Annotated in this window: 51 protein-coding genes and 1 tRNA gene (2 of these 52 running past the window's edge); 21 read left to right on the top strand and 31 right to left on the bottom strand. The window is 52.9% G+C overall.

What is annotated here, in order from left to right:
• The 16 genes from OEV59_01165 to OEV59_01240 all read left to right on the top strand — a co-directional run.
• Positions 1–1,073, top strand: the 3' portion of a protein-coding gene (locus OEV59_01165; protein MDH4226353.1) for an ArsB/NhaD family transporter. 208 nt of this gene lie to the left of the window's left edge; the window shows 1,073 of its 1,281 coding nt (coding positions 209–1,281); the start codon falls outside the window, past its left edge; the stop codon is at positions 1,071–1,073.
• Between the two features lie 62 nt (positions 1,074–1,135).
• Positions 1,136–1,606 (top strand): CBS domain-containing protein, encoded by a 471-nt coding sequence (locus tag OEV59_01170; GenBank protein ID MDH4226354.1) that lies wholly within the window; start codon positions 1,136–1,138, stop codon positions 1,604–1,606.
• Positions 1,607–1,680: 74 nt separating this feature from the next.
• Positions 1,681–2,961 carry an ArsB/NhaD family transporter gene (locus tag OEV59_01175; protein ID MDH4226355.1) on the top strand — a complete coding sequence of 427 codons (1,281 nt, stop codon included), beginning with the start codon at positions 1,681–1,683 and terminating at the stop codon, positions 2,959–2,961.
• 101 nt (positions 2,962–3,062) lie between these two features.
• A complete protein-coding gene (locus OEV59_01180; GenBank protein ID MDH4226356.1) occupies positions 3,063–3,485 on the top strand; it encodes a CBS domain-containing protein in 423 nt (140 codons plus the stop codon).
• A 203-nt stretch (positions 3,486–3,688) separates the two neighbouring features.
• Positions 3,689–4,147: a helix-turn-helix domain containing protein gene (locus OEV59_01185; GenBank protein ID MDH4226357.1), complete on the top strand. Its 459-nt coding sequence runs from the start codon at positions 3,689–3,691 to the stop codon at positions 4,145–4,147.
• A 56-nt stretch (positions 4,148–4,203) separates the two neighbouring features.
• On the top strand, positions 4,204–5,400 hold the full coding sequence (hemW, locus tag OEV59_01190; protein MDH4226358.1) for a radical SAM family heme chaperone HemW: 1,197 nt from the start codon (positions 4,204–4,206) through the stop codon (positions 5,398–5,400).
• A gap of 71 nt (positions 5,401–5,471) precedes the next feature.
• A complete protein-coding gene (hrcA, locus tag OEV59_01195; GenBank protein ID MDH4226359.1) occupies positions 5,472–6,533 on the top strand; it encodes a heat-inducible transcriptional repressor HrcA in 1,062 nt (353 codons plus the stop codon).
• Positions 6,534–6,552: 19 nt separating this feature from the next.
• A complete protein-coding gene (gene grpE / locus OEV59_01200; protein ID MDH4226360.1) occupies positions 6,553–7,197 on the top strand; it encodes a nucleotide exchange factor GrpE in 645 nt (214 codons plus the stop codon).
• Between the two features lie 11 nt (positions 7,198–7,208).
• Positions 7,209–8,324, top strand: coding sequence for a molecular chaperone DnaJ (gene dnaJ / locus OEV59_01205; GenBank protein ID MDH4226361.1), 1,116 nt, complete (start codon positions 7,209–7,211; stop codon positions 8,322–8,324).
• Positions 8,321–9,955, top strand: coding sequence for a penicillin-binding protein activator (locus OEV59_01210; protein MDH4226362.1), 1,635 nt, complete (start codon positions 8,321–8,323; stop codon positions 9,953–9,955). The genes dnaJ and OEV59_01210 overlap by 4 nt, the downstream gene beginning before the upstream one ends.
• A 77-nt stretch (positions 9,956–10,032) precedes the next feature.
• Positions 10,033–10,398 (top strand): RNA polymerase-binding protein DksA, encoded by a 366-nt coding sequence (dksA, locus tag OEV59_01215; GenBank protein ID MDH4226363.1) that lies wholly within the window; start codon positions 10,033–10,035, stop codon positions 10,396–10,398.
• 99 nt (positions 10,399–10,497) lie between these two features.
• Positions 10,498–11,502 (top strand): galactose-1-phosphate uridylyltransferase, encoded by a 1,005-nt coding sequence (gene galT, locus OEV59_01220; protein MDH4226364.1) that lies wholly within the window; start codon positions 10,498–10,500, stop codon positions 11,500–11,502.
• 32 nt (positions 11,503–11,534) lie between these two features.
• Complete coding sequence (locus OEV59_01225; protein ID MDH4226365.1) at positions 11,535–12,731, top strand: ATP-binding protein; 1,197 nt, start codon at positions 11,535–11,537, stop codon at positions 12,729–12,731.
• 48 nt (positions 12,732–12,779) lie between these two features.
• Positions 12,780–13,139, top strand: coding sequence for a response regulator (locus tag OEV59_01230; protein ID MDH4226366.1), 360 nt, complete (start codon positions 12,780–12,782; stop codon positions 13,137–13,139).
• A gap of 193 nt (positions 13,140–13,332) precedes the next feature.
• Positions 13,333–13,408: transfer RNA gene (locus OEV59_01235), tRNA-Ala, on the top strand.
• A gap of 68 nt (positions 13,409–13,476) precedes the next feature.
• Positions 13,477–13,731, top strand: a complete 255-nt coding sequence (locus tag OEV59_01240) for a hypothetical protein (protein MDH4226367.1) — start codon at positions 13,477–13,479, stop codon at positions 13,729–13,731.
• Between the two features lie 101 nt (positions 13,732–13,832).
• On the opposite strand, the gene OEV59_01245 is transcribed toward OEV59_01240, so the two are convergent.
• Complete coding sequence (locus OEV59_01245) at positions 13,833–22,010, bottom strand: filamentous hemagglutinin N-terminal domain-containing protein (GenBank protein ID MDH4226368.1); 8,178 nt, start codon at positions 22,008–22,010, stop codon at positions 13,833–13,835.
• Between the two features lie 56 nt (positions 22,011–22,066).
• Positions 22,067–23,728 (bottom strand): hypothetical protein, encoded by a 1,662-nt coding sequence (locus tag OEV59_01250; protein MDH4226369.1) that lies wholly within the window; start codon positions 23,726–23,728, stop codon positions 22,067–22,069.
• Positions 23,729–24,093: 365 nt separating this feature from the next.
• Between OEV59_01250 and OEV59_01255 the strand changes: the two genes are divergently transcribed.
• A complete protein-coding gene (locus OEV59_01255; protein ID MDH4226370.1) occupies positions 24,094–24,600 on the top strand; it encodes a DUF721 domain-containing protein in 507 nt (168 codons plus the stop codon).
• Here OEV59_01255 and OEV59_01260 read toward each other — a convergent pair.
• The 20 genes from OEV59_01260 to OEV59_01355 all read right to left on the bottom strand — a co-directional run bounded on the left by OEV59_01260 (position 24,597) and on the right by OEV59_01355 (position 48,100).
• Positions 24,597–25,259 (bottom strand): methyltransferase, encoded by a 663-nt coding sequence (locus tag OEV59_01260; protein ID MDH4226371.1) that lies wholly within the window; start codon positions 25,257–25,259, stop codon positions 24,597–24,599. The genes OEV59_01255 and OEV59_01260 overlap by 4 nt on opposite strands.
• A gap of 22 nt (positions 25,260–25,281) precedes the next feature.
• Positions 25,282–26,637: a DUF1015 domain-containing protein gene (locus OEV59_01265; protein ID MDH4226372.1), complete on the bottom strand. Its 1,356-nt coding sequence runs from the start codon at positions 26,635–26,637 to the stop codon at positions 25,282–25,284.
• Between the two features lie 75 nt (positions 26,638–26,712).
• Entirely contained in the window at positions 26,713–27,906 is a 1,194-nt protein-coding gene (locus OEV59_01270; protein ID MDH4226373.1) for a cofactor-independent phosphoglycerate mutase, read from the bottom strand.
• A gap of 1 nt (position 27,907) precedes the next feature.
• Positions 27,908–28,978 carry a threonine synthase gene (gene thrC, locus OEV59_01275; protein MDH4226374.1) on the bottom strand — a complete coding sequence of 357 codons (1,071 nt, stop codon included), beginning with the start codon at positions 28,976–28,978 and terminating at the stop codon, positions 27,908–27,910.
• 1 nt (position 28,979) lies between these two features.
• Entirely contained in the window at positions 28,980–30,287 is a 1,308-nt protein-coding gene (locus OEV59_01280; protein ID MDH4226375.1) for a homoserine dehydrogenase, read from the bottom strand.
• A 17-nt stretch (positions 30,288–30,304) separates the two neighbouring features.
• Positions 30,305–31,492 (bottom strand): alanine transaminase, encoded by a 1,188-nt coding sequence (gene alaC / locus OEV59_01285; protein MDH4226376.1) that lies wholly within the window; start codon positions 31,490–31,492, stop codon positions 30,305–30,307.
• Between the two features lie 11 nt (positions 31,493–31,503).
• A complete protein-coding gene (lipA, locus tag OEV59_01290) occupies positions 31,504–32,385 on the bottom strand; it encodes a lipoyl synthase (protein MDH4226377.1) in 882 nt (293 codons plus the stop codon).
• A gap of 129 nt (positions 32,386–32,514) precedes the next feature.
• Complete coding sequence (locus tag OEV59_01295; GenBank protein MDH4226378.1) at positions 32,515–33,702, bottom strand: aspartate aminotransferase family protein; 1,188 nt, start codon at positions 33,700–33,702, stop codon at positions 32,515–32,517.
• An 80-nt stretch (positions 33,703–33,782) separates the two neighbouring features.
• On the bottom strand, positions 33,783–34,238 hold the full coding sequence (locus tag OEV59_01300) for a hypothetical protein (protein ID MDH4226379.1): 456 nt from the start codon (positions 34,236–34,238) through the stop codon (positions 33,783–33,785).
• A 68-nt stretch (positions 34,239–34,306) separates the two neighbouring features.
• On the bottom strand, positions 34,307–35,200 hold the full coding sequence (prmC, locus tag OEV59_01305) for a peptide chain release factor N(5)-glutamine methyltransferase (GenBank protein ID MDH4226380.1): 894 nt from the start codon (positions 35,198–35,200) through the stop codon (positions 34,307–34,309).
• Between the two features lie 3 nt (positions 35,201–35,203).
• On the bottom strand, positions 35,204–36,082 hold the full coding sequence (argB, locus tag OEV59_01310; GenBank protein ID MDH4226381.1) for an acetylglutamate kinase: 879 nt from the start codon (positions 36,080–36,082) through the stop codon (positions 35,204–35,206).
• 37 nt (positions 36,083–36,119) lie between these two features.
• A complete protein-coding gene (gene hslU, locus OEV59_01315; protein ID MDH4226382.1) occupies positions 36,120–37,490 on the bottom strand; it encodes an ATP-dependent protease ATPase subunit HslU in 1,371 nt (456 codons plus the stop codon).
• Positions 37,491–38,027, bottom strand: coding sequence for an ATP-dependent protease subunit HslV (hslV, locus tag OEV59_01320; protein MDH4226383.1), 537 nt, complete (start codon positions 38,025–38,027; stop codon positions 37,491–37,493).
• An 18-nt stretch (positions 38,028–38,045) separates the two neighbouring features.
• The gene (locus OEV59_01325) at positions 38,046–39,002 is read right to left on the bottom strand and encodes a tyrosine recombinase XerC (GenBank protein ID MDH4226384.1); all 957 of its coding nucleotides are present in this window, start codon (positions 39,000–39,002) and stop codon (positions 38,046–38,048) included.
• A gap of 137 nt (positions 39,003–39,139) precedes the next feature.
• Positions 39,140–40,438 carry a hypothetical protein gene (locus OEV59_01330; protein MDH4226385.1) on the bottom strand — a complete coding sequence of 433 codons (1,299 nt, stop codon included), beginning with the start codon at positions 40,436–40,438 and terminating at the stop codon, positions 39,140–39,142.
• A 159-nt stretch (positions 40,439–40,597) separates the two neighbouring features.
• Positions 40,598–41,308 (bottom strand): signal peptidase I, encoded by a 711-nt coding sequence (gene lepB, locus OEV59_01335; GenBank protein MDH4226386.1) that lies wholly within the window; start codon positions 41,306–41,308, stop codon positions 40,598–40,600.
• A gap of 24 nt (positions 41,309–41,332) precedes the next feature.
• On the bottom strand, positions 41,333–43,132 hold the full coding sequence (gene lepA, locus OEV59_01340; protein ID MDH4226387.1) for a translation elongation factor 4: 1,800 nt from the start codon (positions 43,130–43,132) through the stop codon (positions 41,333–41,335).
• A gap of 158 nt (positions 43,133–43,290) precedes the next feature.
• On the bottom strand, positions 43,291–45,588 hold the full coding sequence (locus OEV59_01345; protein MDH4226388.1) for an ankyrin repeat domain-containing protein: 2,298 nt from the start codon (positions 45,586–45,588) through the stop codon (positions 43,291–43,293).
• 118 nt (positions 45,589–45,706) lie between these two features.
• On the bottom strand, positions 45,707–47,944 hold the full coding sequence (locus OEV59_01350) for an ankyrin repeat domain-containing protein (protein MDH4226389.1): 2,238 nt from the start codon (positions 47,942–47,944) through the stop codon (positions 45,707–45,709).
• A gap of 24 nt (positions 47,945–47,968) precedes the next feature.
• Positions 47,969–48,100, bottom strand: a complete 132-nt coding sequence (locus tag OEV59_01355) for a hypothetical protein (GenBank protein ID MDH4226390.1) — start codon at positions 48,098–48,100, stop codon at positions 47,969–47,971.
• A gap of 2 nt (positions 48,101–48,102) precedes the next feature.
• Here OEV59_01355 and OEV59_01360 point away from each other — a divergent pair, with 2 nt between their 5' ends.
• Together OEV59_01360 and OEV59_01365 are read left to right on the top strand one after the other, a co-directional pair.
• A complete protein-coding gene (locus tag OEV59_01360) occupies positions 48,103–48,513 on the top strand; it encodes an archease (GenBank protein MDH4226391.1) in 411 nt (136 codons plus the stop codon).
• Between the two features lie 3 nt (positions 48,514–48,516).
• Positions 48,517–49,974 carry an RtcB family protein gene (locus OEV59_01365; protein MDH4226392.1) on the top strand — a complete coding sequence of 486 codons (1,458 nt, stop codon included), beginning with the start codon at positions 48,517–48,519 and terminating at the stop codon, positions 49,972–49,974.
• A gap of 11 nt (positions 49,975–49,985) precedes the next feature.
• Here the strand turns inward: OEV59_01365 and OEV59_01370 are convergent, their stop codons facing one another.
• The 8 genes from OEV59_01370 to OEV59_01405 all read right to left on the bottom strand — a co-directional run bounded on the left by OEV59_01370 (position 49,986) and on the right by OEV59_01405 (position 55,501).
• Complete coding sequence (locus OEV59_01370) at positions 49,986–50,174, bottom strand: hypothetical protein (protein ID MDH4226393.1); 189 nt, start codon at positions 50,172–50,174, stop codon at positions 49,986–49,988.
• 71 nt (positions 50,175–50,245) lie between these two features.
• The gene (gene gpmI / locus OEV59_01375; protein ID MDH4226394.1) at positions 50,246–51,778 is read right to left on the bottom strand and encodes a 2,3-bisphosphoglycerate-independent phosphoglycerate mutase; all 1,533 of its coding nucleotides are present in this window, start codon (positions 51,776–51,778) and stop codon (positions 50,246–50,248) included.
• Positions 51,779–51,812: 34 nt separating this feature from the next.
• Positions 51,813–52,286 (bottom strand): 23S rRNA (pseudouridine(1915)-N(3))-methyltransferase RlmH, encoded by a 474-nt coding sequence (locus OEV59_01380; protein ID MDH4226395.1) that lies wholly within the window; start codon positions 52,284–52,286, stop codon positions 51,813–51,815.
• A 34-nt stretch (positions 52,287–52,320) separates the two neighbouring features.
• Positions 52,321–52,773, bottom strand: coding sequence for a ribosome silencing factor (gene rsfS / locus OEV59_01385; GenBank protein ID MDH4226396.1), 453 nt, complete (start codon positions 52,771–52,773; stop codon positions 52,321–52,323).
• A 31-nt stretch (positions 52,774–52,804) separates the two neighbouring features.
• The gene (gene nadD, locus OEV59_01390) at positions 52,805–53,452 is read right to left on the bottom strand and encodes a nicotinate-nucleotide adenylyltransferase (GenBank protein MDH4226397.1); all 648 of its coding nucleotides are present in this window, start codon (positions 53,450–53,452) and stop codon (positions 52,805–52,807) included.
• Entirely contained in the window at positions 53,449–54,441 is a 993-nt protein-coding gene (arsS, locus tag OEV59_01395) for an arsenosugar biosynthesis radical SAM protein ArsS (GenBank protein ID MDH4226398.1), read from the bottom strand. Before arsS ends, nadD begins: the two co-directional genes overlap by 4 nt.
• A 4-nt stretch (positions 54,442–54,445) precedes the next feature.
• Positions 54,446–54,778 (bottom strand): arsenosugar biosynthesis-associated peroxidase-like protein, encoded by a 333-nt coding sequence (locus tag OEV59_01400; protein MDH4226399.1) that lies wholly within the window; start codon positions 54,776–54,778, stop codon positions 54,446–54,448.
• Between the two features lie 72 nt (positions 54,779–54,850).
• Positions 54,851–55,501 (bottom strand): hypothetical protein, encoded by a 651-nt coding sequence (locus OEV59_01405; protein MDH4226400.1) that lies wholly within the window; start codon positions 55,499–55,501, stop codon positions 54,851–54,853.
• 107 nt (positions 55,502–55,608) lie between these two features.
• Between OEV59_01405 and OEV59_01410 the strand changes: the two genes are divergently transcribed.
• A complete protein-coding gene (locus OEV59_01410; GenBank protein MDH4226401.1) occupies positions 55,609–56,904 on the top strand; it encodes an MFS transporter in 1,296 nt (431 codons plus the stop codon).
• A 31-nt stretch (positions 56,905–56,935) separates the two neighbouring features.
• A complete protein-coding gene (locus OEV59_01415) occupies positions 56,936–57,088 on the top strand; it encodes a hypothetical protein (GenBank protein MDH4226402.1) in 153 nt (50 codons plus the stop codon).
• A gap of 358 nt (positions 57,089–57,446) precedes the next feature.
• On the opposite strand, the gene OEV59_01420 is transcribed toward OEV59_01415, so the two are convergent.
• Positions 57,447–57,671 carry the 3' portion of an HD domain-containing protein gene (locus tag OEV59_01420; GenBank protein MDH4226403.1) on the bottom strand. The gene runs 801 nt beyond the window's last position, so the window shows 225 of its 1,026 coding nt (coding positions 802–1,026); its start codon lies beyond the right edge, outside the window; it ends in the stop codon at positions 57,447–57,449.

Consider the following 57,671-nt stretch of genomic DNA (forward strand, 5'->3'; position numbering starts at 1 on the left):
GCCAGAAGACCGGCATGTTCCAGTATCTCGCCATCCGCAGCGCCAAGCTCGCAAAGGGCAAGCCCTGGCGCATACTCGTTTACCTCACTATACTAACGGCCCTTCTCTCGGCACTACTCGACAACGTGACAACGGTGCTCCTTATAGCGCCGATAACGCTCCTCATAGCCGACGAACTAAGGCTTACGCCCTACCCGTTTCTCTTTGCCGAAATAACAGCATCGAATATCGGCGGCACGGCGACTCTCATAGGAGACCCGCCAAACATCATGATAGGAAGCGCTGCAAAGCTCTCGTTCATGGATTTTGTAGTAAACGTCGCGCCTGCGGTTCCGTTCGTGCTTATATGCTACATAGGTGTGTTGTGGCTGGTGTTTGGCAAGAAAATGAAAGTCGACGAGGCGCACAGACAGCGTATCCTCGCCTTCAGGGAAGAAGACGCAATCAAGGACGGCCGTAGCCTGAAAATCTGCATCGGCGTGCTGATAGCGGTCGTCGCCGGGTTCGTGCTGCACTCAACGCTGCATCTTGAGGCAGCTACAATCGCAATAGCAGGAGCAACTATTTTGCTGCTCCTTACAAGAGAAAGCTTCCACGACATGTCGCTGAAGGTCGAATGGACAAGCATATTCTTCTTTGTCGGGCTCTTTATCCTTGTGCACGGTCTTGTGGAAACAGGCGTCATCAAATACTTCGCCCAAAAAATGCTTACCGCCACGGGAGGCGATTTATCCGTTACCGCGTACTCCATAATCTGGGGCTCTGCAGTACTTAGCGCCTTTGTAGACAACATACCGTTCGTTGCTACTATGATACCTCTATTAAACGACCTTGCCACTCACATGGGTGGGGCCGAGGCCATAAAGCCACTATGGTGGGCGTTATCTCTCGGCGCATGTCTTGGCGGCAACGGCACCATAATCGGCGCGAGCGCGAACGTCATAGTGGCGGGGATATCGGCAAAGAGCGGCCATCCGATAGGATTTGTAAAGTTCATGCTCCTTGCCTTCCCTCTCATGCTCGCATCCGTTGCCATAGGCAACCTTTACATATATCTTAGATTTTTCCTATAGGCGGCCGATTTCGCTTTTCGAGCGCGGCGTTTTTTGTTAAACTATCAAGCACGAGGTAAAACATGAAGGCATCGGAACTGATGACAACGACCGTAGTGACAGTAACAGCCGACAATACCGTCGGCGACGCCGTGCATCTTTTGGCCGAGCACAGGGTGCGCCAAATCCCAATCGTAGACGCAGAAAAAAAGGTATTCGGGCTAATAACCTCGCGTATCCTCATGCGCGCCATACTGCCGCGCTACATAACAAAGGGCTATCTAAAGGACGTCATGTTCGCCCCTGAGCTCGAGCAGTTCACGGACGGCCTGAACGCGATAAAGGACAAGAAGATATCCGACTTCATAAAAGAAGACCCTAAGCTCGTAAAGACCGGCTACGCATGCGTAGGGCCAGATACCACGGCAATGGAAATAGCCGCACTCTTCGTGAACTCCGACATTCCGGTCGACAGGATAATGGTCGTTGACGAGGGCAAAAAGCTCCTCGGCCTTATCTCACCGGTAGATCTATTCCGTAAGAAGCAAGCGTGACACTCTAAGCCTGGCGGACAGGGGCCGTACGCCGCGCTGACGCGCACGGCATCCCCAAACCGCATTGCATATAAATGGACAAACACACCGTCATAGCGCTTGCCATTTTCGCGGCAGCATACGCCCTTCTTATCTGGGATAAGATAGACAGGGCCGTGGTGGCGCTCCTTGGCGCCATGATACTCTTAACACTTGGCGTAATGAACCAGGAGGCCGCGCTCCACGGCATAGACTTTAACACCCTCGGGCTTCTAATCGGCATGATGGTGATTGTCGGCATCACGCAGAAAACCGGCGTGTTCCAGTACCTGGCAATCAAATGCGCAAAGCTTGCAAAGGGCGAGCCGTGGCGAATTCTTGTTTACCTCTCTATATTAACGGCGATTCTCTCTGCTATACTCGATAACGTAACAACGGTGCTCCTCATAGCGCCGATAATGCTCCTCATCACCGATGAATTGAAAATTTCGCCTTACCCGTTCCTTTTCTCCCTTATAACGGCCTCGAACATCGGCGGCGCTGCGACCCTTATCGGAGACCCGCCAAACATCATGATAGGCAGCGCCGTGGGGCTGACCTTTATGGACTTTCTTATCTACGTTGCGCCGCTGATGCCGTTTATAATGATTGCGACATTCGCCGTGCTCTACGTCATATTCGGCAGGAAGATGCGGGTCGACAACGCTTTAAAGCAAAAGATAATGAGCTTTCGCGAAATAGAGGCCATAAAGAACCCGAAGCTCCTTAAAAAAAGCCTCTTTGTCCTCGGCCTTACCGTAACCGGCTTCATACTGCACGGTGTGCTGCACCTGGAGGCCGCAACAATCGCGCTCTTTGGAGCTTCACTTCTCATGCTCATAACAAACGCCGATTTCCATAAGACAATGGAAACGGTCGAGTGGCCAACCATTTTCTTCTTTGCCGGGCTTTTCGTGATAGTCCACGGCCTTGTTGAAACAGGCGTAATCGGGCTTCTCGCAAATAAGCTCATCGCCGCAACGCAGGGAGATGCGCGCACAACGGCCTTCTACGTGCTCTGGGGCTCTGCAGTGCTTAGCGCAATAGTCGACAACATCCCCTACGTGGCAACGATGATACCTCTGATAGAGCAGATGACGCCGTATTACGCGGGCGGCGAGACAGCGGTAAGGCCCATCTGGTGGGCGCTCTCGATAGGCGCATGCATTGGCGGCAACGGCTCGATAATCGGCGCCTCTGCAAACGTCATAGTGGCAGGGTTTGCCGCAAGAAGCGGCCACCCCATAGGGTTTGTCAAATTCATGGCCCTTGCCTTCCCTCTGATGCTTTTTGGCATACTGATAAGCCACGCATACATTTATCTTTTCCTTCTTTAACATTAACCACAAAAACATTTGCTTCACGCCGTATTTCGTGTATAATGTAATACATACACACCTCGCGGCAGCGGCAAACTAAAATGACGGCAGCGCATTTAATGGCAGTCAGGCCCGTTACCATAGGGCCCGGGACAACGCTTGACGAGGCAGCCAGAACTCTAACAAAAGACAACCTGGAGCAAGTTCCGGTAACGGATGCCGACGGCAAGGTGCTCGGGCTTTTGACGATCGATGCCATTATAATGGCGTCGATAAAGAGCGTAGCCAAGGGCAGTTCGGCGGATTTCTGCAGCTGTTTCGACACACTCTGCGGCATGACCGCAGCCGATTTTGCAGCACGGCAGCAAGAGAATACGCCTTCTGACTTTTCATGCATAGGCCCTGAGGCGTCCCTTGCCGAAGTGGCAAGGCTTTTACTTAACGGCAAAAACCGGGTGCTTCTGGTAACGGACAACGCAACACGGCTTCTTGGCGTTATATCGGCAACGGATGTCGTTAGGCGCTTAAACACCGGGAAGTAATAAGCAGCATACACATGCCACGGACCCTGCTTATGCAGCGTAACAGGGCTTGTGAAACATCTCGAAAAGACAGACGACAAACAAGCGGTACCGAAAAAAGCCAGGACAACCGGCCAAGGGCACAGGCATATCCGTACCCTCGCGCCAAAGGGTTTTGCAGGCACAATCGGCCGCACACTTATACGGAGAAAGGGGAATACTACATGGGCGTGAAATTCGGTGATGTGATGGGAAGGATGAAGCTGTCGTCCGGGCTCAAGAACGACTCGAAGGTGGCAAGGGCGCTCGGCATAACGCCGCAGGCAATATCGAACTACCGTAAGCGCGGCAACATACCGGCGGACGTGCTTCTAAAGTTCTCGGAAGCCTTCGGGGTATCGGTTGACTGGCTCGTAAACGGGGACGGCGAGATATTCAAAAAAGGCGTTACTCCCCTGGCTATCGACAAGGCAGCGCTTAGAGAGGCTGTTATGGAGTACGGCGACATAACGTCCTTTGCCGACCTCTCGAGGCTCGACCCGGACGAGCTCGTGACCATGGGAAAGCTTCTAAAGATACTTCGTGACGGAGAAGAGAACTCGGTTGCGGCGCTAAAAAACCTGCTCGACTCCTTCGCAAGGACAACTAAGAACAGCCAGAGCAGAAAAGCAGCGCACGCCTGAGCGCCAAACGGTTACAAACCATTTCATTTACGCTGCGGCTGTTGTAAAATAGAACAATGGAACTTACCGCTAAAAACAACGCCGCGGCCCTGATGGGCATATACGTCCACGTCCCTTACTGCGTAAAAAAATGCCTGTACTGCGACTTCAACTCAAAAGCCGTCAAAACATTTGACAGTGAAATTTATGCCCGGGCAATAAAGCTGGAGATGGAGACGAAAACAGCGGCATGTTCGCCGGAAACGAGACTTAACACCCTCTACATCGGCGGCGGCACGCCCTCGGTACTCTCGCCAAAGGCAATCGAAACGATAATAAACACGGCAAGAACCACCCTCTCCCCGGTAAGCGGCAACATCGAGATAACGCTCGAAGCAAACCCCGATACCATAGACAGAGAAAAACTTGCCTCTTACAAAGAGGCCGGGGTAAACAGGATAAGCCTTGGCATACAGTCGCTAAACGACTTTGAGCTCAAAACCCTTGGCAGGCCGCACGACGTAACAGCCGCCCTTATGGCATTTGACGCGGCAAGAGCCGCGGGGTTCGATAATATCTCGATAGACCTGATGTTCGCCCTGCCAGGCCAGGACATGAAGACCTGGGAAGAGACACTTAAAAAGGCCATGGGCCTTGCCCCTGAGCATGTCTCCATATACGGGCTTACGATCGAAGACAACACGCCCTTTGGCATGTCCCGTAAGGATATAGAAGTAACCATGCCCATGGAGGATGAGCAGATCCTCATGTACAAGGGCGCGGTTCAGATGCTAACGGACTTTGGGCTCCGGCACTACGAAATATCTAACCTCGCAAAGCCCGGCATGGAGAGCAGGCATAATTCCGGGTACTGGAACTCTACACCCTATATCGGGCTTGGCCCGGGGGCGCATTCATACTACGCGCCAACGAACGGTCAAGAAGGCTTTGGAAAACGCCTCTGGAACGAGCAGGATACCGATAAATACCTCCGTAGCGCCCTGGACGGACGCTCAACCGTTGCCGGAGAGGAAGCGCTCTCAAAGGAACAGGCGATTACAGAGGCCGTGCTCACGGGGCTAAGAGTAATAAACGGCATCGACTCAGCCGCCTTTGAGCGGCGTTTCGGGGTAGAACTTTCAGAGTACCTGGACTTAAAAACGCTTACAGAGGCAGGGCTCATACGGACAAAGGGACAAGCCGTAGCGCTCTCTATAGAAGGGATACTGCTCTCAAACGAGATATTCGCCTCCATCGGGCCCGTAACCTCTTGAAAAAACGTAGGATTTAACCGCTTGACATTACCTGCCGCGGTTGTTATCTTTAACTATTGAGCATAACCGCCATGGACAATAACGTAAAAACCTTTTTCGATAAAAAAGCCGGCCACGGCCTTCCCGCGAGGTCGGCCGAGATACTTCGCGCCATTGTAAGCGAGTACATAGAGACCGTTACCCCGGTCGGCTCAAGGACCGTTGCAGTAAGAAGCGGGCTCGAGCTCAGCCCGGCAAGCATCAGGGCCATCATGGCAGAGCTAGAGGAAGGCGGCTACTTATCGAGCAGAAATAAAAGCGCCGGCAGAATCCCGACTGAAAAAGGGTTTCGGCTCTACGTGGACATGCTAAAGCAGCCCGGAGAGCCAAGCAGCAGCCAAAAAGAACTTATCTGCAGCGCGGTGCTGGGCTCGCGTACGGCAGCCGACACGGCAGGGCGCATGGCAACGCGCGCCCTCTCAGGGCTTACCGGGTGCGCGGCAGTAATACTATCTGGCGGGCTTACGACCGACGCCATAAAGAACATCAAACTTGTCAAGGTCGACGACTCCTCGCTCGTCGTGATGATAGTGACCACGGCGGGGTTCGTGCACTCCAGGCTCGTAAAGATGGATATAAGGCGCCTTAACATGGAGAAGATGTCGAACTACCTTAACTCCATAGCCGGAGGGTTGACGCTCGACGCACTAAAGCGCCGCGTCATGGAGGAGATGAAGACCGAAAAGGCCCTCTACGACGAACTCATGCTCGGCGCGCTAAAGGCCGGAGAGGCCGCGCTAAACGGCATGGACACGCCTCCAAGGGACCTCGTAATAGAGGGCGCATCGAACATAATCGACCAGCCGGAGTTCAAGGAGAACGCCGAGAGCATGCGGCGCATATTCGCGGCCTTCGAGGAAAAAAGCGTAATACTGAAAATCCTCGATAAAAGTGCCGGCCAGCACGGCACCTGCATATTCATAGGCTCGGAATGCGAGGCAGAGGGATTTGGCGGCTTTAGCCTCATTGCCGCGCCCTACGAATCGCATATCTTTGGCGGGGCCATAGGCGTTATAGGCCCTGTGCGCATGGACTATTCAAGCATAATACCGCTTGTCGGGTATACCGCAGAAATACTTGGCAAGGCGGTCTAAATAAAAGCGGATGGATAAAATGGACGAGACAACGGAAAAAGAAAAAGCCGAATTCGAAGAAGAGGCTTCCGGCGAGGACGAAGCGGCCGGGGCTTTATCCGAGGCCGAGACGCTTAAAAAGGAACTCGAGGCGAAGCTCTCTGCGTTCTCGGAGCTAAACGACAAATACCTTCGCAAATGCGCTGACTTCGACAACTACAGAAAGCGCATGGAAAAGGAGAAGTACGACATCGCCGCCTTCGCTACCGAGAACCTGATGCGTGAGCTCCTAAACGTCATAGACAACTTCGACCGCGCATTCGAGCACGCCGCAAAGGGCTGCGAAAACGAGGCCTGCGTCAAGGCCGCGGCCTCCATCAAAGAAGGCATCAACCATACGGTAAAGAGCATGCACTCCACCCTCACGCGCTTCGGGCTCGAGCCCATAACGGCAGAGGGCGAAAAATTCGACCACTCGCTCCACGAGGCCCTTGGCGAGGAAGAGCGCACGGACGTTGAGCCAGGCATGATCGTAAAAGAGCTTCAGAAGGGCTACCTGCTGAAAAAAAGGCTTCTAAGGCCCTCGCGCGTGATAATCTCAAAGGCTGCGCAAAAGAGCGAGGTTCCTCCAGACGCCGAGAGCGCGCCCGATAGCGAGCCGTCTCCGGAAGGGACCGTGCACTAAGCACACTCGACATGGAAAATAAAGATCTGTACAAGTTGCTGGGCGTCAGTCCTGATGTCACGGACGCGGAGCTTAAAAAGGCATACCGCGCCATGGCGCATAAATACCACCCTGACAAGAACCAGGACGACAAGGACGCCGAAGAGAAGTTCAAGGAAATAAACGAAGCCTACGAGATACTAAAAGACCCCGAGAAAAGAACGCGCTACGACCGCTTCGGGTACGCCGGCGTCTCAGGCGCTGCAGGCGCAGGAGCAGGCCCAGGAGGAGCGCACTATAACGCCGACTTCCAGGACTTTTTTGGAGACATGTTCTCCGAGTTCTTTGGCGGAGGCCGGGCAAGGCGCGGCCCTACTCGCGGCGACGATCTACGCTACGACATGACCATAACCTTCGAGGAGGCGGCATTCGGCGCTAAAAAGGACGTCGAGCATACAAGAATAACCGGATGCGAGAGCTGCAAGGGAAGCGGCGCAAAGCCCGGCACATCGCCGGAAAGATGCTCAGTGTGCAGCGGAAGCGGACAGCAGCGCTTTCAGCAGGGGTTTTTCACCTTCTCACGCCCCTGCTCCCAGTGCAAGGGCCAGGGCTCGGTAATAAAGAGCCCCTGCGCAGAATGCTCTGGCAGAGGCTCTAACCATATAAAAAGCAAGATTACGGTAAACATCCCGGCCGGCATAGACACGGGCTCGAGGCTAAGGGTTGCCGGGGAAGGCAACTTCGGCGACAAGGGCGGCCCTCCGGGAGACCTCTACATATTCATGACCGTTACGCCGCATCCTCTGTTTAAGCGCGACGGCGACGACGTGTACTGCGAGGTGCCCATAACCCTTGCTCAGGCTGCACTTGGCACGGAGATAGAGGCGCCTACCATAGAAGGGCCTGTAAAGGTAAAGATACCGGCTGGCACGCAGACGGGAAAAGTATTTAGGCTTAAAAACAAAGGAATCGCTTCTCTTAGAAACGGCAGGCGCGGCGACCACTTCGTCGCTGTAAGGCTCGAAACCCCTGCTAAACTAAACAAGCGGCAAAGGGAACTTCTCGAGGAGTTCGCGGCAATAAGCGGGGACGAGGTCTTTCCTGAGAAGAAAAACTTTTTCGACAAGGTAAAGGAGATATTCGGATGACGATACGCCGCGCGCTTATCACTATCGCCATTATCGCCGCTTACGCGGTCATAATGCCCTCGACCGCTGCCCGGGCCGGGCTCTTTGGCCCCTCTACAGAGGAACTGGCAAACGAGCTTAACTCGATACTCGAGGCCGTTGAAAGCGGCGGGGCAACCGAGGCAAACATAGCAAAGCTCGAAAAGTACATCCGGTCGAACCCAAAGGGAGAATTTACCGACGAGGCCCTTATAGAGATAGCCGTCATCTACACCGAGCAAAAGGACTTTTTCAAGGCCTCGCTGGCCTACAAGACACTCATAGAGCGCTTTCCGGGCAGCAAGTACAAGACCGACTCGATATACGGCCTCGGGCTCTCGGAATACAGAAAAGGCAACCTAAAGGAAGCAAGGGCCGTGCTCGAGTCCTTTCTCCAGGTAAAGGAAGCAAAGATACAGCAGAAGGTAAAGGCAAATCACCTTCTAAAGACCATCAGCTCGGTAGAGGCTGCGGTGGACGATAAGGCCGAGCAGCCCTCGGTGGCGGCGATACTGCCGCTTAGCGGCAAGTACTCGACATACGGCGAAAAAGCGCTTCGCGGAATACTGCTTGCTGCCGGCATATACGGCAAGACAGGCGCCCCGGAGGCAGTGTCCTACGACGTAAAGGTCTTCGATACGGAAACAGGAACCGCGCAAAACCCAAATTACGTCGCAGAGACCGTCGCTTCCGTAGCAAAGAATACTTCGGTAACGGGCATCGTAGGGCCTCTTCTAAGCCGCGACGCAGAGCCCATGGCAATAGCCGCAAACAAGGCCTCCATACCGGCCCTCATACTGTCGCAAAAAGAAGGAATAACCAAGCACGGCCCCTATGTGCTAAGGAACTTCATCACCCCGGCTGCCCAGACCTCGGCCCTGGCCGAGCACGCAACCACGGCGCTTGGTAAAAAGACCTTTGTCATACTCTACCCGGACACACCGCTTGGCAAGGAAATGGCAACAAGCTTCACCAAGGAAATAAACGCAAGAGGCGCCAATATAGTGGCGCAAACCGCATACCTGCCCGATACCAAGGACTTTAGCGACATCCTCCTGGCCCTCTTCAAGATCAAGACAGAAACAAAGCTCGAAGGAAGAAGGCGCATTTCCGAGTTCACGGCAGGCGTAAAGGCCGATGCCATATTCATCCCTGACGGGTACGAAGCTATCGCACAGATAGCGCCGTTCCTCGCATATTACAACTTAAAGAAAATACAGATGCTTGGCACCAACGGATGGAACTCAGAAGAGCTCATAAAGCTTTCCGGCCAGTATGTGGAAGGCGCTGTTATCGTGGACGGGTACTTTGCAGAAAGCCAGAGAAAAGGCGCGACCGACTTCGCAACCCTGTTCGAAACGGCATACGGCTACAAGCCCGGGATAATCGAAGCCGAGGCATACGACTCAACCCTCGCCCTTACCAGGGCCGCTACCGCGGGGCCGGAACGGGAAAAAATACTCAAGGCAATACTGTCGTCGGCAAGCGTAGAAGGCAGCGCAGGCACCATACGCTTCGATAAGAACGGCGAATCAATAAAGGAAATGTTTATACTAAAAATCAAGGACGGCAAAATTACAGAGGCCTCAAAAAGCGCCAAAAAAACGCCTTAATATGCAGACAACGGCCTCCCGTTCAAGCTCAGAATGTATTTGCACAGAGGCCTAATTTACGTTAAAATTATAAAGTTATGGAAAAAACTCAACTCGAGCACTTCAAAACGATACTAAACTCAAAGCTTGAGGAGCTGCTAAGCGGCGCGGAAAAGACCGTAAGCGGAATGAACCAGACCGACGAGGAGCACTTCCCGGACCCAAACGACAGGGCCTCGCTTGAGACGGACAGAAACTTTACGCTAAGAGTAAAGGACCGTGAGCGTAAGCTTGTAGCCAAGATAAAGGAAGCGCTTGGAAGGATAGAGGACGGCACCTACGGCATCTGCGAAAGCTGCGGAGAGCCCATATCCACGAAGCGCCTCGAGGCAAGGCCCGTTACCACGTCCTGCATCGAATGCAAGAAGGAAGAAGAAGAGACAGAGAAAAAGGGGCATGCCTGAAGGCTCCCGTTAAATTCCACGCAAAAAAGACCGGCGTCAGAGAGTTACTCCTGGTAAACACTTCCTTAGCCAAGCCGGCCGGAAAACAAAGGTAGTGCAATGCCGGAACTAAGAAAAGACCCCATAATCGGAAGGTGGGTAATCATATCCACCGACAGGGGCAAACGCCCTTCCGAATTCGTCACAAAGCCGCCGGCGGCAAAGGGTGGCTTCTGCCCGTTTTGCGAGGGTAACGAGGAAAAGACCCCTCCCGAGATTGCGGCATACAGGGTAAACGGCGGAAAAACCAACACCCCGGGCTGGCACATCCGCGTGGTGGCAAATAAATACCCTGCCCTGAAGGTCGAGGGTAACCTCGACAGAACAGGCGACGGCGTATACGACAAGATGAACGGTGTTGGAGCGCACGAGGTCATAATCGAGACACCCCGGCACGAGGACATGCTCGCGACCCTCACCCCCAAGCAGTTCGAGGAGGTGCTCTGGGCATACAGGGACAGGATACTGGACCTCAAAAAAGACGCAAGGCTTCGCTATATATTGATATTCAAGAACCACGGCGAGGCGGCAGGCGCATCGCTTGAGCACTCGCACTCGCAGCTAATCGCGCTCCCCATCATCCCGAAAAGAGTATCCGAGGAGCTTGACGGCTCGCTCGAGTACTATAATTACAAGGAACGCTGCATATTCTGCGACATAGTAAGGCAGGAAATCATGCAGGGAGTTCGCGTTGTATCCGAAAACCAGGACTTCATCGCGGTAACGCCTTACGCCCCTAAATCGCCGTTTGAGACATGGGTGCTTCCAAAGTTCCATGAATCGCACTTCGAGAACTCGCAAAAACACCACTACGAGAACCTTGCGCAGATATTCTCCGATGTTCTAAAGAGACTTAACGTAATACTCGACAACCCGCCCTACAACTTCATACTCCATTCGTCTCCGATAAAGGACTCTGCGACACTCGCGCACTACCACTGGCACTTCGAGATAATGCCAAAGCTTACGAAAACAGCGGGCTTCGAATGGGGATCGGGATTCTATATAAACCCCACTCCTCCGGAAGAAGCGGCTGCGTACTTAAGGGGCGCAAAGATAACATAGCGCAAGGGGCCTTGCGCCAAAGGCGGCTCCATATGGGATACGACGTACTTGAAGAAGTAATAAACCTTACCGACGAGAACAGCGCCGTATCCAGGCGTTTGAAGAAAGTAGCGAGGCTCATTGCCTCGCGTTTTGGCTGCGACGACTGCGCCATATACAGGCTGGAGGCCCGCGCAAAGGAGCTTACCCTTGCCGCCTTCTCTGGCAGAAGAAGCGCATTTAGAGAAACCTACGAGCACGGCGAAGGGGTAGCGTGGAAGGCCGTAAGCTCGAAAAAACAGGTATCGGCCGCCGCAAAGAGCAGTAACGGCAAAAAAGGCGGGCTAAGCGTCCTGGCAGTGCCGCTAACCGACGATATCTACGTCTACGGCGCCCTATACATAAAAAGCTCCAAAGCGCGGACAGGCCTCAAGACAGAGGATAAAAAGCTCCTTACCGTAATAGCGCGCCAGATAGCCTACATGCTAAAATGCGATCTGACGCTTACGAAACTTAAACGGCTCTATGACGAAAGACGGGAGCTTAACTTGAGGCTCTCACAGGCCGAAAAGCTCATGACCATAGGAGAACTTTCGGCAACCCTTGCGCACGAGATAAAAACCCCGCTCGTCAATATCGGCGGTTTTTCGGCAAGGCTGGACAAAAAAATAGAACAGGGCTCGCCTCTTAGAAAGTACGTCGAGCACATTACGACATCAGTAAAGAGGCTCGAAGGCATCATCGACGATATCCTCGCCTTTACCGAGGAAAAGGGCCTTAAATTCGAACCAATGGACGTAAACGACGCGGCAACGGCAGCGGCCGCGCTTTTTACCGGCGCCATGGCAAAATGCTCGATAGGGCTCGAGATGAACCTCTCTCAAAACCCTGTTACGGTGATGGCAGACCCTAACCAGCTGAAAATCGCCTTTGACAACCTGATTGCCAACGCGGTGCAGTCGATGAGCGATAAGGGCGGTCGGCTCTATATAACGACCAGAAATGAAAACAACTGGGGCGTGTTCGAGATAACGGACTCGGGCGGCGGCATAGACCCGCTAAAGATGTCGAACATATTCAACCCGTTCTTCACAACCAAGGAAAGCGGCACAGGGCTTGGCCTCACCATAACCGAGAAGATAGTCACAAGGCACAGGGGCAAAATAGAGGTTCGAAACGACTTTGGAACAGGCATGACCTTTACGATAAAGATACAAAAAGCCCCAAAAGGAAAATTAACGAAAAATTAGCGCATTTCCAGATTTTTGGGGTATAATTAAGAAACAGGCCGATAAATCATGACAAAAAAGAAAATACTCATAGTCGACGACGAGGAAGGCATCAGGCTTCTCTTTAAGGAAGAGCTCGAGGAGGACGGATACTCTACTGTATTGGCCTCCACGGGCGAAGAGGCCCTTGAGCAGCTTACGGGCGGCTCCTTCGACCTCGTGCTCCTTGACATCAAGATGCCCGGGATGGACGGCGTTGAGGTGCTAAGAAGGGTTAAAGAGCAATGGAAGGCCCTTCCGGTAATCCTTTGCACGGCCTACCCGCACTATAAGCAGGACTTCGGCACATGGGCCTCGGACGCGTACGTGGTAAAGTCATCGGACTTAAAAGAGCTGAAAGAAAAGGTCCGGGAAGTCCTTGGCAAGTAATCAGGCACCCTACTACCCCGGCTTCAGGAACACAAGCACGCCCTAGCAAACCCAGGACTTTTCAAGGCCGATAACCCGCCGTTTGGCCGGGGCGCTATTTTACGCGCATGTCTCCTTGCTTTTCCAAAAGCAATTCTATATAATAAATGATTGTAAGGTCCTGGACATACCCGTCATAGTGGCATCAAATTACGGGGGGTTAGCTCAGCTGGGAGAGCGTCTGGTTCGCAATCAGAAGGCCGAGGGTTCGATCCCCTTACCCTCCACCAGTACTTACGCGGGGTTACGGCAAACAACGTAACCCCGTTTTTTTCAAAGAAAGCTTTTTATCGACAGGATGGATAAACTCACTCTGACAATCATCGCGCTCACTGTAGCGGCCCTTATCCTGAACATGCCGTTTGGATATCTCAGGACCAACCACAAGAGAATGAGCTTCATGTGGCTCTTCTACATCCACGCCCCGGTGCCAGTCATCGTGGCCTTTAGGCTCCTTTCCGGGATTAGCTACAAGTATATACCGCTCTTTCTGGCCGGGGCTATATGCGGCCAGTTCCTTGGCGGCAAACTCAACAAAAAACGCATCTCATAGGCTTCCGGATATCGGAACTGCCCAGTAATTACAGCAAAAAAAATACGCGGCGGACGAAAGCGTCCGCCGCGTAGCAACCGGCTATCAGGCTATCCGCTCTCTTACTTCGAGGCAGACACGCAGTATGCTATCTTTCTCGTCTTTCCCTTCTTAAGGCTCATGCACTCGGGCGACGAGGCCCCTGCCCCTGTAACATCAGGCTCGTAATCGCCGTACATATAGGTCTCCGGAGCGAAGTACGCCGCATTGCTTACGGCATCTGAGGCAGCGGCATTGGTGCTGGAAGCCAGCATTACACCGCCGCTTGCGGCGCTGTATCCGGATAAAGTTCCACCTGCCGTAAGGGCCAGGAAGAGCGGCAACTTCCACGCGCCGACCATCACGAACACGCTCGAATTAACAGTGACATCGAGATTGCTTACCAGCGCGGCCGTATGGTTCATAAATCCGCCCCACTGCTCTCCGGCGCCCGTTACGCCGCCGCCGGTTATTGTCAGGGTAAGAAGCGGCGCGTCGATTGTTGGCGTAGTCGCCATATTATAAGCAACCGGATCAACGGTGCTGGCAGAGTTAAGGCCTATGGAAGCGGCAGTCAGCGCCACCGAAGAACCCGTTAGAGTGCCTGTGCCGTTTATCTCGCCTGCGGCAGTAACGCTTACAACACCTGTGCCTGCGGCTATGCCTGTTACGACTATATTGTTAGCGTCAACAAAGGTCACGTTCGAGTTATTGGCGCTCGTAAGGCTTATGCTCGCCGCGTCGTTTGCCGAGCCAAGCGTTATAGCTCCCCCGGCAAGAGCGCCGGTTGTATCAACGGTTAGCGCGCCGCCAACGATAGTTCCGCTTTGCGTGACATCGCCGTTCGTAGTTATGATTGCGGCCCCTGTGCCGGAGCTTATCCCTGCTATTACAACAGAAGTAGCGGCATCATAAGCGATCGCAGAATTAACGGTACTAAAATTTATCGAACCTGCCGTGTTGGCTGCGGTAGTAAGGTTTATGGCGCCGCCTGCCGTGGTGCTTACACTGAGAAGCCCGGCAACTACCGGCGCCGCACTCTGCGTAACCGTGCCTGCGGCAGTTACAGAAGAACTCGCCGTGCCCGAATCCAGAAGCGCTATCTGCACGGCATCGGCATCCTTATACGATATGGCAGAAGCGTTGCTCTTTAAAGCCACTGAGGCCGCATTGTTATTGGCCGTTGCGAGGCCTATGGTGCTCGTAGTGGCCGCGCCGGTTGTCGTATCGACAGTAAGCGCATTAGCGATTATCGGCGAAGTGCCTCCCTGGCTTACAGGGCCGGCGACCGTGAGCGTTGTAGAGGCGCCTCCGGAGTTTATACCGGTGCCTCCGACTATAACACCGTCGGCATCCCAGAAGAATATGTTCGAGCCGCCGCTTGAGAGGCTAACCGAGCCGACTGTGTTTGCAAAACTGTCGAGCTGTATGACGCCTGTCGCGTTTACAGTTAGAAGCCCGGTCGTGTTTATGGCCGAGCCATGTGTTACACCGGCCCCTGCCGTTATGGTCGCGGCCTTTGTGCCCGCATCAAGCGCGGCTATTGTAAGGGCCCCTGCCGCCTGGAACGCAACAGTTGAATCATTGCTGTTAAAATCTATTGCATTGACGGCATTGGCCTGGCCTCCAAGCTGTATCTGCCCGTTGCCTGCCGGAATGGCGCTCATATCGATTACAAGGGTATCGGCCGTAATCACCGCAGCCTGCGTTAGCGCACCGCCTATACCCTGCATGGAGATAGTAGAGGTTCCCAAACCGCTGTTAAGGCCGTTTATAACTAGCGCTGTCGAATCCTTATAAGCAATAGCCGTATCGTTTGCGCTTACGAGGTTTATGGCATAGGCCTCGTTGGCAAAGCTATCGAGCGTTATAGCCCCTGTGCCTGCCCCTGCTCCGGTGGTGTCGACAGTCAGGACTCCGGTTCCGGATGGCAGCGTTATGGCGCTACTTTGCGTAACATCACCTGTGGCAAATACCATAAGGCTTCCGCCAAGCGTAAATGCCGCGCCGTCAAGCACCGCTCCTGTCGGCGTTGTCTGTCCGTAGTAAAGAGTGACAAGCCCTGTGCCTGCGCTAAGGCCTGTTATCGTAAAATCATCGGCATCCTTATACGATATCGGCTGGCCGCTGACACTTGTAAGGTCTATAGTCGCCGTATTGTTAATCTCGGTTGAGAGGTCTATCTTGCCGCCTACCGCTGCGCCTGTCGTAACGACAGTGAGCGTGCCGCCGATGATCTCGCCGGTGCCGGTGGCGCTGCTTTGCGTAACATCGCCCTTTGCCGTTATGCTAACAAGGCTTACGGCATCGGCAGTGTTTATGCCCTCGGTCGAGCTGTCTAAGGCCGCGATATTTACGCCGTCCGCGTCGACATAGGTTATATCGCCGCCGCTGGTAAGAAGATTAATGTTCGTCACGTTGTTTGCCGTATTGCCAAGAAGTATTATCTGTGTCGGCGTCGCTGTTACATCCACCTTTAGCCCTGCGGCAATTATCGGCTGCGCAGTGTTATCGATGGTACCGTCGTTTATAAGTATCGTATCGCCTACAGTTGTTATTCCGTTTGTCGGCGTGCCCGTGCCGTTAAGGCTGTCTATGGTCAAGCCGCCCGAATCCTTGAGCTTTACAGACGTTGTATTTGCCGCTATGGTGTCTACCGTGTTCCAGGTGCTCACAGGGTCGAGATTATACGCCCCTCCCACCCCAAGAAGCTCAAGCCTCGGCGTGTTTATAATGGTGCCCGCTACCTGGGTTACCATGCCTGTGCTCTTTAAGGTAAGGAGCGTAGAGGCCGTAAGATTGCCAACGCCAAAGCCTCCTGTTACGTCGTTAAAGTACACGGTGCCGGTGCTGCCCGTCAGGTTCCCTGTTATGTTATTGGCGCCACCAAGCGTGTATGTCGCGTTAATACCACCAAGGAGATCCAGTCCGGCGGCCAGTATCACTCCGGTACCTGGTTCGGTGACCGAGCCGTTTGTAACATTGAGAGTGACGTTTTGCACAGCTGCAACAGTCGGGGTTGTTACGTTAACTATACCGGTAGAGCCGAGGACAAAACCGTTTGCGTCTGTAAACGATACAGCCCCGCCCCTGTAGGTTATATTGAGAGTGCCTACGTCGTTTGCGCCGGTAAGTGTAACGGCGCCTCCGGTCGTTCCGGTAACATTGACATTCAATATGCCGGTCGTCGTAAGCGAACCTCCGACCCCGGTGGTTATGGAGGCCGTTCCTGTCTGGTTAAGAGTAAGCGTACTGCCGCCGCCTGCGGTAACAGCGGCGTTTATGGTTATGCCGTCGCCGTTTAGCGTAAGCGGGGAGGCCGCGGTATCTATGACGAAGTTCACTGTCAGCGCCCCGGTGCCTGCGCCGTAACCTGCCGTATAGGTAGTCGGCATGGTAGTGCTGATAGCGGCGTCTATGCTGACAGCGCCCATTGCCCCTATCTCAAGGGAGCCTGCCGTTACGCCTGCGGGCGGGGCAGTTATGCTAAGGGTGCCGCCGGAGATAAGGCTCGCGAACCCGGTGCCGGCATCGACAGTCGTGATATTAAAGCTATTGGCGTCGACATAATAGATATCATACGCCGTGGCGCCGTTTTGCGTGACAAGGTTCAACGCCGCGACATCGTTTGATGTGTTAACGAGCGATATTGTCCCGTTGTTTTGCGTATCTATATTAAGCGTATTTGCGCGTATCTTGTCATTAGCAGTCGTGTTTGTCTGCGTAACCGCGCCGGTTGCAAGAAGCGTCACGTTGTTGATCGTCGTGTTGCCGGTATCGATACCAAAGGTAGAGCCGTCAATGGCGGCTATTGCAAACCCGTTTGCGTCGGTATAGGCGATATCCGCGCCCGTTGTGATAAGGTTTAGCGTAGAAACGTTGTTTAACAGATTCGTAAGTGTAATGGCTGCTGCGCCATTTGAGACCTTAAGCCCTGCGGCAACTATTTTATCGGTATTCGTTAATGCGCCGTTATTGATAAGTATGGTATTGCCTGTAGTCGTTATACCTGCCGTAGGCGCGCCGGTGCCGTTAAGGGTGCCGATGGTAATACCGCCGGTATCGCTAAGCTTCACAGAGCCGGTATTTGCCGCTATCGTGCCAACTGTATTGCCGCCTGCAAAAGTATACGCCCCGCCCGTGCCAAGCAGTTCGAGCCCAGGAGTATTTATCGCGCTTGTCTGCCCTACCGCTCCTGTGCTCTTTAGCGTAATAAGCGTTGCCGCAGTCACGCCTACTGTGTTTACGGCTCCGATATTAAAGCCGGTATTGTCCTGGAACTTAAGAGTATCTACATTCGAGGCCAGGTTCGTTATGGCGTTATCCTGCGTATGAAGCGCATACGTGGCCGTAGTACCAAGGAGTTCGAGCCCCGTAGCCGTTATTATGCCGCTCTGGGTAACAGTGGCCGCGGAGTTGACGTTTAACGTCACGTTCCTTCCTGGGCCGTTTGCAGTTATCGTGCCGACTGTGAATGCATCGGCATCGGCATATGAAATATTGCCGTTAAAAGTCTGAAGGTTCACTGTGCCGGATACATTGTTAGCCACATTATTTAACGTCAGATTGCCTGCGGCAGTAACCTGCGCGGTAAGGGTCGCGGCAACAACGCTGCCCGAGCCGCTTATGCCTGTTGCGGCGTTTATGGCAAGTGTTGACGGCGTTCCGGTGCCTGCCGTGACAACGGCGTTTACGGCAACGGTATCGCCATTTAGCGTAAGCGTAGAAGCCACTGTGCTGACATCGAAGTTTACCGTAAGCGCGCCCGTGCCCGCACCGTAACCTGCCGTAATGGTTGTAGGCGAAGTAAGCCCGGTCATTGCCGCGCCTATGGTAACATTGCCCATTGCCCCTATCTCAAAGGAACCTGCCGTCACGCCTGCCGGGGTTGCGGATAGTATAAGGTCTCCGCCGGAGATAAGGCTCGCGAACCCGGTTCCGGCATTTACCTGGGTATTTATATTGAAGCTGTCGGCGTCCACATAATAGATATCGCCGTTAACTCCGCTCCTTAAATCTATATCCGTTGCATTGTTAAGGGCGTTGGTTGCCGTTATACCGGCGGTCGCCAGCGCGCCGCTTGTATTGATTGTGAGCTGTCCACAAAGTATTTCTTCACCGGCGGCAAGTCCCTGCCCTACCGCGCCAAGGGCGGTAATGGACACGGCGCCTGTGCCGGCGGTTATACCGGATACCGTAACTCCGTTCGTATCCGAATAGCTTATGCCGCTATTCGAGGTCTCGGTAAATTTTATACTGGTTGCGTCGTTTGTCCCAAGAGCAAGTGTGATGCCTGCGCCTGCATTGACTGTAAGGAGATTTGTCGTTACGCCGCCGTCTATGGTCTCTGTCACCGCGCCGCCGGAGGTAAGCGTAAGATTGAAAGTGCCTGTGCTTATCGGGTCGGTTATGGATATGCCGCCGCCAACAGGGTTCCTTATTGTGGTATCGGCATTGAATGTAAATCCTGCCTCAGGGCCAGGGCCGTCACCGAAGACTATGATTCCGCTTCCCGTGGCGCTGCCTATTGTAATGGACGTGAACCCGCTCTGTATCTGACCAAGATCAACGACATCGAGGTTAAGCCCGCCAACTCCTCCGGCAAGCCCTATGGTGGTTGTTGCTGTGCTTGGCTGCAGCACAAGCGCGCCCACGCCGGTCGTCTGTATTGTACCGGCTCCTGACGTAAATATCATGTCGTCGGCAGTAAGCGTAAGATTGCCGGAAACGGTTATGCCTATCAAAGCGCCGACGGTGTCGACCGTAAGCGCAATATTATCTATAAAATCCAACGAGCCGGTGTCTGCTGCAAGAAGAGTAACGTTATTGGTGCCGGCGTTAAGGTTGTATATGCCGCCTACTCCGCGAAGCTCGAGCCCCGAGGCGGTTATGGCGCCGGTGGCGCCCTCGGCCACAGTGCCGGTGCTGTCGATCGTCATGGTCCCCGAAGCGTTTATACTGCCGTCAAGCGTAATGCCTCCGTCAGCGGTTACGGTCATGTTGCCCGAAGCGCCGCTTGCGACGACCGTAGAGCCGTTACTTATGGTAACGGTACCGGAAGTCCCTGCCGTAACAGTCACATCCCCTACGGCAGAAACACTCGAGGAGCCCTGGATGACAACACTGCCGCCGGCAGAGGTCACGCCTGCAACAAGGCTTACAAACGACCCGGGGGCGCCGATATTTATCAGTACATCGCCAAAAGACGCCGCCTGCCCAATAGTTATGTTTTGTCCGACGCTTATATCTATGCTGCCTGTTTCGGTCTCAAAAGCCGATCCGGATGCCGCAGAGCTTGTAATGATATCGGAAGTGCCACCGGTGGCCGTGACAGTTATCGTTCCGCTGTCGGTATGAATGCCGTTCGCGCTCAAGAGCGAGATATCGATGGTGCCGTTATTCGTAAGCGTCAGAGCGCCGCCGGTATTCTCGATACTCCATCCCAGGCCAAGCGCCAGATAAAACGCGTCCACCGTCAGGCCGCCGCCTGTATCGGTATTACGGATAATAATATCGCCTGACGTAATATTCTCGCCGTTTATTCTTGTAACATTCGTATCGAGATTAATGCCTGTGTCAGTGCTAAAGAAGAGATCCGCAGCAGTCACGTTCATCGTGCCAATACCGTTAGTATCCGTGATAGCGCCAAGCGGCGCTATCAATCTTACAAACCCGGCGGCGTTCGATATGGTATCCACCCCGAAGCCGGTATTGCTCGATATGTAAACGCCTCCCGTGCTCAAAGGATTAACAAACACCTGCACAACATCAATACTATCCAGAATTACCGGGGCCGCTGCCGTGCCTATGGCATTGCCCGCGCCGTCATCTCCGCTATACATTATAACGGTCGAGACATTGCCGCCAAGTCCATCCGAATCGGTTATGGTAAAACCTGCATTGGTTATCGCGCCAAGCGTCGGGGTGCCGGGAGTGCCTGTGCCGTCATCCCACTGACCGGCAATGCCGCTTATATGGTCGGCAAGAAGCGTAAGGGTAAGTGGCGTACCGGCGGTAACTGTGTCAAGTATGACATTGCCGGTTATATCTATGCCGTCCTCAGCCCATATTGTGGTATCGAGAGTAAAAGTGCCGGATACGGTGGCAGTAAGCGGGTCTATAATGAACGTGCCGATTGAACCGCCGGGGGCCGAGCCGTTGGCAGTGCCTGCGAAGGCCACGTTACCAGCGGCGCTAAACTCTGCACTACCGCCGTTACCGGAGACCGTGCCGCCCGAGATATCTATAAGCTGTCCGCCCTCTGCAGTCGCGTTGCCGTATGAATAAAGATAGATACTTCCGCCATTCGAATTAACGTCCGCGCCTGCGGCAGATACAATGCTTCCGGAGGCAAGGGTTAGCGTATCGTTTGCTACAACGGATATACTTCCCGCGGTGCCGTTATCTGCGACATTGGCCGATATGGTGCCGGAGTTCGTTATAATATCGCCCGTTAACCTTATAACCCCACCGTCATTGACGATTGCATTGGCCTCGATAACGCCAGAGTTGTTGACAACGGACTTTACCGCATTGTACGCGGACTTTGCCGTGATATAGACCTCGCCGCCATTTGCGCTGATTGTGCCGCTGTTATCGACAGAAGCGCCGCCAAGGGTAGCAGAATCGACCACAAAACCAAAGATAGAATCGCCGCTAAAGGTGAGCACCATCTGCTCGCCCGCGCCGATAAAGACCTTGCCAAGGGTAGCGCTTACAACGCCGGTATTTGTTACACTCGGGGCGCTAAGCACCACGTCGCCGCCGGAGGCATTTATAAGGCCGTTATTTACAACAGAGGTAACGGTAGAGCCGTTTGCCTGTGAAAAATTGTAATTACCCGAAAGAAAGTCATCGTCTGAAATATTCATCGTGCTCGCAAGAAACGAACTCACGTTCACGGAAGCACCGTTGCCGATGATGATGCCGTTTGGGTTTAAAAGATACACTCCTCCATTGGCATTAAGAGCGCCGTTTAAAAATGAAGTGTCCGCGCCGATAACCCTGTTTAGCGCTATGGACGACGCCGTCGGCTGAGTAAAGTTCACGCTCTCGCCGGAAGCTATGCTGAAAGAGCCCCAGTTGATTATCGCCTTCTGGGTCGACTGCGTTATGTCCATCGTGGAGCCAGATGAACTTACCGTAGCCCCTCCGGCGGTAACGCTGCCGTCTTGCGGCAAGGCATGTGCTATAAAAGGCGCCATAAGCAAGACCGCGGCAAATAACGCGGCAGCCGTAAAAAATACTCTTGATTTGAACATATTCCCTCCGGAATTAGTAATGTTAGAAAGCGGACTCATCGCGCCATTGGCGCGCCTTAGAACTTAAGCAGCTTAAGCCTGGCCATCACCGTATATATCCTGTCATCGCTTCTAATACTCCTGCTCCTTACGGGCGCGGCAACGTCGCCGGTGGCCTCTATTCTGTCGAACAGGTCTATTCTCAAACCGACGCCAACGCCGGTCAAATCATCGTTCTTATTTTCGCCTGCGTAAAGGTTATTTCTCCTTACGCCGCCGTTGTCGGCAAAGGCCGCTATACGAAGCATATCGCCGACACGGAAACCCCATAGCGACCAATTGCCGGAAAACGGAATAAGCGGCGCAGTAACCTCGAAGGTAGCGGCGTAACCGGCATCCCCGAGGCAGGTGGCGACGTTATAGCCTCTTACAGAACCCGGCCCTCCTATTGCGAACATCTCGGGGGTAACGAGCCTCTCTGCGCTAAACTGCCCTGCCAACTTCAAAAGAAGCAAAACATTGCCGGCCCTCTGTATCCTTGCTATATCGACGCTAGCCTTCTCAAACTCCCCGTTCGCGCCAAGGCGGCTCTGGTTAGGATCTTCTTTTACGTCCGGAAGGCTGCCCGCGAAATCAGGGAAACCGTGGGAATAGGTAAGCGAAAAAATCGTCTTTCCGTTATAAGAATCTATCCTGTCGTAATCGAAGCGCAGGTATCCAACAGCAAGGTCGTCGTTGGTAAGCTGTTCCTTCAAAACATACTCGAACATGTGCTTACGGTCGTAGCCCAGCGTGACGGTGAAGTTCGTAAGCCGCTTTACTATGAACGGATGACTTATGTATCCGCCGAATATATCGGACTTGCCCTCTATGCCGAGGTCCACCATGGGCCCCTCGCCGACTATATAATCCGCCTTTATGTAGCGCACGCCGACCCTCGTGCCGGAATCAGCAACCGGAATGGAATAATCTATGCCCATATACGTGGTGCTGTCGGAAGGATTTCCCACAAAATACGTGCCTGAAAAGGTCGAACCTATGAACGGATCCGTGAGGCTCAGGTACGCGCCGTAACGGTCGCGGCTGATTTCCTTGTTGCCGTAATTATTATATTCGAGCGTAAGAGACACCGGCGTCTTATCCTCGGCCGATATGAGCACGTCGGTAGAGCCCGGCTCCTCGCCCTTTGAAAGAACGGCTCTCGTATGCAGCCCAGGCGTGCGGTTTGCCAAAAGCACTGCGCTTTCTATCTCGTCTTCGCTAACGACCTTTCCCTCGAACTCGTCGAACCAATCCATCACGTAGCGCGGCGAGTAATAATCCAGGTTCATATCGCCCTTGCCAACGCCTTCGGGCATAGTGGCCGAAACATTCAACGTGCCGAGGTTGCCTTCAAGCACGGCTATCGTAACTATCGCGGTATCCACCTGCTGCGCCGGCACGTACGCCCTCGCAAGCATCATGCCCTTTGAATGGTAATACGCGGTAATCGCGTCGGCCACGGCCTTGAGGTCGGCGATCGTGTAGAATTTTTTAGTCTCCCACTCCTTCTTAACCTTGAACTCCGCTATCGCCCGCTCTATCTCCGCCTCGCTTACCTCCACGTTGCCTGCTATTACGAACTTTTTCACCTCGATTATTCTGAGGTCGTCATCGGCCGCGTAGAGCGGCGCAGCAAGAAACAGCAGCACGGCTGCCATAACCAATGGAAGGCCCTTGCGAATAAACGATACCGTCATTCTGTCTTCTCCGAATATGTTTTTTTTACTAACTTTACCGCCGCAGCTTAGCGGCCGATGGCGCCGTACTTAACTCAACTTAATTTTACTTAACTTTGCTTAACTTGACTTAAGAACCAGGCTCAGAAAAAAGCGTAACTACGCAGAATAAAAGAGGCTTCCAGGAAACGCGAGTGTCTTAGCCTTTTTACCACATACACAAAAAAGAGTCAAGAAAATTAACATGATGCGCGCCGTATAACAAACCGGTTATCCCCGGCTGCCTTGGACCTATTGACCGGTGTAAAGTAATGGGGTAATATGTAGCATCTTAAAACGCGCTGTATTTTGGAAATATTATCACTTGCTAATTATTTAGAACTGTCATGAAGCGTCAGAGAAATTCATCCTCCAAGGCATCCAAGACCACACCCGACACATTATCGGGCGTGCTTACTCGCTCATTCGAGGGCATTGGCATAGACCACATGCTTAGGGAGTACCGCGTAAAAAAGCTCTGGGAAGATGCCGTTGGAAAGAACATGGCCAGGCACGCAAGGGCCGATAAGCTTAAAAAACAGAGCCTCTACATAACAGCGGAAAACACCGCTTGGGCAAACGAGTTCGTTTACCTTAAAAAGACCGTAATGGAGAAAATAAACTCGCTTGCAAAGGAAGACCTGGTAAAGGAAATAATCGTCAAGACAACAGGGAAAAAGGACGACAAGTTAATTCCGGCAAAAAAACCTTTAAAAACCTTTAAAAAACGAGAGGTTACACCAGAAGAAATCGCCGAGATAAACCGACTTACAGAGGACGTAAAAGACCCTGTTATCCGAAATGCGATGCGAAGAGCAATGACCGAGAGTAAGCGCCGCAATACGGAAGATTAAGTCGCTGCATATAAAGGCTCTTCGACAACGAGCGCCCCGCCCGTATTCGAGCACTCGATCAAAAAAAGCCTGGCACTGCCAGTTTTCTTGAAATATATAAACCTCATGCGCCCTGGATAAAGAGAAGCTGCCTCAAGCTCGCCTAACATCTCAACAAGCCTTTTAACCGGAAAGATAAAACACGCCCTGCCGTTTGGGGCCAGAAGGTATTTAAGAGCCGTTATTAAATCTCGAAGCGTGCCGTGCGTCTCGGCCCTGGCAGCGCGTCTCTTTGCGTCCGGGCTTAGACGCCCCTCGCCTGCCTTTACGTACGGCGGGTTGCATACTACCACGCTAAACGAACCCTTCTTCAAAACCCCCTTTAAGTCCCGCCAGTCTGAATTTATAATATCAATCGTATCCTCTAAGTTATTTCTTTCAACATTCTTCTGAGCCGCAGAAGCGGCCGCTTTGTCTATCTCAACACCAACGGCCATTTTTGGAAGTCCTTTGGCACAAAGCGATAATAGCAGCGCCCCTGAGGCAGCGCCAAGCTCTATAACCGTGTCAGTTGATTTAATAGGGAGAACGAATTCCGAGAGCAGCAGAGTGTCTGTAGTTATTTTCTGCGAAGAGCCTTCGTCTACAAAAACAAAGGGGCCGATACGGTCTTTCTTCATACCGGCCCCTTCACTCGATTAATCAATCCCAAAGCGGATTGAATATTACCCCTGAGAGGAGCTTGGGGTAGAAGTACGTTGACTTTTGCGGCATGAGGAGCCCTGCCTCGGAAATATCTTGCACATCCGAGACCTTTGTCGCGTTCATTATGAACACGGCCTGGTGCTTATCAACCTTACCTGCCTTAAAGGCCTCGTCAGTGTCCTTTATGTAAACGAGATTCTTCTGCTTTTCCTGGTCTTCCTGGCTTATTCCCAGTATCTTATTCAAGATAAGGGAATGGAGCACCGTTACATCAAGTGTCTTATAAAGGTCAGGCATGTCTTTGCCAAACACCTTATCCATTATGCTCTTATCCTTTAGCTTCAAGAGATAGTACGCGTTCTTCTCTTTTGCGTAAAGGCCAAAGGCAGTGATCTTACCGTAGTGCGAATTCATATCGGCAAGGAAGCGCTTTCTCGTATCGGTCTCTATGCCATCGCCGTCGAACGAGTACTCGGTAATGTCAAAGTACTCCTTAGCCTTCTCAAGTGTTTTAGAAAGCGAGAAGCCCTCGACCGAATGCACCACCCTGTGTGTGGGGAATATATCGAGGCCGTCCTCGCCCATGGATGCAAAGTACATCATTACGTAATCAAAGGGCTCGTTACCTCCGGTCTTGCCGGTCTTTTCCCTCATGTAGTTACGGTAGTTAATGGCGGTTTCATAGCGGTGGTGGCCATCTGCTATGAACACCTTCTTATCCTTCATTATCTCTGCAACCTTGGCAATCGCCGCCTCATCGCTGATTTTCCAGACGTTATTTACAACGCCGTCGTCGCCCTTAACGTCCACCATGGGCTCGCCGTGGCGCGCGTTCTCGATTATTCCGGTAACGCGCTTCTCGGCAGCGATATCGGAGGCCTCGGGGAATATGGCGAATATGCAGCTTAAGTTGGCGTTCACTTCCTTCATGAGGCTAAGCCTGTCGGCCTTGGGGCCAGAGAGCGTTTTCTCGTGCGGGAATACAGAGCCCTTACCAAATTCTTCCAACTTGCAAAGCGCGATGAAGCCCTTCCTTGTCCTGATGCGGCCTTCCTTAAGTTTATAGCTCTGCGTGTAGTAAAATATCGACGGCTTTGGTATCTGCTCGAGTATGCCGGTCGATATCCAGGTCTTAAAGTCCTTGGCAGCCCGGGTGTACTTGTTGTTTGTCTCGTTATCTCCCGGGGCCTCCTTCGTAAGGATGAGCTTTATGACATTGCAGTGGTGCCTGTCGTAGAGCTTATTCTGGTATTCCGGAGATATGACGTCGTAAGGCGGCGCCATGACAGGGGTTAGATCCCCAAGCTTCGATAGATTGTACCTTATGCCCTTAAACGGTTTAATAGTTGCCATTACTTTCTATTCTCTCCTTTTCTTTTGATTATTGATATACGTATATGATGGCGCATCAACGCGCCTTTTTGTAACCTACTTTAAAAACCATTTGATGAACTCCTCTGCGCTGTCCCTGACTATCCCGGTAGACGCAGCCTCGGCCTCGCTGTATCCTTTTACATTCGACGGCTTCCACTTTGCGCCAATAGCAGCGTATGGCACTGCCTCACGCGTGTGCGTCTTTATCTCGACAGGTGTCGGGTGGTCGCAAAGCACCATTACCCGGTACTCGCCAAACTTCTTTATGCCTTCCAGCACAGGCCCGACTATCCTTTTATCAAAGTCCTCGATTGCCGTGATCTTATCCTTTAGCGAGCCCTGGTGCCCGGCCTCGTCAGGCGCCTCAACGTGCACGCAGACAAAGTCCTTTGTCTCAAGGGCCTTCAGTGCGTAAGAGGCCTTACCCTCGTAATTTGTATCTATATAGCCGGTAACGCCCGGCACCTTGATTACCTCGAGCCCGGCGCACACGCCAAGGCCGTTTAGGAGATCTACGGCCGATATCATTACGCCGTCTACACCGTAGAGCGACTTCATGGTCGGCATGCTCGGCGCCTTGCCCTGGCCCCAGAGCCATATAGAGTCTGCCGTGTTCTTTCCGGCGAGCCTTCGCTCTTCGTTAACCGGATGCTGCCTAAGTAGCGGCGCCGCACCCTCCATTAAGACGCGAAGCTTATCGGAGCCGTCGCCGCTTGGCAGATAGTCGCGTATGCCCTGTCCGCTTATGTCATGCGGCGGCGTGGTCTTTGGCGCATCCTTGCCTCCTGCCCACACCATTATATGCCGATACGATTTGCCGGCGTAAAACCTGACGCCTCTATTAGAGAACTTGTCATCTAGCATCTCGATTAGCCGCGCGCCCTCTTCAGTCGAGATGTGGCCGGCGCTATAGTCGCGCATGTAGAACTTTCCGGCGGACAAATCCAGGCTTACGAAGTTACAACGGTAGGCAACGTCCGTTGGTTCGAGCTTAATCCCAAGGCTCGCTGCCTCTATCGGCGCTCTACCGCTATAGTACTTACGCGGGTCGTAGCCAAGGATACTCATGCTCGCAACGTCGCTTCCAGGCGGATAGCCCTCGGGCACGGATTTATAGAGCCCTGTCTCGCCGTTTGCTGCTACGAAGTCCATGTTCGGGGTCTTTGCGTGCTCCAAAACAGTCTTGCCGCCAAGCGAAGCAATCGGCTTATCCCCCATACCGTCGCCTATAAGTATTGCGTACTTCATGTTACAACCCCATTGCCTTTATGATGTCTTTAAGCTTTGGCTTTACCTTCACCGGCTTTGCCGAGCTCGCTATCGCAGTATCAGGATCCTTTAAGCCGTGGCCTGTAAGCGTGCACACGATTGTGTCGCCATCCTTTACCACGCCCTTCTTCTTCATCTTTATCACACCTGCGAGAGAGGCCGCGCTCGCGGGCTCACAGAATACGCCCTCTCTGGAGGCAACAATCTTATAGGCCTCGATTATCTCGTCGTCAGTGACCAAATCGATTACGCCGCCGCTTTCGTCCCTTGCGGCAATGGCGCTCTTCCAGCTCGCGGGGTTGCCGATCTTAATGGCAGTGGCGATTGTCTTTGGATGCTCGACAGGAGCGCCAAGCACTATTGGAGCTGCCCCTGCTGCCTGAAACCCCATCATCTTCGGAAGCCCCGTTATATACCCCTTTTCCTTATACTCCTTGTACCCTTTCCAGTAGGCCGTAATGTTGCCTGCGTTGCCAACGGGCAGGAAGTGATAGGTCGGCGCGTGCCCGAGATGCTCAGACACCTCGAATGCCGCTGTCTTCTGGCCTTCTATCCTGAACGGGTTTATGGAGTTGACCATGGTGACCGGATACTTCTCGGTAACCTCTTTCACTATCGTAAGCGCTTCGTCAAAGCCGCCGCTTATCTCCAATACAAGAGCTCCGTGTATCATTGCCTGCGAAAGTTTTCCAAGCGCGATGTTACCCTCCGGAACGAGCACATACGCCCTCATCCCGGCCGATGCGGCGTACGCTGCTGCTGCGGCAGATGTATTCCCGGTAGAGGCGCAGATTACGGCCTTACTTCCGGCCTCCCTTGCCTTTGAAACGGCAAAGGTCATGCCGCGGTCCTTGAAAGAACCCGTGGGGTTTAGCCCCTCGAACTTGAAAAGTATTCGAACGTCCCCGAGTATGTCCCTTAAGTTCGAGGCCTCGATTAGCGGCGTGTTGCCCTCGCCAAGCGTTGTTATCGCATCTTCCTTTATCTCGGGCAGGAATTCCCTGAACTCGCGTATTACGCCTCTCCAGAGGCCTTTTCTAAGAAGCTCCACCTTAACTCTCCTCTATGCGGATGACCATGGTCTTGTCCGTTATGATATCCATCTTTTCGATTTGTGCTATGGAAGCCGTAATCTCTCTTTCGAATGCCGAATGCGTTATGATAACGAGCGGCACAGCTCCGCCGTGCTCGTCCCTGCCCTTTTGTATGACAGAGAGTATGCTTATGTTATGGGAGCCGAGCACTCCTGCGATTTTCGATAGCACTCCCGGGATATCCTTTGCCGAGAACCTGAGATAATAGGACATCTCTATGTCCGCCATCTTCTTTATCGGATAAGACTTAATGGCCTCGGCCGTATAGCCAAGGGGAAGGGCGCACTTCACGCCGCTTGTGATGCTCCTTGCCATGTCCATTATGTCGGCTACAACCGCGCTTGCGGTAGCCATCATTCCCGCGCCCCTGCCGTAGAAAAGCACGGGGCCGACTGCATCGCCGTTTATGTGCACGGCGTTTAGAACACCGTCGACCGCGCTAAGAAGGTGCTTCTCGGGTATCATCGTCGGATGCACCCTGGCCTCTATGGTCGTACCGTCGGACTTGGCTATTGCAAGAAGCTTTATCCTATAGCCGAGTTCCTTCGCGTACTCTATATCCATATCCGTTATTCGGCTAATGCCTTCGGTGTAGATGTCGTTATGCGTGACGTATGTGCCGTAGGCGATGTTTATGAGTATGGCGAGCTTATGGGCCGTGTCTATGCCTTCGACATCATAAGTTGGATCTGCCTCTGCGTACCCAAGCTTCTGTGCTTCTTTAAGAACGTCGGCAAATGCGCCACCCTCGTTGGTCATCTTCGTAAGGATAAAGTTAGCTGTGCCGTTTATTATGCCGTAGATGGACTCAATCCTGTTTGCGGCAAGCCCTTCCCTTAGCCCCTTTATGACCGGTATGCCGCCGCCAACACTTGCCTCGAACCCTATGCAAACGCCTTTCTTTGCGGCAAGCTCGAATATTTCCTTTCCGTGCGCCGAGAGAAGCGCCTTGTTCGCGGTGACAACGTGCTTGCCGTTCTCTATTGCCTTGATGATAAAGTCCTTGGCAATGGTAGTGCCGCCTACAAGCTCGACAATAACAGAAACCTCCGGGTCGTTTAACACGGCATTTGCGTCGTCGGAGAGAACTCCGTTTGCAAAGTCAATGCCTCTATCGCGCTTTAAGTCCTTGTCAGCGGCCATCTTAAGCGCAAGCTCGACCCCGAGCTTTGCCTTTATGACATCCGCATTGCCAAGAAGCACCCTGGCAACCCCCGTGCCAACGGTGCCAAGCCCGATGAGACCTACGTTTATTTTTTTGCTCATTACCTGATGAGACCTTTCTATTTTTTCGGCGGCCCGAGCTCGAGGGCGCGCTTTATCCCTCTTGCGGCCTGCCTCGTTCTGTGCTCGTTCTCGACAAGAGCAAGCCTCACGTACTCGTCCCCGTACTCGCCAAAGCCGATACCCGGAGAGACAGCGACCTTGCCTTCCTTTAAAATGAACTTAGAGAACTCAAGAGAGCCCATGTGGCGAAACGCCTCAGGAATACGCGCCCAGACAAACATCGTTGCCTTCGGCTTCTCAAGCGGCCACCCGGCCTTTGTAAAGCTCTCGACCATGACGTCGCGCCTTTCGCGATACAGCTCGCTTATCTCGTGCACGCATTCCTGAGGGCCGTTTAAGGCGATAATGGCCGCTATCTGTATGGGCTGGAACATGCCGTAGTCAAGATAGCTCTTTATCCTTGTGAGCGCATTGACTATCCTTTTATTGCCCACACAAAAGCCGATTCTCCATCCCGGCATGTTATAGGACTTGGAAAGCGTGAATATCTCGACCCCTACGTCCTTTGCTCCAGGTACTTCCAGAAAGCTCGGGGCCTTGTACCCGTCGAAGACGATGTCTGCATACGCAAGGTCGTGTATGACTATCATGTCGTGCTCTTTGGCGAAGGCTACTATCTTTACGAAGAACTCCCTGTCCACAACCTCTGTTGTCGGGTTGTGCGGGAAGTTGATTATAAGGATTTTCGGCTTTGGCCACGCCTCTTTTGTCGCCTTCGTAAGCTCGGCAAAGAAGTCAACGCCCGGAAGGAGCGGAATGCCGCGTATATCGCCTCCTGCGATAATAACAGAATACGCGTGTATCGGATAAGTCGGGTTTGGCACGAGCACCAAATCCCCCGGGCTTGTGATTGCGAGCACAAGATGCGCAAGCCCTTCCTTTGAGCCTATTGTGGCAACCGCCTCTGTGTCAGGGTCTATGTCAACATCGTAGCGGCGCTTGTACCAGTCCGCTATCGCGCCCCTAAGCTTCGGTATGCCCTTTGAAAGCGAATACCTGTGGTTCTTGGGGTTGTGTATCGCCTCCTCGAGCTTATCTACGATATGCTTCGGGGTTGGCTGGTCAGGGTTGCCCATGCCAAGGTCTATGATGTCCTCACCGCGTTTTCTTGCCGCAGTCCGAAGGCTTATGACCTCGTTAAACACGTATGGCGGAAGCCGCTTTATCCTATAAAATTCTTCCATTGTCCTTATCCTTACTTTACGTACACGCCTTCGGCGTTGTACGAACTTCTTACAAAAGGCCCTGAGTACGCCCTCTTTATGCCAATCGATACCGCGTACTCCTCGTACTCCTTAAAAACATCCTCTGCCACGTATTCCTTCACCGGAAGGCTCTCTCTTGTCGGCTGAAGGTACTGGCCGATAGTAACCGCGTCTATGTTTATCGCGGCCAGGTCGTTTAAAAGTTTCCTTACCTCTTCCTTTGTCTCGCCAAGCCCGACCATCAGCCCTGACTTGGTGAACGCGCCGCGCTTCTTTGCCTCGGAAATAATACTTAGCGAGGTCTTATAATCAGCGCCCGGCCTGACCGTCTTGTAGAGCGGCTCAACCGTCTCGACGTTGTGGTTAAATACGTCGGGCTTTTCCTGTAACACAATGTCGAGCGCCTCGACAGAGCCTCCAAAATCAGGGGTTAGCACCTCGATTGTCGCCTCCGGGAGCGCGCGCCTGATTTCTCGTATCGTAAGAGCGAACTGCATGGCGCCGCCGTCCTTTAAATCGTCCCTCGTAACCGATGTAACGACAACGTGCCTTAGCCCCATTTCCTTTGCAGCAGCCGCAACATCGGCCGGCTCGTTCACATTCAGCGCGAGCGGGGCCGCATCCTTCTTAACGCTGCAAAACCCGCACGTCCGGGTACACACGCCGCCAAGTATCAAAAACGTCGCCGTGGGCTTTGAGAAGCACTCGCCGATGTTCGGGCACCGCGCTGACTCGCACACGGTATTTAAGCCGCGGCTTCTTAAGGCGCGCTTTATCTCATGGAGCCCGGCCAGGTTGCCAAGCGGACGCCTAAGATGCGACGGAAGCCTTTTTCTTTGTCCCTGTGCCGCGTTATCTATCTTACCTGCCATTTTACCAAACCCGCAAAAACAAGACTTAAAAACATAACATTTTCCGACAAAAATTACAATATCGGCCTTTATATTAAAGGCCGATACTTTGCCGCATCCAACCTCTTATTTTTAAAGGCTTTTTACGGCCTACGCTTCCTTCATTGCAGCTACGAGGGCAGTGAGCATCTCATCTACGTCCTTGCGCTTTACATTAAGTGGCGGAACAAAGCGAAGCACAGTATCGCAGGTGCAGTTAATGAGCACGCCCTTGTCCATGCATTTTTTCACGATATCCGCGCCGGGCTTTGTGAGTTCCATGCCGATGATGAGCCCCTTGCCGCGAATGTCTTTTATAAAGGTGAATTCCTTTTTAAGGGCCTTGAGCTTACGCATGAGGTACGTTCCAACGCGCTTACAGTTATTAAGGAGCTTCGGGTTCTTGTACTCGTTTACAGCAGCTATCGCGGCAGCGGTAGCAAGGAAGTTACCTCCGAATGTCGAGGCATGGCTTCCGGGCTTGAAGGCCTCCGCCACTTTATCGGTTGCAAGCATCGCGCCTATGGCAACACCCCCGGCAAGCCCCTTTGCAAGCGTCATGATATCCGGGGCTACACCGTAGTTCTCGTAGGCAAAGAGAGTCCCTGTTCTGCCCATACCCACCTGCACCTCGTCGAAGATGAGAAGTATGCCGTGCTCGTCGCATATCGAACGGAGTTCTTTTAGGTAACTCTCCTTTGGCACGTTCACGCCGCCTTCTCCCTGTATGGGTTCGAGCATGATTGCCGCTGTCTTATCGGTTATTGCGGCTGCAGCTGCCCGCGCATCGTTAAACGGCACATAGGAGAATTTTTCTATGAGCGGCTCAAATCCCTCCTGAATTTTCTTTTGCCCGGTCGCTGCCATTGCGGCCATGGTTCTGCCGTGAAAGCTCTTCTCGAGGCTTACGACATGGTAGCGCGGGCTGCCCTTTACGCTAAAGTATTTACGCGCAAGCTTTATCGCGGCCTCGTTTGCCTCTGCGCCCGAGTTGCAAAAGAACGCCTTACCCGCAAACGAATTCTCGCAAAGCATTTTCGCAAGCTCTGACTGCGTTTCTATGTGAAAGAGGTTCGAAGTATGCACGAGCTTTCCAGCCTGCTCCTTTATGGCCTTGACCACCTTGGGATGCGAATGCCCGAGGTTACACACCGCAAGCCCGGCAACAAAGTCAAGATACTCTTTGCCGTCGGCGTCCCATAGCCTTGCGCCCTTGCCCTTTACGAACGCCACAGGAAAGCGGCGGTACGTATCCATCACGTATTTACCCGTAAGCTCGATTATGTCTTTATTGGCCATCTTGTTTTACATCCTCCATTTCTTCCTATGGAACTAAACACCTTGCGCTGATACCAGCCCCTGCTATGCCGCAGAGAACGTCATGCGTTTTCATTTCTGCCCGACGCAGAAGATCTTTGCAACATCTTGCACAGCCATGCCGCGAACATGCCCGAGGCAATGGGAACAATAAAAAATATCGCCACAAAAAACGTTACTACCATATAGGCCATCCCTGCCCACTGGTCCAGTTCAGGGCCTTGCGTCATCCAAAATACAAACCCTCCTATGACACACAGCGTAAAAACAAACAGAACAATATTTCTAAAAACATAGGACCCGGATATCGAACTCGAAAAGATTCCAAGGGATATCACAAGCCATATCAGAAACAAGAACACGAAGAGCCCGAAACTCGCCGCCGCATTAAAAGGAGGACCATCAGATATAGCGGCCGCCAACGACGCGATACAGATAAAAATCACCAGGCCGTTTCGAACCGTCCGCACCGGCCCCTCATCGTTACGCTCGGTCTTTTCGTCAATCGGCTCTGTCATAGCGCCATCCTGATTTTATTATTCGAAAAAAACAGGCGGCCAAATCGCCGCTTTGCCATAGCTTAGCCCTACCCCATCTTCTTAAATGCCATCACAACGCGCTCTATGCCCGAGTAGTCCTTCTTTACGACAATATTGTCGTACGCCCCGCTCTCTCTTATTATGCCCTCGACTCCACGCACCTGGTCGTAGCCGACTTCCATAATAAGCGCGCAGCCCGGCTTAAGGTACGTGGCCGCCCCCTGTACCAGCCTCCTTATGACGTCGAGGCCGTCGGTGCCGCCGTCGAGCGCGAGCCTCGGCTCGAAGTCCTTGACCTCCTCCTCGAGCGTAGATATGACATTGCTCGCAACGTAGGGCGGGTTGGCCAGTATAAGGTCGAACCTGCCCTCGAGGTTTTGTTCCCTCAAGGGCTCGAACAGGTCTCCCTCGAGACACTCTATGTTTTCATAAACTCCGTTTAGAAGCGCGTTCTTAACGGTCGTCTCCACGGCATCTGGAGAAATATCTGTCGCAATGACCTTTACGTCCGGAAACTCGACAGCCACCGACACCGCTATGCAGCCGGAGCCGGAACAGATGTCCAGGACAAACGGCGACGAGGACACGCCCTTTGCCTTGAGCATTGCAAGCGCCTCGCCCACAAGAATCTCTGTCTCGGGCCTTGGTATCAGCACGCCGGGGCCCACCATAAAATCGCGCCCCATGAACTCCGTTTCGCCTATGATGTACTGGAGCGGCTCCTTGTACTTCCTTCTTCTTACCCACTCGCCGATTATGGCCTTGCATCCCGGATGCACAGGGCGCGAACCGTAGGCCTTGACGTCGGCTGGACGAAGGCTTAATGCCGAGGCCACCATCAAAAGCGCTTCGCGCTGCCACTCCTCCACCTCGGCAAGCTTAAGGCTGTCTTCTGTCCATTTAAGGAGTTCAAAAACGGTTAAGAGCGGCGTCTGGTCCATCTTCTATTTACGGATGTGTATGACCGTGCCGATGCCGGTGTCGGTAAAGACCTCGAGTAGCACGGCATGAGCAACCCTTCCGTCGATTATATGGGCGGCCGATACCCCGCTTGCAACAGTCTCCATACAGCACTTTAGCTTGGGCACCATGCCGCCGGTTGCCACCTTCTTCATCATAAGAGAGCGCGTCTCGGAAAGATTAAGCGAAGATATGAGCTGGCCGTTCTTATCGAGCACGCCCGGGACGTCGGTAAGAAGGATTAGTTTCTCGGCCTTAAGAGCGGTTGCGACCTTGCCCGCGACGTAATCTGCGTTTATGTTATACGTTCCTGCCGCATCGTCGGTGCCAATGGGCGCGATTACCGGTATATAGTTGCTCTTTTCTAACGTCTCTATGATATGCGGGTTTATAACCTCGACCTCTCCGACAAGGCCCATGTCGTCCTTGCCCTTAAGCTTCTTTGCCTTAATGAGCCCGCCGTCCTTGCCCGAGAGCCCGATTGCCTTGCCGCCAAAGAGGTTTATGAGCCCGACGATTTCCTTGTTTATCTTTCCGCCAAGCACCATCTCGACTACTTCCATGGTCTCGGCATCTGTTACGCGTATGCCCTTTACGAACTTGCTTTCCTTGCCAAGCTTTGTAAGCAGGCTTCCTATCTGAGGGCCGCCGCCGTGCACGATAACCGGGTTTATGCCGACGTACTTCATCAGCACGACGTCGCGGGCAAAGCTCTTTTTCAAGCCCTCCTCGGTCATCGCGCTGCCGCCGTACTTTATGACCACGGTCTTGTTGTAGAACTTCTTTATGTAAGGCAGCGCTTCAAGAAGTACCTGAATCTGGTCGTTGATTATGGGTTTATGCGTGCCTCCGGGCTCTTCCATTTTTATTGCACCCCCGCTGTTGTTAGTGTGCGGCATATTAGAGTATATAACGCGACAGGTCCTCATCCTTGAGGATAGCCGCGAGCCTCTCTCTTACGTACTTTTTATCTATCTCGATTTTCTTTTTTCCCATGTCAGGGGCGTCAAAGGATATCTCATCGAGCACCCTTTCAAGCACCGTATGAAGACGCCTTGCCCCTATGTTCTCGGTCTTGTCGTTAACCTCGGTTGCAATCACCGCAAGCTCCTCTATCGCGTCCGGCAGAAACCTTATCTCAACGCCCTCGGTCTCGAGCAGCGCCTCGTACTGCTTTATGAGCGCGTTTCTCGGCTCAGTTAAAATTCTCACAAAATCCTCTTTCACAAGCGGCTGAAGCTCGACGCGTATCGGGAACCGTCCCTGAAACTCAGGGATCAGGTCCGACGGCTTGACTATATGGAACGCGCCCGAGGCTATAAAAAGCACGTGGTCTGTCTTGACCATGCCGTACTTCGTGTTCACCGTCGAGCCCTCGACTATCGGAAGCAAATCCCGCTGCACACCTTCTCTCGAAACATCGGGGCCCTGGGCAGAGGACTTGCCCGCTATCTTATCTATCTCGTCAATGAACACGATGCCCGACTGCTCGACCCTCTCGATTGCGCTCTTCGAGACCTTATCCATGTCGATTAAGCGCTGGGCCTCTTCCTGCGTAAATATTTCGAAGGCCTCTTTGACCTTCACCTTTCTTCTACGCGTCTTCTTCGGGAAAAGCCCGGAGAAGGCGTCCTTAAGGTTCATGTCCATTTCTTCCATGCCTGCTGCCGAGAATATCTCAATCATCGGCATCTTCTTCTCCGTCTGCTCTATCTCGATAGGCCTGTCGTCCAACTTGCCTTCCCGAAACATCATGCGAAACTTTTCTCTCGTGGCCTTCTTCTGCTCGGTCTCGGCCTCGACGTCTCTAGTACCCTCTTCAAAGCGCGGCGAATAAGCGGCCCTAACAGGCTCAGCGGACGGCAAAAGCGCATCGAGCACGCGCTCCTCGGCATTCTCCCTTGCCTTCACGAGCACGCTCTTTGTCTCCTCGTCCCTCACCATCTTAACGGCAAGTTCGGCAAGGTCGCGTATGATGCTCTCAACGTCTCTGCCGACATAGCCAACTTCCGTGAACTTACTGGCCTCGACCTTTATAAACGGCGCCTCGGCAAGGCGGGCAAGCCGCCTCGATATCTCGGTCTTTCCCACACCGGTTGGGCCAATCATTATGATATTCTTTGGCGCAATTTCGTCCCTAAGCTCGGGCCTTACCTGCTGGCGCCTCCACCTGTTACGAAGAGCTATGGCAACGGCCCGCTTCGCCTCTTTCTGGCCGATGATGTATTTATCTAACTCCGATACTATCTCTCTTGGCGTAAAGCTCTTCACCTAAGCTATCTCCTCTATGCTTATCGAATCGTTGGTGTATATGCAGACCTCTGCGGCCATCTTCATGGCCTCGATAGCGATGTCCTTTGCGCTAAGCTCGGTGTGGCGAATGAGCATCTTCGCAGCGCTTATGGCATATGGCCCGCCTGAGCCTATGGCCGCAATGCCTTCCTCAGGCTCTATTACGTCGCCGCTACCCGATATGATGTAGCTTGCGTCCTTGTCCGCAACAAGCAAAAGCGCTTCGAGCCTTCTTAGCACCCTGTCCGTTCTCCAGTCCTTTGCAAGGTCAACAACGGATTTCTTGAAGTTTCCTCTGTGCTCGTCAAGCTTTGCCTCGAACTTGTCGAATAAAGTAAGCGCGTCCGCTGTGGAGCCCGCAAACCCTGCAAGCACAGCTCCGGCGCGCATGGTGCGGATTTTCACAGCTCCTTTTTTAACGACAGTATTGCCAAGTGTAACCTGCCCGTCCCCTGCGAGAGCGACCTTGCCATTTCTACGTATGGCGACTATGGTAGTGCCGTGGAATTTTTCCATGTCTCTCTCTCTCCGAATTCAATCCTTTATATCGGCCCTCGGGTGCGCCTTGTCATAGACGCGCATGAGGCCTTCTAGCGACACGCTTGTGTAGCGCTGCGTTGTCGATAAGCTCGAGTGCCCAAGAAGCTCTTGAATAACGCGCAAATCAACGCCCCTGTCCAAGAGATGCGTTGCGAACGTATGGCGCAGCGAATGCGGCGTCGGGTTCTTTGCAATAGCGCCGAGGAACGTGTACTTTTTCAGTAACCGCTGCACGCTTCTCTGCGCTATGGGCTTTTTGTCTGCCGCGCCCGCAGTTATAAGCGGCTCTATATCAGTAGCCCCGCTTCTTTCCGTATCAAGATACCTGCGAAGCGCCTTCAATGCCTCGTCGCCTGCCGGGCAAATCCGCTCCTTCGAGCCCTTGCCAAGCACACGCAAAGTGCCTGTAGAAAAATCCACGTCCTTTATCTTTAGCCCCGTAAGCTCGCTTACGCGAAGCCCTGAGGAGTAAAGAAGTTCGAGAATGGCCGCATCCCTAAGCATGCGTGCCTGCTCGGCCTGCTTTACGCCGCCCTTTGAAAGCGACTTTCTACGCTCTTCCGGAGCATCCACGAGCGCGAATGCCTCTTCAACACTCAAGACCGTCGGCAGTTTTTTATCGGCCCTTGGAAGCGTTATGAGCGCCGCCGGGTCTTTCTTTAGCAATCCTTTTTTAAGCGCGAAACCAAAGAGGCTTTTTATTGCCGAGAGCTTTCTCGCAATAGAGGCCTTCTTCATGGTGCCGTGAAGGCTTGCGCCGTAGGCCGTTATATCGTCTTCGGTTATATCCTGGGAAGCGGCGTCATCCCCTGCCCCGGAATAAATAAAGTCGGCAAACATGGCGAGATCCCGCCGGTATGCGCCGACCGTGTTAACAGAGGCCGCTTTCTCGACCTCCATGTACTTTATGAAGTTATCGATAAACACCCTTAGGTCAGGGTTTTTTTCCATTGCGCCCCCATAGAAGCCTTATAACATCTAACTGGCGAGATTTCAACGGAAAAATGCGGTTTGCCAAAGGTTTTTGCACAGGGGGCTGGCTGACGGCTTCAGGGCACGAAATCGCACCCTCCGAAGTTGAAATCATTTTAATATCTCTCTATTCTCCAAAGCCCTGTGTCGTTGTCCTGGGAGAAACGTATCTCGAAAGTGATTTCCTTTTCCGCGCCCTTGAACATTTGCTTCCTGGTAACCAGATATGTGGCAGTATAATCAGCAGCCCAATCTAAACGCGGCTCGCCCATCTCGGACGCAGCAAGAGAGAGCGTGCCGTTGGACTTCATGATTTCATAAAGCTTCCTATACTTCTCCCTTGAACGCGGCTCTACAAACTCGAGCGCGCCGTTTATGTCTCCTCTGGCAAGCGCTGCCTTAAGCCCGTTCCATACTGGTTTGATTTCCGCATCAAGCTCATCCTCGGTTATAACGGCAACTGCGCCGACCCCAATAGAAACTGCTCCATCGGACAAAAACTCCTTGCTAATAGGGGTATAAAAACCCGGCTGCTTATATTCATGATAAAACCCTAACAGCCCTGTACCGGACGTATCTACCACTCCATCCCCCTCAAAATCCCACTCATAATGATAAGGTGAATTTTTATAATCAGGATTACCCACCTCTACCCTTGCCACACCCGTTTTCTTGGAAATAACCGCAAACTCAGGATTAACCGGCATTTCCCCAGGCTGGGAATTCGTGGGGTCGTCCATATACCTGACCGTTACCGAGTCAACTGCCTTATACCCGCAGGCATCGGTTGCAGTAGCTGTAAACACAGCCTCGCTTACATAACCGCTAAGGTTAGAATTGGCAGGCATTGACATCATGCCGCCAAACTGTCTGCCACTCTTATAAACGCGCTTCTTCCGGCCATGGCCGTTATCCACCTTGATGTCCATCATGCCCTGTGCGTTATAAAGCTCGCCCTTTAGTAAAAAGGTCGAAATCCGTGACGCGCCTGTTTGCGGCTCGGTGATTTTCACCTCAAGGCAGTTTGCCGAGCAGAAGATGCTTACATTCAACGTGCCGCCCGGGCCGCTTGCAAGCTTTACATCCAGCGTATTGGCCTCAGCGAGCGTCACGTTTCTCTCGATTTTCTCGACCTTCTGGTTAAAGTCGCTTTCTTTGATTACCTCGCTGCCGTTTAGCGTAATCGAGCCCGAGCTTATGCGGCCAAGCCCAAGCGTGCCGTTGTTTTGTACGACCATCTTGTACGTCGCCCCTGTGTTGCAGGACTTGAAGCTGTCCGAGTAGACATCAGGCTTACCCACTGTGCGGGAATATTTCTTTGTAAAGAGCGGCGGATTCTCGGCAAAGGCAGGGAGCGAAAAAAGACATATTGCTATGAAAGCGGCTACGGGAAAAGACCTGAAAAACACAGCCATGACAACCTCCGTAAAAGGTTTTAACGGCATACAGCCAAACGCTCTTTATTATAATACAAAACAACAAAACCCCAAACCACATTATTCAGAAAGCCGCAAAACAAAACAGCCGCGCCCAAAGGGCGCGGCTGCGATAATGCCGATACTATCGTCAACAAATCACTCTATCGCGCTTCCAAACCTGGAGAACCTGACATCCCCGCCAACCGGGTCCTTTGACCAGTATATCCTCCACGCCTTGCCCTTTATCTCGCTTATGCGAACAGGGCCCCAGACCCTGCTATCGGAGCTGTTATTTCTATTATCGCCCATGACAAAGACCGAGCCTTCCGGGACATTGAACTTGGCGAAGTTGCCGTCATCGGCAAGAGGCACGGGCTTGAACACTACATACGGCTCATTCACAGGCTTGTCGTTTACGTACACGACATTGGCCTTTAACTCAACTGTATCGCCGCCAAGGGCTATGACCCTTTTTATAAAGTCCTTTGTCCTGTCGGTCGGAGGACGAAACACTATGATATCGCCCCGCTCGATATTACCCCAGTAGGGAAGCATCTCGGAGTCCATCACCGGAAGCGCAAACACCGGAACGCCGCCGACCTTGAAGACCGTCCACCCGAGTATCGTGGCCTTTGGCCTCTGCAGCCCGTAGGCGTATTTCTTTACAAGGAGATGGTCTCCTATGAGAAGCGTATCCTCCATGGAACTAGACGGTATCTTAAAGGCCTGCACAACGAAACAGCGTATGAAGAGCGCCAGCACTATTGCTATTGCCACGGCCTCTATTATCTCGCGCACAACGCCCTTTTTCTTCTTTTCCCCGCGCTTGAACACACCGAGTATGCCTTTTAAAATTCCCTTTAACACACGCTTCCTCCCGGCTGCCGCCTCTTAATCGACCTTCAAAACCGCAAGAAACGCCTCTTGCGGCAGGTCCACCTTGCCGACCTGCTTCATCCGCTTCTTGCCTTCCTTCTGCTTTTCAAGGAGCTTACGCTTTCTCGATATGTCGCCGCCGTAGCACTTCGCGGTAACGTTTTTTCTGATGGCCTTTACCGTTTCCCTGGACACCACCTTGGTGCCGATCGCCGCCTGTATCACTATCTCGAACATCTGTCTGGGAATAAGTTCCTTCATCTTCTCGCAGAGGTCTCTGCCCCTGTAAAAAGCCTTGTCGCGCGGCACGATAAGAGAAAGCGCGTCCACCGCCTGGCCGTTTATAAGGATATCGAGCTTTATAAGGTCGCCGACCTTGTACTCATGGTACTCATAATCCATCGAGGCGTAGCCGCGTGTCAAGGTCTTCAACTTGTCGAAGAAGTCGAGCACGACCTCGCAAAGCGGCATCTCGTAGACAAGCATCACGCGCGTCGGGGTAAGGTACTTTATCTCCCTCTGTATGCCGCGCTTGCCTTCGCAAAGGCCAAGCACTGCGCCGAGGTACTCAGACGGCATGTGCACCGAGGCAAGTATGTATGGCTCCTCGATTTTGGCTATGTGCTGCGGCGGCGGAAGCTTCGTCGGGTTCTCTATGTCCATGACCTCGCCGCTCGTTAACGTGACCCTGTATATGACCGTCGGAGCGGTTGTTATGAGCTCGAGCGCGTACTCCCTTTCGAGCCTCTCCTGGATTATTTCCATGTGAAAGAGACCGAGGAAACCGCACCTGAAGCCGAAGCCCAGCGCAAGCGATGTCTCTGGCTCGTAGGTAAATGCCGCGTCGTTTAGCCTTAGCCGCTCGACCGCCTCTTTCAGGTTCTCGTACTGCGCGCTGTCTATCGGATAAAGCCCGGAAAACACCATGGGCTTGACGGCCTTGTACCCGGGAAGCGGCTCTATTGCCGGATTATCCGCTGTCGTTATGGTATCGCCGACCTTTGTGTCGCGAACTTCCTTTATGCCTGCCGAAAATATGCCCACCTCTCCGGGGCCAAGCGACTCTATCTCTCTTGGGTGCGGGGCAAATACGCCGACCATGTCGACGTCAAAGGTCTTGCCCGTTGCCATGAACTTTATTTTCGCGCCCTTTTTAATCTCTCCGTCCATCACGCGCACCTGCACGACAACGCCGCGGTAGGCGTCGTACCAGCTGTCGAAGATAAGGGCCTTAAGCGGCGCGTTTCTCTCGCCCTTCGGCGAAGATATGCGCTCGACTATGGCCTCCAGTACCTCTTTGATGCCCTTGCCTTCCTTGGCGCTCGTTAGAACGGCATCGCTTGCGTCGAGGCCAAGTATTTCCTCTATCTCGGCCTTTATGCGCTCGGGGTCGGCGTTGGGAAGGTCTATCTTGTTTAAGACCGTAAATATGTCCAGCCCCACGTCCGCCGCCGTGTAGAGATGCGCCAGTGTCTGAGCTTCAACGCCCTGGGATGCGTCTACGACGAGGATCGCGCCTTCGCATGCCGACAGGCTCCTGCTCACCTCGTAACTGAAGTCCACGTGCCCTGGCGTGTCTATGAGGTTTAAGATATAGTCCTTGCCGTCGAGGGCCTTGTAGTTAAGGCGCGCTGTCTGGGCCTTGATGGTGATGCCGCGCTCCCTCTCAAGCTCCATCTTGTCCATGAACTGGTCCTTCTTCTCTCTCGTGCTTATGGCGCCGGTCATTTCGAGAATACGGTCCGAGAGCGTGGATTTTCCGTGGTCAATATGGGCTATTATGGAAAAGTTACGTATCTTTGTCTGGTCTACCATCTGCCTTCTTTCCATGTGGCGGTCAATATAATATTCTAAGGCATGGGTATTTCAAAGTCAAAAGGAATATGGTGCCTGCCCTCGCAGACAAGCAAAACGGCGCATCCGGCCAGTACGCGCCGGATGCGCCGTAAAACCCGCCCAAACAGGGCTTACAGCTACTTCTTCTTTGCGCCGCCCTTCTTTGCTGCGCCGCCGGATTTATAGTTCCTTATAAGCTCTGCGGCCTTCTGGTTGCCCTTCTTGATGGCAACGTCGTAGGCCGTCTCGCCCTTGTCATTCTTTATCGACTTGTCCGTGCCTGCGTCGAGAAGCGCCTTTACTATCTCGGTATTGCCCTTGTCAGCGGCCCAGAAAAGAGCGGTCGAGCCGTAGGAATCCTTAGCGTTGACCTTCGCGCCCTTCTTTAAAAGAAACTTCACATTATCCAGAGACCCGTGGTCAGCGGCGTAGATAAGCACCGTGTACCCCACACTATCGGCGTCGTTAACATCGGCCCCTGCCTTTACGAGAAAATCGATATCCGCGCTTGGCATCTTTCCGGCTGCCCAGAGTATGGCCGTAAACCCGAACTCATCCCTTGCCTTTATGTCAGCGCCGCTCGAGATAAGAAGCCTCATCACTTCGCCGTGGCCCTTCATGGCCGCGTTTATAAGCGGAGTGGCCCCGAGCACGCCAATTACATTGACATTCGCGCCTTTTTTTATCAGCTCGCGCGCCTTGGCGGTATCGCCTTCAGAGGCCGCGTTAAGAAGATTGGTATCAATGGCGCTTATATCCGGCAAAGCCGCGGAAATACCTTTGCCGCCCAACGCATCCGCGGCCTCGGTCTTGCCGTTACGCTCAGCTATCTCGGCTGCGGTCTCTCCGTCCTTTGTCTTTGCCGAGGTATCTGCCCCGCTTCCGACAAGGAACTTGACTATAGTAACGTGCCCCATGCTTGCCGCCCAGTGAAGCGGCGTCCATCCCTCTTTGTCCCTTTTCTCTATGGCCGCGCCCTTCTCTACCAGCACGCGTGTTATGGAAAGGTTTCCGGTGTACGCAGTCCTGTGGAGCGGCGCAAAGCCGTACTCATCGTCAGCTGCGTTTACATCGGCGCCCTGGTCTATGAGGGACTTAACAAGCGCCACATCGTTTTCGTAGGCGGCCTCGAGGAGCCTGTCCGTAACGCTTCCGGACGAGGCCGGGGTCGCGGCCGAAGAAGAGGTTATGCCCTTTAGCAGGTTAGCCACATCCGTGCGGTTATTCTGCACGGCGTAATCGAGCGGAGTGCTGCCGCCGCTCTCAACGGCATTGGGATTTGCGCCGCGGTCCAGGAGCAGCCTCGTAACGTCGGCAAACCCCATCATCGCGCTCCAGTGAAGCGGCGTCCAGCCCATGTTGTCCGCCTGCTCTATGTTCGCGCCCTTATCGAGAAGGAGCCTCACCACCTCAAGATTTCCCTTGTAGGCCGAGCGGTGGAGCGGAGCATAGCCTGAGGAATCCTTCGCGTTCACGTCCGCGCCCTTGCCTATCAGGGCCTTTATCGCAGCAAGGTCTTTGCCGTAAGAGGCGTCCAGAAGCTCGGTATCGAGCGCGGCTGTATCGGGAACGTCTTTGCCGCCAAGAAGCGCTACAACCTTGGCGTGTCCGTATGCCTCGGCATGGTCAAGCGGCGTCCTGCCGTCTATGTCGATGGCGCTCGTATTGGCGCCGCGCTTGAGAAGCAACCTCGTTATCTCGAGGTGTCCCATGTTAGCCGACCAGTGAAGCGGCGTCCATCCCATGTTGTCCTTGCGCTCTATGTCTGCGCCGGCATCCAGAAGCGTCTTAACGTTATCAAAAAACCCCATGTACACGGAACGGTGAAGCGGCGTATAGCCGGAGGAATCCTTTGTGTTAACGTTACCACCGGCACTTATGAGGCTCTTTAAATTTGCCGGGTTGTCTATGTATGCGGCGTCAAGGAGCCTTTTGTCGACCGATTCGTCGGCAACGGCAGCCCCCTGTCCTGCCGAAGATACCTTGTCGATAAAGGCCGCCACGTCAGCATGGTTATTGGTCCTGGCAAAATCAACTGGCTTTAGCCCGCTCGTCGTCTTGGCATCGACATTGGCGCCGCGGCTGATAAGGAGCCTGGTTATGTCAAGGAACCCCATGTTCGCCGACCAGTGAAGCGGCGTCCATCCCATGTTGTCTTTCTGGTCTATCGAAGCGCCCCTGTCTAGAAACAGCTTGATGTTATCGATATAGCCCTTATACGCAGCCCTGTGGAGCGGCGCGTACCCTGAGGAATCCTTGGCATTGACGTTGGCGCCTTTATCCAGAAGAGACTTCAGTCTGGATTGATCGTTAATGTACGCGGCATTTAGCAAATCCTCATTTAAGTCGGCAAACGCGTTTACCGACACGGCCATAATGGCCATAAATACAGCAACAAACAATACACCTATCCCCTTACGCCTCATCGCACCCATACAAAACCCCTTAAATGAATTTTTGTACCCGTATCGCATATGCGGGCCGGATGGCCCTGAAAAGCTGCACTTAAATTATCGTCCAAACAAAGGCCGATGTCAATAGCGGCCTGACGGGCTACAGGGCATCGGGCCTGACATTGGTCACGACGTCCACGAGCTTCTGTTTTTTACTCTCGCGCGCTATGTCCAGGGCGCTCTTGCCGTCATTGTTCTTTAACGACACGCTTGCACCGCGCTTTATAAGTATAAATGCCATATCGTCTCTTCCGGCAAGGGCCGCAAGGTGAAGCGGCGTTATCCCTGTCTTGTCCTGCGCGTTTACGTCGGCGCCTGACACAGAGGCCAGGAGCTTAACTGTCTTATACTCGCCGGAGGTCACTGCCGCGTGGAGCGGCGTCCTGCCTTCGTTATTCTTTGCGTTCACGCTTGAGCCGCTCGATATAAGGAACTCAACGGCTTCAGCGGCCTTTGATGTCACGGCCCCGTGAAGCGGCGTATCGCCAAGGTTATTCATAACATTTATATTGGCTCCAAGAGATACGAGCACTGCGGCAATCTTCATATTGCCCTTCAAAAGCGCCATGTGCAAAGAAGATACCCCTTCGAAGTCGCGCGCATTCATATCCGCCCCGGCCCTTGCTATCGCCCGAAGCTTCTCCTCGTCGTTTATCATGACGGCATAGTGCACGGGCCGCCTGCCTTCGTTATCTTCGGATGTGACGTTTACGCCTGCGGCTACGAGCGTATTAACGGTCATTATATTGCCGTTCTCTATGGCCGCGTGAAGCGCCGTCTTGCCCTTCACGTTTTCTTTTGCATTGAGCGACGCGCCGCGCTTTATAAGGTATTCGACCATAGTGCCGTTTGCGGAGGCGGCGGCAAGGTAGAGCGGTGTTTCGCCGCTGTCATTTATTGAGTTTATCTCAATATTTTTTTCCTCTATAAGCTCCTTCACCCTTGCCATGTCGCCTGCCTTTACTGCGCTAAAGAGCCCGAAAGAACTCTCGCCCGAGAGAAGCGCTGTCATATCATCGCCAACAACGCTGGTATACGCCTTGTACGCCTCTGCAACGCCCCTGCCCTGCTTATCCTTCTTGTTTATGTCCACGCCCTTTCGAAGGAGAAACTTCACACCTTCGACACTGGTGGCCTTTGCCACCGCAAAGAGAAGCGGCTCCTCGCCGAGCATCATATTCATATCAGCTCCCATGGACAAGAGGTACTCGGCCATCTTTATGCGCGGCTCATGATAACTCGGATCGCTCACAATGCCGAAATTTTTAAGCACGACGGACAGCGCGACATCATTGCTTGCGTCAACGGAGTTTATCTTAACGCCTTTCTTAAGTATATACTCCACAAGCTCTACATCGAGCGAACGGGCAGCAAGCACAAGGTACTTCGACCCGCTGCCGCCCTTAAGGTCGAGCCTTGCGCCTTTGTTGATGAGAAATCTTGCCGCAACCCCGTTGCCTGCCTTAAGCGCAACATCAAGTGGCGACTCGCTGAGCATGTCGGTTGCGTCCTTGTCGGCGCCAAAATCCAAAAGCAGCCCAATAGCCGACTGATTACCGTCATTCGGCCATCTCACACACCCGACAAGAGTGTCGTTCAAAAATTCCTTGGTCAGAAACCCCCTCTTTTTAAATTCCCTAAGTATCTTTTCTTTTTCTCCAGCAGTCTTATTTTCGTTATAGCACAACGAGGAAAGCACCGAAGATGAGCCTCCGCCAAGCTCCTTGGTATCGTAAATAACATATCTGGTCTCCAAAAACTCAGTAGTAAAATAAACCTTCGCTCCTTTATCAAGAAGTAATTTGATAATTTCGAGATGTTCGAAGACAATTGCCATGGCAAGTACCGGGGTTCCGGCAATACTGGCAGCATTGGGGTCGGCCTTTCTATCCAACAACAGCCTTACAATAGAGCTATCGCTGCCGCCATAAGCTATCGCAGCGATTCTGACAGCATGTAGCAGCGGTTTCTGACCCATTTCTTTGAACATCTTCGCTTCTACATCTGCCCCGCCGTCCAAAAGCGCAGTAACAATCTCGTCGGAATCGCTCTCTATGGCATCGAGCAACGGAACCCTGGCAAAATCACACTTTGGCAATTCCGCACTACATTTATGGCCTTTATTGTCATAAATCACATTCGGGTCAGCGCCCTTTTTAAGAAGCGCCTTGACTGCGGCAGCATCCTTTTTCTTTATGGCTGCAACAAGGTCAGCGTCCACGGGCCTTAGCATCTCAGGGCCGCCGTCTTTCTTTACAACAGTTTTTTGCCCCGAGGCGCAGCCGTAAAACGCAAGCAAAATAACTACCAGGCACAGAAGCTTCGCTATTCTATTCATGACATCCTCCGGTCAGCGTTATATTCAGAAGATAAGCGCAAAAGCCGCGTAACCAACGCATGATATCACATCAAGCTTTGCTCCACAACCTGTTTCACCAACGCCTTTCTTGACAACGACCGCGGCGATGTTACACTGAATAAATGCCCTACTCATACATGGAACATACGGCTGATATCGGCATAAGGGCCGAAGGCGCTGCGCTTGAAGAGGTCGTGGAAGCGGCAGCGGAGGCGCTTCTTAATTCGGTCTTTGACCTTGAAAGCGTTTCTTCATCGATTTCAGTAAGCTTTGGCGCAGAGGCCCCTGACGAGGCAGCCGCAATAGTCGAGGCATTAAATGAACTCCTCTTTATAATCGACAGGCACTCGCTCGCTGTCAAAAGGTTACGCACAGTCAAAGTAATAAAAAAAGCCGGAAGCGTCCTTATAATAGCTGCGGCGCACGGAGAGCCGTTTAACGAACAAAGGCACGAGGTAAAGACCGAGGTAAAGGCAGCCACGTACTCCGGCCTTAAATACGAGGAAAAGGACGTGACGTGCTCATTTGAGTGCGTGCTCGACGTATAAACAATGAAAACAAGAAAGCTCACCGACTCAACCTGGGAAATCTCAAAAGACGGCAAAATGCTTGTCCACGGAATAGTGTACGCTGACAAGGAACTATTCGACGAGCTGCTGCGTGACCTTGACGAGAAAAAAGCCGGCAGCTTTACTGCCGCGCTAAAGCAGGTCGAAAATGTCGCAATGCTGCCCGGCATAATAAAGGCGTCTCTCGCGATGGCGGACATACACCCGGGCTACGGCTTTCCAATAGGCGGTGTGGCGGCCTTTGATATGGACACAGGGGTCGTAAGTGTCGCGGGTGTTGGGTTCGACATAAACTGCGGAGTACGCGTCTTAAAGACCCCGCTCGAGAAAAAAGACGTCGAAGGAATAAAAGAAGACCTTGCCAGAGAGTTCTTCCACACAGTTCCCTCGGGCGTTGGCTCTACAGGTGATATAAAGCTAAATAGCGGCGAGATAGACGAAGTGCTTGTAAAGGGCTCCCGCTACGTTGTCGAGCTCGGCTACGGCTTTGATGATGACCTCGAATACACAGAAGAGCGCGGCGCTGTAAAAGGCGCTATCCCGGAAAACGTCAGCCACCACGCAAAGGAACGGCAGTATAAGCAGGTAGGAACGCTCGGGAGCGGCAACCACTACCTCGAGCTCCAGTGGGTCGAAGAGATATACGACGAAAAAGCGGCCTCGGCATACGGCATAAGAAAAAATCAGCTTCTTATCTCCATACACTCCGGAAGCCGCGCCCTTGGTCACCAGATAGGCACGGATTACCTAAAAACTCTGGAACGCGCAGCCAAGAAATACGGCATCGAAGTGCGCGACAGAGAGCTCGTGTGCGCGCCCATAAAGAGCGCCGAAGGCCAGGAATACATCGGCGCGGTGAACGCAGGCATAAACTCCGCATTTGCGAACAGACAGGCAATCGGGCATCTTGCGAGGCTTGCCTTCTCCAAAGTAACGGGCGTAAAGCCAAAGGACGTCACGCTCCTTTACGACGTCGGGCACAACACATGCAAGGCCGAAGAGCACGAAGTGGGCGACGTGCGTAAAACACTCCTCGTGCACAGAAAAGGCGCAACAAGGGCATTTGGCCCCGGAAGACAGGAAGTCCCGGAGGCATACAGGGCTGTTGGGCAGCCGCTTTTGGTCGGCGGCTCCATGGGCACGGCATCATACATACTTCGCGGCACTGAAAAAGGCATGGCAGAGACATTCGGAAGCGCGGTGCACGGCGCGGGACGGTCGCTCTCGAGAATGGCAGCTAAAAAGCGCTTTCGCGCAGAAGATGTAAAACGCGAATTGAAGGAACAAGGCATCGTGGTCATATCGAAGAGCAGAAGCGGTATGTCGGAAGAAGCCCCAGGGGCGTACAAGGACGTGGACAGGGTCGTTGACATTATGCACAATGCCGGGGTGAACGCAAAGGTTGCTCGCTTAAAACCCCTTGTGTGCATCAAGGGATAAAAGAAGCCTGCCTAAAAATCTTCCTGTAAAAAAAGCTTGTCTGTTTCCTTATCCTTCTTAAGCTTCAGAGGCGATTCGCAGGCCGGGCAGTATATCTCCTCGCCAACGCGCTCGTCTCCGCCCATGGGTATCTCACACTCGCAAAGCGGGCACACCAGATAGGATTCGAATTTTTTCTTTTTACCGGGACCATTGGACATGTCTTCACCTCCGCGTATTATACTCCGATTATCATTCCTAACATCAACCGTGTCAAGGGATTTATCTCCACCTAAAACACAGGTTCGCCTTCCATATCCTTGGGAATATCGAGCCCCATGACCTTCAAAACAGTCGGCGCAACGTCGGCAAGCCCCCGGCCTTCCTTGAGCTTTACGTCCTTTAGCGAATCGTCTATGAGCATAAATGGAACAAGGTTCGTCGTATGCGCGGTGTGCGGCTCTCCTGTCGAGTAATCAACAAGCTGCTCGACGTTGCCGTGGTCCGAGGTGATAATGACCGCAAACCCATTTTCCCTCGAAGCCTCCGTAACCGTGCCGACCGCATTGTCAACGGCCTCGCATGCCCTAACCGCCGCGTCCATCACGCCCGTGTGCCCGACCATATCGCCGTTTGCGAAGTTTATAAGGATAAAGCCGTAGCCCCCCTGACGTATCTTCTCCGCGGCCGCATCGGCAATCTCCTTGGCCCTCATCTCTGGCTTTAAATCGTAGGTGGGAACGTCCTTTACCGAAGGTATGAGGAGCCTGTCTTCGCCGTCAAATGGTTTCTCGACCCCTCCGTTAAAGAAAAACGTCACGTGCGCGTACTTTTCGGTTTCGCTCACGCGAAACTGCTTTATGCCGTTTCTGCTTAGCACCTCGCCGAGAATATTTTTTAACGGCGAAGGCGCAAATATCGCCGGAACCTTCAAACTCTCTTCGTATTCGGTCATGGTAAGGAAAGCTGATAGAGACGGTGCTGCCTTTCTCTTAAACCCTTCGAACTCCTTATCAACGAGCGCGTGCGATAGCTCTCTTGCCCTGTCGGAGCGGAAGTTGAAGAATATGACCACGTCGTTGTCCTTGATAAGGCCGACGGGTTTACCGTTTTCGACTATCACAACAGGCTCGATGAACTCATCGGTTACGCGCCTTTTATAGGAATCAAATATCGCGGCAACCGGGTCCTGGTTCTTTGCCCCCTCACCGCCGGTCATTGCATTGTAGGCCCTTTCCACCCTGTCCCAACGCTTGTCTCTGTCCATGGCGTAGAAACGGCCCGACACGGTCGAGACCTTCCCAGCACCTATCCTGGCAAGCCTCTTTTGCAGGTCTTCCATGTAGCCCTTGCCGCTCTCAGGTGGGGTATCGCGGCCGTCCATGAACGCGTGTATGAAAATACTGCCTATGCCAGCGGCCTTTGCCTCGATAACAAGCGCTTCGAGGTGGTCTATGTGGCTGTGAACGCCGCCATCCGAGAGAAGCCCCAAGAGATGCAGCGCCGAGCCCTTTGCCTTCACCTTGTCGAATACCGCCTTGAGCTCCGGGCTCTTGCCCAGCGTTTTTTCCTCGACAGCCTTATTGATGCGCGTAAGCTCCTGGTATATGACGCGCCCTGAGCCAAGCGTTAAGTGCCCCACCTCGCTATTTCCCATCTGCCCTTTTGGAAGGCCGACGGAATAGCCGGATGTCGATATAAGAGTATTAGGATAACTGCGAATAAGCGCCGAGATGTTTGGAAGGCTCGCCCTTACCATGGCGTTGCCGTCCTTGATGATGTTGGAGCCCCATCCGTCGAGTATCACGAGAACTACCGGTTTCACTGCCCCTCCAAGATGTCCGATAATATAAAAAACTTCAGTGCGAGTACGGCTCGTTCCTCATTATGGTGAAGGCGCGGTATACCTGCTCAAAGAGAACGAGCCTCGCCATGTCGTGCGGAAGCGTCATCTTCGATAAAGAAACAAGCGAATCGGCCCTTTCGGTCAGAGACTCATGGAGCCCGTAGGAGCCGCCTATTACGAACACAAGACGTTTTTTACTTCCCATTGCCATGACCTTTTCGATAAAGGCCGAGAACTCGGTTGACGAATACGCGCGCCCCTTATCCGTCATAGCGGCAACGTAGTCCGTACTTTTCAAGTTTTTCAGAAGCGCCTCTGCCTCTTGCTTCATCGCCGCCTCGCGCTTACCGGTACCGGCAAAACGCGCGTCGCGAACTTCCGTCATTTCGACCGGCAAGTAGCGCGATATCCTTTCAAGGTAGTCCTGTACGCCTTTTTTGGCGTACTCTTTTTTCAGGGCGCCCACGCTAAGTATGGTTATCTTCAATTTGGATTGGGATTTTCAAAGAGAGCCCGAACGCTCACCTGGCGCGCCTTTTAACAGGCTTCTTTGCGGTCTTTTTCGGCGCTGATTTTTTAGATACCGACTTCTTAGGCGCGGACTTCTTAGGCGCGGACTTCTTAGGCGCAGCCTGTTTCGGCGCGACCGCTTTCTTCTCGGTAACGCTCACGTGCTTTGCATCGGCCCAGAGCCCTTCGAGGTCATATACGCCGCGCACGCGGTCGAGGAACACGTGCACTACCACGTCGTTTAAGTCTACCAGCGCCCACTGGCCGACATCGGCGCCGACGACACTTAGCGGCCTCTCCCCGTTTTTCTTGCCCCAGTCCTCTATGTGGCGAACTATGGCCTGTACCTGCCTGTCGCTCTCCGCGCTGCACACAACGAGGTAATCGGCAACGGACGAGAGCTTCTTTATCTCGAGCGCAACGATATCGGTCCCCATCTTCTCGGAGATGAGAGATGCAACCATCACAGCCTTTTGTTTGGGATCGAGTGCTATTTTAGTCTCCTTTTTTATAGAACCCTCGGCTGCTTATCAGCTTTGCAACCGCCTCGGGCACAAGATATTTTATCGAACGGCCTTCTTTTACCAGTGCGCGTATCGCGGAGCTCGATATCTCCATGGGGGTAGTGTCCACAAAGTATATCGCCCGCCCTGCGTCCGTCCTGTATGCGCCGCTTTTATTATCATACCAGAACTTCCTTGCAAGTTCAACAGGAAGGGCCTCTGCCACCTTTTTAGTTATAACGCCCGGCCTGCCGACAACAGCTATGTCGGCCGTGAGTATAAGCTCCTCGTACGCGCACCACGAGGTTATTACGTTGAACTGGTCAGAGCCCATTATGACAGTTGGCTCTATGCCGCCCTTTATAAGCTCGCGAACCGTCTCTATTGTGTAGGATAAGCCGCCGCGCTTAATCTCCATATCCGATACCTCGAAGCCAGGATTGGCTGCAATGGCAGCATTTAACATCTCAAGCCTTGCCTCAGGCGAGACCATGGCGTCACCGCTCTTATGCGGAGGATTAAAGAGCGGCATGAAGATCACCTTCTCGAGAGCGAGCGCCTCCCTCACCTCTTCTGCTATGCGAAGATGGCCGTAGTGCACGGGGTTAAATGCCCCGCCGTATAGGGCCGCCTTTGTCACGCTACCTCCCCTGTGCAGCTCGAGCCCGCGCCTGCGGTGCAGCCGTAGCAATGCACGCCTGTGCGTATGCGCCGCTTGGATAGAAGCTTAATGTCGAAATCCTCTATATGGCTCACGGCATCGCACCTTAAGCCCAGCATCTGGTTAAAGTCGCAGTCGTATAAAGCCCCGTCCCAGCCAACCGATACAGTCGAGCGGCACATCGCGCTATTTGCCGCAGCCGCATTATACAATGCCGCCAGCCGCTCCATGTAAGGCTTGAGATTACCAGAGCTCTCGAGAAAACCGTAGAAACGGCCAAGCGGCATGTTGGTAAGCGCGTAGACAGAGTGAAAGCGCACGCCGTGGCGCGCTAAAAGCTCATGTCTGAAATCAGCCTCAATGCCATTTTGCGAAGGCGGCATGAACGCGCCGCCGGGGTTATAAACAAGATTTAACTTTAGAGAACTTCCCTCAATGCCGTAGCCAAGCGAATTCAGTATTTTTAGCGCCTCTATAGAAGCCTCAAACACGCCTTGCCCTCTTACCCTGTCTGTCTGCTTCGCAAGATAATAGGGCAGCGAGGCAATGACCTCGACATTATTATCGGCCCAGAGCCCCGGTATATCGCCCAAATCGTCCTTCATAAGAACCGAAAGGTTGGTCCTTGTCATAACGCGGCAGCCGGTCTCGGAAAGGCTTTTGACAAACCACCTGTATTCTGGGTTCATCTCGGGAGCGCCTCCGGTTATATCAACGGCCTTTATGCCGCGCTCCTTTGCAACACCTAAGCAGCTCTCCATTGTCTCACGCGTCATTACCTCGGCCCTGCCTGGCCCTGCCCCAACGTGACAATGCTTACAGGCGAGGTTACAGACATACCCGACATTGACCTGGAGCGTTTCAACGCCGCTTGCAAGCAAAGGAAATCCGCCGGAGAGCTTTAGCGCCTCATCAAAGCCCCTTATGCCGCAAAGCTTATTTTCAAGTATTGTAAGCTGCTCTTCCATCAATCTATAGCCCGACCTTCTCTGCCGAGTTCCTCATCTGCACGGCATGCACGAGCGCTGCCCCGCCCTTTATGGCAGCGGCAATGTGCACGGCCTCGGTCATCTGCTCCATATTCGAACCTTTTTCCAGAGAATCTTTTGTGTACGCGTCTATGCAGTACGGGCACTGCACCGCGTGCGCAACGGCAAGAGCGATTAGCGATTTTTCCCTTTCCGTAAGAGCGCCGGCCTTCATAACGCTTGCGTAGTAATCGCTAAACTTCTTCCACAGCTCAGGGGCTTCCTTGCCAACATCCTGGAACTTGAATAAGTCCTCGGGCTTATAGTAAGTATCCATTCCTAACCTCCTGTCTTTTTTGCCTGCAACCGCTTTGATTATACCACGAAAAACCAAACAACCGCGTCCCTGTTAATCGTCCTCTCTTTGCCCCTGCCGCGAAACCCACTTAAGCACATGGGCAAGCGGCCTTGCAAGTCGCCGCCTCGTCTCTGGGTTCGTGTAACGGACATACACCATGCCAAGGACGGCTACTAAAGTGCCGCCGACAACGTCGAACATCAAATCCCACATGGTATCGCTAAGGCCGTTTTGCATGTGCGTGCCAAAGAGCACGTCCATCCAGAACTCCATGAACTCCCAGAGAACTCCGATAAAAACCGAAAATACGACCGAAAAAAAGCCGACAAGCAGGATGCTTAGCCGAATTTTACGCGTATAGTGAAGCGTGTAGACCATCAGAAAACCGAAGAGCGCGACAACTCCGGTGCTGTAAAAATGAAGGGCCTTGTCCCAGCCCGGCAACCTGTCGTAAAAAGAAAGCCATTCTCCAAAAAAGGTGTGCGCGAATATGGCGACTGTTATAAGCATGTCGAGCTCGAATGGCAAGTGCACCTGGTAGCTTCGCTCTATCAATGCCGGGGCAGCGGAGAGAACTATGGCAAGAAGCGTAAGTGCTGCGAACGGGTACTGGCCAAGGTAGAGCTGGTACGGCAAAAGCGCAACCATGACGCCGCGCAGAAACCAGGAAATAAACGCGCCTATGGTGATGTTTCCTAGCACCCCTGGCATCCGCACCTCAATACGCTGTATTCCATATCCATATTATGTTATATATTAGACGCTAAAGGGAAGTAAATCAAGGATAACGGCGGATAATGGAGAGCGGCATGGAAAAACCCAAAAGAGCGTCCCGTATAGAGGTGTTCTCGTGGTGCATGTACGACTTCGCCAACTCCTCGTACTCAACCATCATCGTGACCGTTGCCTTCAGTATGTACTTTACAAAGGCCGTTGCCGCGGGCGGAGGAGGAGAAAGGCTCTGGGGCTACGGCTACTCGCTCTCGATGCTTTGCCTTGCCGTGGTATCGCCGCTTCTTGGCGCAATAGCCGATTATGGCGGGCTTAAAAAGCGCTTCCTGCTCTGGTTCACGGCAATATGCATAACGGCAACCGCGTTCCTCTTTTTTGCAGAGCCCGGGGACGTGTACTACGCCCTCATCGTATTCGCAATCTCGAACATAGGGTTTAATGGCGGCGTGCACTTCTACAATTCATTCCTCATCGACATTGCTGACAAAAAGCACATGGGCAGGATATCGGGTTACGGCTGGGCGCTTGGGTATGTGGGTGGTCTGATTTCACTTGTAATGGTCTTCCCGCTCATAAAAGGCGGGTACGGCGAAGAAAACATCTTTAACTACCGCCTAAGCTTTCTCGTGACAGCCGTATTCTTTCTCGTTGCCTCCGTACCGACCTTTCTATTTCTAAAGGAAAGGACAAAGCGCGTGCACGCAAAATCGATTGGCAAAGTATTCAAGGAAGGCTTCGAGAGGATGCACGCGACATTCCACGAAATAAGAAAGTTCAAGGAACTTACCAAATACTTTTTCTGCTACCTTCTCTACACCGACGCCATAGACACTGTAATAGTGTTTAGCTCGGTCTTCGCGATAAGCGTTCTCGGCTTCACAACCGGCGAGGTGATAATGTACTTCATTATAACGCAGATTACCGCTGCCATAGGCGCGGCAGTATTTGGCCCGATACTGGACCGCTTCGGCGCAAAGACCGCTATCAACACAACCCTTGTTGTATGGATAGGAATAAGCATAGCCGCGTACTTTGTGGAGACAAAAACAGGGTTCTACGTAATCGGACTCGTTGCAGGCACGGTGCTTGGCGCAAACCAGTCGTCAAGCAGAGCGCTTCTCGGGCTTTTCACGCCTCACGGTAAAAATGCCGAGTTCTTCGGGTTTTTCTCGCTTGTTGGCAAATGCGCTGCCATAATCGGCCCCATAGTCTACGGCGAAATAACAGCACACACCGGCAGCCAGCGCCTTGCTGTATTGTCCCTTGCCGCCTTCTTTATCGCCGGTTTAGTATTATTAAGGACCGTCAACGTAGATAACGGCATAAAGGCCGCTGAGGCCTTTGAAACGAAGAACCCTGCCCCAACCCCTTGATAGACGCAGAAAACCTGCTATGCTTGATATTATGAGCATACACGCTGAAATATGCCCCATTTGCCAAGACCACGGCGAGGAATGCATCTGCTGCCCGGAGTGCGGGCATGATTGCGCCCTTGACCATGGTGAATCCTACTGCAAGGTCTGCGGCGGCACTGCATCAGACCCTGGCGAGGATTAATTGGCCTGATTAATAAAGACCGCTTTAAGCGAGCTTCATTAAAAAACCGCAAACCGGCCATGGAAGTCCTGTTTGTCCTGCTCGCCCTTTAAGATAAATCCATAAAATACATTTAAAAACACACAGTTAGCAGCCGCCATCCACTCAAAAAAGCGCATTTTACAAAGGCCGGTTAAAGGATTTGCTTGTCCTGTTACGCTAACCACTTGATATCATTTGTTTTTTACTGCCAGCATGATGCGCGTTGTAAAAATGACGCATCAGACCAAGGCAGCCGCATTGCTGCTTGCCAAGGCAATAATATATGCTCTGGCGTCAAAAAAGCACTTTCAAAAAATACCAGGGTAAAAAAGAAAAATTACTTTTTGAAGAGGTCGAAGTTATTCTCTGCTTTTTTCTTTGGCGCCTGATTCGATGAATCCTGGGGCTCGCCACTCGAATAAGCTCGCTTATAGATATAGCGCTCGAACATGCGCTGGTACTCGGTCCAGTTACCATCGCCGCCATCCTGCTCAATAAGCGACTCGATTGCATTTACCTTTGCGTCGAGGTCGTCTAAATAAGCAACCACTATGGCCTCGAG

The organism is Deltaproteobacteria bacterium, assembly GCA_029858205.1.
In the GTDB taxonomy this organism is placed as follows: domain Bacteria; phylum Desulfobacterota; class GWC2-55-46; order GWC2-55-46; family DRQE01; genus JAOUFM01.

Coding starts and splice junctions, on each gene's coding strand:
- OEV59_01250 (MDH4226369.1), bottom strand. CDS start 23,728: ATGACGGTATCGTTTATTCGCAAGGGCCTTCCATTGGTTATGGCAGCC.
- lepA (MDH4226387.1), bottom strand. CDS start 43,132: ATGGTAGACCAGACAAAGATACGTAACTTTTCCATAATAGCCCATATT.
- dksA (MDH4226363.1), top strand. CDS start 10,033: ATGGAAAAAACTCAACTCGAGCACTTCAAAACGATACTAAACTCAAAG.
- OEV59_01370 (MDH4226393.1), bottom strand. CDS start 50,174: ATGTCCAATGGTCCCGGTAAAAAGAAAAAATTCGAATCCTATCTGGTG.
- lipA (MDH4226377.1), bottom strand. CDS start 32,385: ATGGCAGGTAAGATAGATAACGCGGCACAGGGACAAAGAAAAAGGCTT.
- hemW (MDH4226358.1), top strand. CDS start 4,204: ATGGAACTTACCGCTAAAAACAACGCCGCGGCCCTGATGGGCATATAC.
- OEV59_01280 (MDH4226375.1), bottom strand. CDS start 30,287: ATGAGCAAAAAAATAAACGTAGGTCTCATCGGGCTTGGCACCGTTGGC.
- alaC (MDH4226376.1), bottom strand. CDS start 31,492: ATGGAAGAATTTTATAGGATAAAGCGGCTTCCGCCATACGTGTTTAAC.
- OEV59_01260 (MDH4226371.1), bottom strand. CDS start 25,259: ATGAAGAAAGACCGTATCGGCCCCTTTGTTTTTGTAGACGAAGGCTCT.
- OEV59_01365 (MDH4226392.1), top strand. CDS start 48,517: ATGAAAACAAGAAAGCTCACCGACTCAACCTGGGAAATCTCAAAAGAC.
- OEV59_01240 (MDH4226367.1), top strand. CDS start 13,477: ATGGATAAACTCACTCTGACAATCATCGCGCTCACTGTAGCGGCCCTT.
- OEV59_01245 (MDH4226368.1), bottom strand. CDS start 22,010: ATGTTCAAATCAAGAGTATTTTTTACGGCTGCCGCGTTATTTGCCGCG.
- OEV59_01295 (MDH4226378.1), bottom strand. CDS start 33,702: ATGGCCAATAAAGACATAATCGAGCTTACGGGTAAATACGTGATGGAT.
- galT (MDH4226364.1), top strand. CDS start 10,498: ATGCCGGAACTAAGAAAAGACCCCATAATCGGAAGGTGGGTAATCATA.
- OEV59_01300 (MDH4226379.1), bottom strand. CDS start 34,238: ATGACAGAGCCGATTGACGAAAAGACCGAGCGTAACGATGAGGGGCCG.
- argB (MDH4226381.1), bottom strand. CDS start 36,082: ATGGAAGAGCCCGGAGGCACGCATAAACCCATAATCAACGACCAGATT.
- hslV (MDH4226383.1), bottom strand. CDS start 38,027: ATGGAAAAATTCCACGGCACTACCATAGTCGCCATACGTAGAAATGGC.
- OEV59_01175 (MDH4226355.1), top strand. CDS start 1,681: ATGGACAAACACACCGTCATAGCGCTTGCCATTTTCGCGGCAGCATAC.
- OEV59_01415 (MDH4226402.1), top strand. CDS start 56,936: ATGAGCATACACGCTGAAATATGCCCCATTTGCCAAGACCACGGCGAG.
- dnaJ (MDH4226361.1), top strand. CDS start 7,209: ATGGAAAATAAAGATCTGTACAAGTTGCTGGGCGTCAGTCCTGATGTC.
- OEV59_01325 (MDH4226384.1), bottom strand. CDS start 39,002: ATGGAAAAAAACCCTGACCTAAGGGTGTTTATCGATAACTTCATAAAG.
- OEV59_01180 (MDH4226356.1), top strand. CDS start 3,063: ATGGCAGTCAGGCCCGTTACCATAGGGCCCGGGACAACGCTTGACGAG.
- OEV59_01350 (MDH4226389.1), bottom strand. CDS start 47,944: ATGAATAGAATAGCGAAGCTTCTGTGCCTGGTAGTTATTTTGCTTGCG.
- OEV59_01410 (MDH4226401.1), top strand. CDS start 55,609: ATGGAAAAACCCAAAAGAGCGTCCCGTATAGAGGTGTTCTCGTGGTGC.
- OEV59_01265 (MDH4226372.1), bottom strand. CDS start 26,637: ATGGCAACTATTAAACCGTTTAAGGGCATAAGGTACAATCTATCGAAG.
- OEV59_01270 (MDH4226373.1), bottom strand. CDS start 27,906: ATGAAGTACGCAATACTTATAGGCGACGGTATGGGGGATAAGCCGATT.
- OEV59_01255 (MDH4226370.1), top strand. CDS start 24,094: ATGAAGCGTCAGAGAAATTCATCCTCCAAGGCATCCAAGACCACACCC.
- OEV59_01330 (MDH4226385.1), bottom strand. CDS start 40,438: ATGGCTGTGTTTTTCAGGTCTTTTCCCGTAGCCGCTTTCATAGCAATA.
- OEV59_01210 (MDH4226362.1), top strand. CDS start 8,321: ATGACGATACGCCGCGCGCTTATCACTATCGCCATTATCGCCGCTTAC.
- OEV59_01185 (MDH4226357.1), top strand. CDS start 3,689: ATGGGCGTGAAATTCGGTGATGTGATGGGAAGGATGAAGCTGTCGTCC.
- hrcA (MDH4226359.1), top strand. CDS start 5,472: ATGGACAATAACGTAAAAACCTTTTTCGATAAAAAAGCCGGCCACGGC.
- arsS (MDH4226398.1), bottom strand. CDS start 54,441: ATGGAAGAGCAGCTTACAATACTTGAAAATAAGCTTTGCGGCATAAGG.
- OEV59_01400 (MDH4226399.1), bottom strand. CDS start 54,778: ATGGATACTTACTATAAGCCCGAGGACTTATTCAAGTTCCAGGATGTT.
- OEV59_01360 (MDH4226391.1), top strand. CDS start 48,103: ATGGAACATACGGCTGATATCGGCATAAGGGCCGAAGGCGCTGCGCTT.
- prmC (MDH4226380.1), bottom strand. CDS start 35,200: ATGGACCAGACGCCGCTCTTAACCGTTTTTGAACTCCTTAAATGGACA.
- grpE (MDH4226360.1), top strand. CDS start 6,553: ATGGACGAGACAACGGAAAAAGAAAAAGCCGAATTCGAAGAAGAGGCT.
- OEV59_01345 (MDH4226388.1), bottom strand. CDS start 45,588: ATGGGTGCGATGAGGCGTAAGGGGATAGGTGTATTGTTTGTTGCTGTA.
- OEV59_01230 (MDH4226366.1), top strand. CDS start 12,780: ATGACAAAAAAGAAAATACTCATAGTCGACGACGAGGAAGGCATCAGG.
- OEV59_01355 (MDH4226390.1), bottom strand. CDS start 48,100: ATGAGTAGGGCATTTATTCAGTGTAACATCGCCGCGGTCGTTGTCAAG.
- OEV59_01170 (MDH4226354.1), top strand. CDS start 1,136: ATGAAGGCATCGGAACTGATGACAACGACCGTAGTGACAGTAACAGCC.
- rsfS (MDH4226396.1), bottom strand. CDS start 52,773: ATGGTTGCATCTCTCATCTCCGAGAAGATGGGGACCGATATCGTTGCG.
- OEV59_01225 (MDH4226365.1), top strand. CDS start 11,535: ATGGGATACGACGTACTTGAAGAAGTAATAAACCTTACCGACGAGAAC.